Annotated in this window: 53 protein-coding genes (2 of these 53 running past the window's edge); 24 read left to right on the forward strand and 29 right to left on the reverse strand. The window is 65.2% G+C overall.

The annotated features are described in order from the left end of the window. From FBZ93_RS10070 to fabZ, 6 genes are all read left to right on the forward strand, one after another. Window positions 1–703, forward strand: the 3' portion of a protein-coding gene (locus FBZ93_RS10070; protein ID WP_146985732.1) for a phosphatidate cytidylyltransferase. It extends 170 nt beyond the left edge of the window; the window shows 703 of its 873 coding nt (coding positions 171–873); its start codon lies beyond the left edge, outside the window; its stop codon occupies window positions 701–703. Window positions 704–707: 4 nt separating this feature from the next. Continuing rightward, the gene (gene dxr / locus FBZ93_RS10075) at window positions 708–1934 is read left to right on the forward strand and encodes a 1-deoxy-D-xylulose-5-phosphate reductoisomerase (protein WP_146985733.1); all 1227 of its coding nucleotides are present in this window, start codon (window positions 708–710) and stop codon (window positions 1932–1934) included. Between the two features lie 45 nt (window positions 1935–1979). After that, window positions 1980–3131 (forward strand): RIP metalloprotease RseP, encoded by a 1152-nt coding sequence (gene rseP, locus FBZ93_RS10080; protein ID WP_146985734.1) that lies wholly within the window; start codon window positions 1980–1982, stop codon window positions 3129–3131. 176 nt (window positions 3132–3307) lie between these two features. Further along, window positions 3308–5851, forward strand: a complete 2544-nt coding sequence (gene bamA / locus FBZ93_RS10085; RefSeq protein ID WP_146985735.1) for an outer membrane protein assembly factor BamA — start codon at window positions 3308–3310, stop codon at window positions 5849–5851. Between the two features lie 32 nt (window positions 5852–5883). Next, window positions 5884–6945, forward strand: a complete 1062-nt coding sequence (gene lpxD / locus FBZ93_RS10090; protein ID WP_146985736.1) for a UDP-3-O-(3-hydroxymyristoyl)glucosamine N-acyltransferase — start codon at window positions 5884–5886, stop codon at window positions 6943–6945. Beyond that, on the forward strand, window positions 6945–7403 hold the full coding sequence (gene fabZ, locus FBZ93_RS10095; protein WP_016841580.1) for a 3-hydroxyacyl-ACP dehydratase FabZ: 459 nt from the start codon (window positions 6945–6947) through the stop codon (window positions 7401–7403). Before lpxD ends, fabZ begins: the two co-directional genes overlap by 1 nt. A 63-nt stretch (window positions 7404–7466) precedes the next feature. Here fabZ and FBZ93_RS10100 read toward each other — a convergent pair whose 3' ends face one another. Further along, the gene (locus FBZ93_RS10100) at window positions 7467–7790 is read right to left on the reverse strand and encodes a KTSC domain-containing protein (RefSeq protein ID WP_146985737.1); all 324 of its coding nucleotides are present in this window, start codon (window positions 7788–7790) and stop codon (window positions 7467–7469) included. 150 nt (window positions 7791–7940) lie between these two features. On the opposite strand from FBZ93_RS10100, the gene lpxA reads away from it, so the two are divergent. The 5 genes from lpxA to FBZ93_RS10125 all read left to right on the forward strand — a co-directional run bounded on the left by lpxA (window position 7941) and on the right by FBZ93_RS10125 (window position 11901). Continuing rightward, window positions 7941–8735 carry an acyl-ACP--UDP-N-acetylglucosamine O-acyltransferase gene (gene lpxA / locus FBZ93_RS10105; RefSeq protein ID WP_146985738.1) on the forward strand — a complete coding sequence of 265 codons (795 nt, stop codon included), beginning with the start codon at window positions 7941–7943 and terminating at the stop codon, window positions 8733–8735. 19 nt (window positions 8736–8754) lie between these two features. After that, window positions 8755–9612, forward strand: coding sequence for an LpxI family protein (locus tag FBZ93_RS10110; RefSeq protein WP_167528978.1), 858 nt, complete (start codon window positions 8755–8757; stop codon window positions 9610–9612). Next, the gene (gene lpxB / locus FBZ93_RS10115) at window positions 9612–10790 is read left to right on the forward strand and encodes a lipid-A-disaccharide synthase (RefSeq protein WP_167528979.1); all 1179 of its coding nucleotides are present in this window, start codon (window positions 9612–9614) and stop codon (window positions 10788–10790) included. The genes FBZ93_RS10110 and lpxB overlap by 1 nt, the downstream gene beginning before the upstream one ends. A gap of 113 nt (window positions 10791–10903) precedes the next feature. Continuing rightward, the gene (locus FBZ93_RS10120) at window positions 10904–11563 is read left to right on the forward strand and encodes an SRPBCC family protein (RefSeq protein WP_146985741.1); all 660 of its coding nucleotides are present in this window, start codon (window positions 10904–10906) and stop codon (window positions 11561–11563) included. Window positions 11564–11565: 2 nt separating this feature from the next. Then, the gene (locus FBZ93_RS10125) at window positions 11566–11901 is read left to right on the forward strand and encodes an ArsR/SmtB family transcription factor (RefSeq protein ID WP_146985742.1); all 336 of its coding nucleotides are present in this window, start codon (window positions 11566–11568) and stop codon (window positions 11899–11901) included. 33 nt (window positions 11902–11934) lie between these two features. Here the strand turns inward: FBZ93_RS10125 and gltA are convergent, their stop codons facing one another. Both gltA and gltX read right to left on the reverse strand, forming a co-directional pair. After that, window positions 11935–13236 carry a citrate synthase gene (gene gltA, locus FBZ93_RS10130; RefSeq protein WP_146985743.1) on the reverse strand — a complete coding sequence of 434 codons (1302 nt, stop codon included), beginning with the start codon at window positions 13234–13236 and terminating at the stop codon, window positions 11935–11937. Window positions 13237–13396: 160 nt separating this feature from the next. After that, window positions 13397–14818: a glutamate--tRNA ligase gene (gene gltX / locus FBZ93_RS10135; protein WP_146985744.1), complete on the reverse strand. Its 1422-nt coding sequence runs from the start codon at window positions 14816–14818 to the stop codon at window positions 13397–13399. Between the two features lie 190 nt (window positions 14819–15008). Here gltX and FBZ93_RS10140 point away from each other — a divergent pair, with 190 nt between their 5' ends. The 3 genes from FBZ93_RS10140 (at window position 15009) to FBZ93_RS10150 (ending at window position 19557) form a co-directional block, all read left to right on the forward strand. Continuing rightward, window positions 15009–16688 (forward strand): glutamine--tRNA ligase/YqeY domain fusion protein, encoded by a 1680-nt coding sequence (locus FBZ93_RS10140; RefSeq protein WP_146985745.1) that lies wholly within the window; start codon window positions 15009–15011, stop codon window positions 16686–16688. A gap of 36 nt (window positions 16689–16724) precedes the next feature. Then, window positions 16725–17111: a YybH family protein gene (locus FBZ93_RS10145; RefSeq protein ID WP_146985746.1), complete on the forward strand. Its 387-nt coding sequence runs from the start codon at window positions 16725–16727 to the stop codon at window positions 17109–17111. Between the two features lie 157 nt (window positions 17112–17268). After that, window positions 17269–19557, forward strand: a complete 2289-nt coding sequence (locus FBZ93_RS10150) for a ComEC/Rec2 family competence protein (protein WP_146985747.1) — start codon at window positions 17269–17271, stop codon at window positions 19555–19557. A gap of 11 nt (window positions 19558–19568) precedes the next feature. Here the strand turns inward: FBZ93_RS10150 and FBZ93_RS10155 are convergent, their stop codons facing one another. The 10 genes from FBZ93_RS10155 to FBZ93_RS10200 form a co-directional block, all read right to left on the reverse strand. Beyond that, on the reverse strand, window positions 19569–19796 hold the full coding sequence (locus FBZ93_RS10155; protein ID WP_146985748.1) for a hypothetical protein: 228 nt from the start codon (window positions 19794–19796) through the stop codon (window positions 19569–19571). 161 nt (window positions 19797–19957) lie between these two features. Further along, the gene (locus tag FBZ93_RS10160) at window positions 19958–20386 is read right to left on the reverse strand and encodes a hypothetical protein (protein WP_074130078.1); all 429 of its coding nucleotides are present in this window, start codon (window positions 20384–20386) and stop codon (window positions 19958–19960) included. Window positions 20387–20640: 254 nt separating this feature from the next. Continuing rightward, entirely contained in the window at window positions 20641–21345 is a 705-nt protein-coding gene (gene lexA / locus FBZ93_RS10165) for a transcriptional repressor LexA (RefSeq protein WP_050626399.1), read from the reverse strand. Window positions 21346–21588: 243 nt separating this feature from the next. Next, window positions 21589–22800, reverse strand: coding sequence for a molybdopterin molybdotransferase MoeA (locus FBZ93_RS10170; RefSeq protein ID WP_146985749.1), 1212 nt, complete (start codon window positions 22798–22800; stop codon window positions 21589–21591). Window positions 22801–22864: 64 nt separating this feature from the next. Further along, window positions 22865–23491: an HAD family hydrolase gene (locus tag FBZ93_RS10175; RefSeq protein ID WP_146985750.1), complete on the reverse strand. Its 627-nt coding sequence runs from the start codon at window positions 23489–23491 to the stop codon at window positions 22865–22867. A gap of 1206 nt (window positions 23492–24697) precedes the next feature. Next, window positions 24698–25048: a hypothetical protein gene (locus FBZ93_RS10180; RefSeq protein WP_146985751.1), complete on the reverse strand. Its 351-nt coding sequence runs from the start codon at window positions 25046–25048 to the stop codon at window positions 24698–24700. Between the two features lie 203 nt (window positions 25049–25251). After that, complete coding sequence (locus FBZ93_RS10185; protein ID WP_146985752.1) at window positions 25252–25467, reverse strand: hypothetical protein; 216 nt, start codon at window positions 25465–25467, stop codon at window positions 25252–25254. Window positions 25468–25682: 215 nt separating this feature from the next. After that, complete coding sequence (locus FBZ93_RS10190) at window positions 25683–25916, reverse strand: hypothetical protein (protein WP_146985753.1); 234 nt, start codon at window positions 25914–25916, stop codon at window positions 25683–25685. Window positions 25917–26786: 870 nt separating this feature from the next. Then, the gene (locus FBZ93_RS10195; protein ID WP_146985754.1) at window positions 26787–27449 is read right to left on the reverse strand and encodes a response regulator; all 663 of its coding nucleotides are present in this window, start codon (window positions 27447–27449) and stop codon (window positions 26787–26789) included. Continuing rightward, complete coding sequence (locus tag FBZ93_RS10200; RefSeq protein WP_146985755.1) at window positions 27446–28864, reverse strand: sensor histidine kinase; 1419 nt, start codon at window positions 28862–28864, stop codon at window positions 27446–27448. The genes FBZ93_RS10195 and FBZ93_RS10200 overlap by 4 nt, the downstream gene beginning before the upstream one ends. A 225-nt stretch (window positions 28865–29089) precedes the next feature. On the opposite strand from FBZ93_RS10200, the gene FBZ93_RS10205 reads away from it, so the two are divergent. The 4 genes from FBZ93_RS10205 to FBZ93_RS40545 all read left to right on the forward strand — a co-directional run bounded on the left by FBZ93_RS10205 (window position 29090) and on the right by FBZ93_RS40545 (window position 32938). Further along, entirely contained in the window at window positions 29090–30025 is a 936-nt protein-coding gene (locus tag FBZ93_RS10205) for a DUF3280 domain-containing protein (RefSeq protein WP_146985756.1), read from the forward strand. 116 nt (window positions 30026–30141) lie between these two features. Next, complete coding sequence (locus FBZ93_RS10210; protein WP_146985757.1) at window positions 30142–31053, forward strand: amino acid ABC transporter substrate-binding protein; 912 nt, start codon at window positions 30142–30144, stop codon at window positions 31051–31053. 281 nt (window positions 31054–31334) lie between these two features. Next, complete coding sequence (locus FBZ93_RS10215; RefSeq protein WP_246667429.1) at window positions 31335–32351, forward strand: ABC transporter substrate-binding protein; 1017 nt, start codon at window positions 31335–31337, stop codon at window positions 32349–32351. A 437-nt stretch (window positions 32352–32788) separates the two neighbouring features. After that, window positions 32789–32938: a hypothetical protein gene (locus FBZ93_RS40545; RefSeq protein WP_167528981.1), complete on the forward strand. Its 150-nt coding sequence runs from the start codon at window positions 32789–32791 to the stop codon at window positions 32936–32938. A gap of 90 nt (window positions 32939–33028) precedes the next feature. Here FBZ93_RS40545 and FBZ93_RS41925 read toward each other — a convergent pair whose 3' ends face one another. After that, a complete protein-coding gene (locus FBZ93_RS41925) occupies window positions 33029–33424 on the reverse strand; it encodes a hypothetical protein (protein WP_146985758.1) in 396 nt (131 codons plus the stop codon). Between the two features lie 127 nt (window positions 33425–33551). Further along, on the reverse strand, window positions 33552–34637 hold the full coding sequence (locus FBZ93_RS10225; RefSeq protein ID WP_146985759.1) for a rhomboid family intramembrane serine protease: 1086 nt from the start codon (window positions 34635–34637) through the stop codon (window positions 33552–33554). A gap of 164 nt (window positions 34638–34801) precedes the next feature. Between FBZ93_RS10225 and FBZ93_RS10230 the strand changes: the two genes are divergently transcribed. Both FBZ93_RS10230 and FBZ93_RS10235 read left to right on the forward strand, forming a co-directional pair. Further along, the gene (locus FBZ93_RS10230; RefSeq protein WP_146985760.1) at window positions 34802–35989 is read left to right on the forward strand and encodes an NADH:flavin oxidoreductase/NADH oxidase; all 1188 of its coding nucleotides are present in this window, start codon (window positions 34802–34804) and stop codon (window positions 35987–35989) included. A gap of 186 nt (window positions 35990–36175) precedes the next feature. Beyond that, entirely contained in the window at window positions 36176–37528 is a 1353-nt protein-coding gene (locus tag FBZ93_RS10235; protein ID WP_146985761.1) for a S41 family peptidase, read from the forward strand. 175 nt (window positions 37529–37703) lie between these two features. On the opposite strand, the gene copD is transcribed toward FBZ93_RS10235, so the two are convergent. The 9 genes from copD to FBZ93_RS10280 form a co-directional block, all read right to left on the reverse strand. Continuing rightward, window positions 37704–38633: a copper homeostasis membrane protein CopD gene (gene copD / locus FBZ93_RS10240; protein ID WP_246667430.1), complete on the reverse strand. Its 930-nt coding sequence runs from the start codon at window positions 38631–38633 to the stop codon at window positions 37704–37706. Between the two features lie 39 nt (window positions 38634–38672). After that, window positions 38673–39029, reverse strand: a complete 357-nt coding sequence (locus FBZ93_RS10245; protein WP_146985763.1) for a copper resistance CopC family protein — start codon at window positions 39027–39029, stop codon at window positions 38673–38675. 2 nt (window positions 39030–39031) lie between these two features. Next, window positions 39032–40036 (reverse strand): hypothetical protein, encoded by a 1005-nt coding sequence (locus FBZ93_RS10250; protein ID WP_146985764.1) that lies wholly within the window; start codon window positions 40034–40036, stop codon window positions 39032–39034. Window positions 40037–40093: 57 nt separating this feature from the next. Continuing rightward, window positions 40094–40468: a DUF2946 family protein gene (locus tag FBZ93_RS10255; RefSeq protein WP_146985765.1), complete on the reverse strand. Its 375-nt coding sequence runs from the start codon at window positions 40466–40468 to the stop codon at window positions 40094–40096. Between the two features lie 175 nt (window positions 40469–40643). Continuing rightward, window positions 40644–43376, reverse strand: coding sequence for a bifunctional diguanylate cyclase/phosphodiesterase (locus tag FBZ93_RS10260; RefSeq protein WP_146985766.1), 2733 nt, complete (start codon window positions 43374–43376; stop codon window positions 40644–40646). A 349-nt stretch (window positions 43377–43725) separates the two neighbouring features. Beyond that, on the reverse strand, window positions 43726–44250 hold the full coding sequence (gene moaC / locus FBZ93_RS10265) for a cyclic pyranopterin monophosphate synthase MoaC (RefSeq protein ID WP_146985767.1): 525 nt from the start codon (window positions 44248–44250) through the stop codon (window positions 43726–43728). 4 nt (window positions 44251–44254) lie between these two features. Further along, a complete protein-coding gene (gene trpC / locus FBZ93_RS10270) occupies window positions 44255–45076 on the reverse strand; it encodes an indole-3-glycerol phosphate synthase TrpC (RefSeq protein WP_146985768.1) in 822 nt (273 codons plus the stop codon). 10 nt (window positions 45077–45086) lie between these two features. After that, a complete protein-coding gene (gene trpD / locus FBZ93_RS10275) occupies window positions 45087–46100 on the reverse strand; it encodes an anthranilate phosphoribosyltransferase (RefSeq protein WP_146985769.1) in 1014 nt (337 codons plus the stop codon). A 70-nt stretch (window positions 46101–46170) separates the two neighbouring features. Beyond that, the gene (locus FBZ93_RS10280) at window positions 46171–48072 is read right to left on the reverse strand and encodes a peptidylprolyl isomerase (protein ID WP_167528982.1); all 1902 of its coding nucleotides are present in this window, start codon (window positions 48070–48072) and stop codon (window positions 46171–46173) included. Window positions 48073–48312: 240 nt separating this feature from the next. Between FBZ93_RS10280 and tpiA the strand changes: the two genes are divergently transcribed. Then, window positions 48313–49065, forward strand: a complete 753-nt coding sequence (gene tpiA / locus FBZ93_RS10285; protein ID WP_146985771.1) for a triose-phosphate isomerase — start codon at window positions 48313–48315, stop codon at window positions 49063–49065. 116 nt (window positions 49066–49181) lie between these two features. Here tpiA and FBZ93_RS10290 read toward each other — a convergent pair whose 3' ends face one another. Continuing rightward, window positions 49182–49709 carry a GNAT family N-acetyltransferase gene (locus FBZ93_RS10290; protein ID WP_146985772.1) on the reverse strand — a complete coding sequence of 176 codons (528 nt, stop codon included), beginning with the start codon at window positions 49707–49709 and terminating at the stop codon, window positions 49182–49184. Window positions 49710–49712: 3 nt separating this feature from the next. Next, window positions 49713–50279 (reverse strand): helix-turn-helix domain-containing protein, encoded by a 567-nt coding sequence (locus FBZ93_RS10295; RefSeq protein WP_146985773.1) that lies wholly within the window; start codon window positions 50277–50279, stop codon window positions 49713–49715. 204 nt (window positions 50280–50483) lie between these two features. Here FBZ93_RS10295 and secG point away from each other — a divergent pair, with 204 nt between their 5' ends. Both secG and FBZ93_RS10305 read left to right on the forward strand, forming a co-directional pair. Beyond that, window positions 50484–50864 (forward strand): preprotein translocase subunit SecG, encoded by a 381-nt coding sequence (secG, locus tag FBZ93_RS10300; RefSeq protein WP_146985774.1) that lies wholly within the window; start codon window positions 50484–50486, stop codon window positions 50862–50864. 167 nt (window positions 50865–51031) lie between these two features. Next, complete coding sequence (locus FBZ93_RS10305; protein WP_050419628.1) at window positions 51032–52663, forward strand: CTP synthase; 1632 nt, start codon at window positions 51032–51034, stop codon at window positions 52661–52663. Between the two features lie 18 nt (window positions 52664–52681). On the opposite strand, the gene FBZ93_RS10310 is transcribed toward FBZ93_RS10305, so the two are convergent. The 3 genes from FBZ93_RS10310 to FBZ93_RS10320 all read right to left on the reverse strand — a co-directional run bounded on the left by FBZ93_RS10310 (window position 52682) and on the right by FBZ93_RS10320 (window position 55501). Further along, window positions 52682–53347 (reverse strand): class I SAM-dependent methyltransferase, encoded by a 666-nt coding sequence (locus FBZ93_RS10310; RefSeq protein WP_146985775.1) that lies wholly within the window; start codon window positions 53345–53347, stop codon window positions 52682–52684. A gap of 103 nt (window positions 53348–53450) precedes the next feature. After that, the gene (locus tag FBZ93_RS10315; RefSeq protein WP_146985776.1) at window positions 53451–54830 is read right to left on the reverse strand and encodes a sensor histidine kinase; all 1380 of its coding nucleotides are present in this window, start codon (window positions 54828–54830) and stop codon (window positions 53451–53453) included. Further along, window positions 54827–55501: a response regulator transcription factor gene (locus tag FBZ93_RS10320; protein WP_050419632.1), complete on the reverse strand. Its 675-nt coding sequence runs from the start codon at window positions 55499–55501 to the stop codon at window positions 54827–54829. The genes FBZ93_RS10315 and FBZ93_RS10320 overlap by 4 nt, the downstream gene beginning before the upstream one ends. Before the next feature lie 267 nt (window positions 55502–55768). On the opposite strand from FBZ93_RS10320, the gene FBZ93_RS10325 reads away from it, so the two are divergent. Then, a protein-coding gene (locus FBZ93_RS10325) for a hypothetical protein (RefSeq protein ID WP_146985777.1) crosses the window boundary here: on the forward strand, window positions 55769–56282 show its 5' portion. The gene runs 413 nt beyond the window's last position; only the first 514 of its 927 coding nucleotides appear in the window; it begins with the start codon at window positions 55769–55771; its stop codon lies beyond the right edge, outside the window.

Genomic DNA, 56282 nt, shown 5'->3' on the forward strand with positions numbered 1-56282 from the left:
GCTGGCGGCGGTCGGCTTGTTTGTGGAGTGGCTTGCCGTCACCGGGTTCGGACGCGAACTCTACGTCGTGGTGCCCGGTGCCGCCGCGCTGCTGCTGATCGGACTTTGTTTGATGGCTGGCCGCATCGATGCGGCCCTGGACGTGCTCGCGGTCGGTGTGGTTGCTGTGGCGTTGACGTCGGGCGAGCGGCGCGGCTGGGCAATTGCGGGATTACTCTATGCCGCGGGCGCCGAGATCGCATCGGTCGTGCTGCGTCTCGATCCGGCGAAGGGCTTCGCTGCGCTGATGTTCGTGCTGCTGGTCGTGTGGGTCACCGATATCGGCGGCTATTTCGCAGGCCGCAGCATCGGCGGGCCGAAGCTCTGGGTACGGGTCAGTCCGAAGAAGACGTGGGCTGGCGCGATCGGCGGTTTCGTGGCGAGCCTGCTTGTTGCGGCCGGCTTTGCCGCCTTCGAGATCGGGACGACAGGACCGTTGCTGATGCTCGGAGCCGTGTTGTCGGTGGTCTCGCAACTCGGCGATCTCTTCGAATCCGCGGTGAAGCGGCGGTTCGGGGTGAAGGATTCGAGCCACATCATTCCCGGCCATGGCGGCCTGCTGGACCGCCTGGACGGATTTGTCGCGGCCGTCATTGTGGCGGCGATTTTCGGCTTTCTCCGTGGTGGCGCCGATGGCGTCGGACGCGGTCTTATGGTTTGGTGATGAGATGAGCGCAGTTCCGTTGCGTAACAACAAGGCCGCGGCGGCATCCGCCGTGCGGACCGTGACTGTCCTCGGTGCCACCGGCTCGATCGGCGACAGCACGATGGATCTGCTGCGTGGTGCGCGCGACCGCTACCAGGTTGAGGCGCTGACCGCGAACAGCAATGTCGAGGGTCTTGCCAAGCTCGCCAAGGAGTTCGGTGCGCGGTTCGCCGCCATTGCCGATCCGGCGAAGCTTTCCGAGCTGAAGGACGCGCTGGCTGGAACCCGGATCGAATGCGGGGCCGGGGAGAGCGCCATCATCGAGGCCGCCGCACGGCCGGCGGATTGGGTGATGGCGGCGGTCAGCGGTGCGGCCGGACTGAAGCCGGCGCTTGCCGCGGTCGACCGCGGCGCAACCGTCGCGCTCGCCAACAAAGAGTGCCTGGTCTGCGCCGGGGACATCTTCATGGAGCGGGCCAAGAAGGCCGGCGCCTGCATCCTGCCGGCGGACTCCGAGCACAATGCGCTGTTCCAGGCGCTGGCCTCCGGCAATCGCGAGGAACTGACGCGGGTGATCATCACCGCATCCGGGGGGCCGTTCCGCACCTGGGCTCCCGCCGACATCGAGCAGGCGACGCTGGAACAGGCGCTGAAGCATCCCAACTGGAGCATGGGGCAGAAGATCACGATCGATTCCGCCTCGATGATGAACAAGGGCCTCGAGGTGATCGAGGCGTCCTACCTGTTCGCCCTGGCGCCGGACGAGATCGACGTGCTGGTGCACCCGCAGTCGATCATCCACGGCATGGTCGAGTTCTCGGATCGCTCGGTGGTGGCCCAGCTCGGCACGCCCGACATGCGGATCCCGATCGCGCATTGCCTCGGCTGGCCCGATCGCGTCGTCGGCCCGTCCGCCAAGCTGGATCTCGCCAAGATCGGACAGCTCACCTTCGAGGCGCCGGACTTCCAGCGCTTCCCCGGCTTGCGGCTGGCGTACGAGGCACTGCGGCTCGGGCACGGCGCGACCACGGTCTACAACGCCGCGAACGAGATCGCGGTCGCCGCGTTTATCGCAGGCAAGATCAAGTTCGGCGCGATCGCCCGGCTGGTCGAGGCGACGATGAATGATTGGATCAGGTCCGGGAATCAGCCACCACTGCACTCGGCGGATGATGCGATTTCCGTTGACCATATCGCGCGAAATAGAGCTGCCGCCCTATTGCCTCAAATTGCCTTAAAGGCAACCTAGAGGGTTGGGGACGGAGCTTAATCGCTCTTGTCGAGGGGAATTCGGATGCCCGAGTATTTTCTTCATAGTATCAATGCGTTGAGCCATGGGCTTCTCGGCTATATCGTTCCGTTTCTCTTCGTCCTGACGATCGTCGTTTTCTTCCACGAGCTTGGCCATTTCCTGGTTGCGCGCTGGGCTGGCGTGAAGGTGCTGACCTTCTCCCTGGGCTTCGGGCCGGAGCTTGCCGGCTTCAACGACCGGCATGGCACGCGCTGGAAGATCTCGGCGATTCCGCTCGGCGGCTACGTCAAGTTCTTCGGTGACGACAGCGAGGCATCGACGCCGTCGACGGAGACGCTTGCCGCCATGACGGCGGAAGAGCGCGAAGGCAGCTTCCATCACAAGTCGGTCGGCAAGCGCACCGCCATCGTTGCGGCAGGCCCGATCGCGAACTTCATCCTCGGCGCCCTGATTTTCGCGGGCATGGCGCTCTATTACGGCAAGCCCAGCACGATCGCCCGGGTCGACGGCCTGGTCGCCGAGAGCGTCGCCGCGAATGCCGGCTTCAAGGTCGGCGACGTTGTCGTGGATATCGACGGCAGCGCCATCCAGAGCTTCGCTGACATGCAGCGGATCGTAGCGTCGAACGCCGGTTCAGAGCTTGGCTTCAAGGTGAAGCGGGACGGCGCGGTCGTCTCGCTCAAGGCGACGCCGGCGCTGAAGGAGGTCAAGGATCCCTTCGGCAACGCACACAAGATCGGCGTGCTCGGAATCGAGCACAAGGCTCAGGTCGGCGAAGCATCCAGCGCGCCGGTCGGCGTCTTCGAGGCCATGAAGATCGGCGTCGAGCAGGTCTGGTACATCATTTCCAGCACGTTCAAGTTCCTCGGGTCGCTGTTCGTCGGCACCGGCAATCCGGCCGAGGTGAGCGGTGTCATTGGAATCGCGAAGCTTTCGGGCCAGGCCGCGAGTGCCGGGTTCCAGTTCGTGGTCAATCTTTGCGCCATCCTGTCGGTCTCGATCGGTCTGTTGAACCTGTTCCCGATCCCGCTTCTGGATGGCGGACACCTGCTTTTCTACAGCGCAGAGGCGCTCCGGGGACGTCCGCTTTCCGAGCGGACGCAAGAGGTGGGTTTCCGAATCGGGCTGGGTTTGGTTCTGATGTTGATGGTGTTTGCGACGTATAACGACATCCTCAGGATCGCCGGGTCCTGAAACCGGGCTTTTCTGTGACGTTGCCGATGGGCAACGTCTTGGAACGAAAATGGAAATGTTCAGCTCTAGTAAGTTTGCCCCCTTGGCAAATTTGGCTACAAGCTGAGCGGCAGGTTGGGAATCTGTCGGGTCGTTGGGGAACGACTTGGCATTGTTAAGATAAGGGCGCGTTGCGCATGATGTTTGGAATGCGAGTGAGGGGGGGCTTGTTCGCCGCCTTGGTCATGTTCGCCGCGCCGGTGGCGGCCACTCTGTCGGCCGTAGCTGTGTCTGCGCCTGCGTATGCGCAGACGGTTGATTCGATCACGGTGGAGGGGAACCGCCGCGTCGAGCTCGAAACCATCCGCTCTTATTTCCATCCCGGACCGGGCGGTCGGCTGGGCCAGGCCCAGATCGACGACGGCCTGAAGGCGCTGATCGAGACCGGTCTGTTCCAGGACGTCCACATCGACCAGCGGGGCGGACGCCTCGTCGTGGTCGTGGTCGAGAACCCGGTGATTGGCCGCGTTGCCTTCGAGGGCAACAAGAAGGTCAAGGACGAGCAGCTCACCGCCGAAGTCCAGTCCAAGCCGCGCGGCACCTTCTCGCGTCCGATGGTGCAGTCGGATGCGCTGCGCATCGCGGAAATCTACCGCCGCTCCGGCCGCTACGACGTGCGGGTCAATCCGCAGATCATCGAGCAGCCGAACAACCGCGTCGACCTGATCTTCGAGGTCAATGAAGGCGTGAAGACGGGTGTGCGGTCGATCGAGTTCATCGGCAACAATGCCTATTCGGCGTCCCGCCTGCGCGACGTCATCAAGACCCGCGAATCGAATCTGCTGAGCTTCCTCGGCGGCAACGACGTCTATGACCCCGACCGGGTCGAGGCCGACCGCGACCTGTTGCGCCGCTTCTACCTCAAGAACGGCTATGCCGACGTCCAGGTCGTGGCTGCGCTGACCGAATACGATCCCGACAAGAAGGGCTTCCTGGTTACCTTCAAGATCGAGGAGGGCCAGCAGTACCGCGTCGCATCCGTCAACTTCACGTCGTCGATCAATACGCTCGATCCGAACGCGCTGCGCTCCTATTCGCGCGTCAATGTCGGCTCGCTCTACAACGCCGAGGCGCTGGAGAAGTCGGTCGAGGAGATGCAGATCGAGGCGTCCCGCCGCGGCTACGCGTTCGCGGTGGTCCGGCCGCGCGGCGATCGCAATTTCGACAATCACACGGTGTCGATCACCTTCGCGATCGATGAAGGTCCGCGCACCTATATCGAGCGCATCAACATTCGCGGCAACAGCCGCACGCGCGACTACGTGATCCGCCGCGAGTTCGATATCTCGGAAGGCGATGCCTACAACCGTGCGCTGGTCGACCGTGCCGAGCGCCGGCTGAAGAACCTCGACTTCTTCAAGACCGTGAAGATCACCACCGAGCCCGGATCCTCCAGCGATCGCGTCATCCTGATCGTCGATCTCGAGGAGAAGTCGACCGGCGACTTCTCGGTGTCGGGCGGTTATTCGACCACCGACGGCGCGCTGGCCGAAGTCAGCGTCTCCGAGCGCAACCTGCTCGGCCGCGGCCTGTTCGCCAAGGCCTCGGTGACCTACGGCCAGTACGCCCGCGGCTACTCGCTGTCGTTCGTCGAGCCCTATCTGCTCGACTACCGCGTCGCGCTCGGCCTCGATTTCTACCAGCGCCAGCAGTTGTCCAACAGCTACATCGCCTACGGCACCAAGACGCTGGGCTTCAGCCCGCGGCTCGGCTTCAGCCTGCGGGAAGATCTGTCGCTGCAGCTGCGCTACTCGGTCTATCAGCAGGAAATCACCCTGCCGTCGACGCTGAACAACTGTAACAACAATCCATTTCTCGCTGACGGTGTAACTCCCAATCCGGCGTTCAATCCGAGCCCGGCCTACGCGAACCTGAACGGGATCAGCCTGGTGTCGACCAATGGTCTCGGCTGCTTCTCCGATGGCGAAGCCTCGCTGCCGGTCCGCAAGGAGCTGGCGGGTGGCAAGACGCTGACCTCGGCGCTGGGCTACACGCTCAACTACAACACCCTCGACAACAACAAGAACCCGACCGACGGTCTGATCGTCGACTTCAAGCAGGACTTCGCCGGCGTCGGCGGCGACGTCAGCTACATCAAGTCCGCGATCGACGCGAAGTACTACACCCCGTTGGTGTCGGACATCGTCGGCGTGATCCACGCGCAGGGCGGTATCCTGAACAAGCTCGGCAGCGACGAACTGCGCATGCTGGACCACTTCCAGATGGGTCCGAACCTGGTCCGCGGCTTCGCGCCGAACGGTATCGGTCCGCGTGACATCAACCCGTACGGCACCATGGACGCCATCGGCGGCACCAAGTACTGGGGCGTGTCGGCGGAGCTGCAGATGCCGTTCTGGTTCCTGCCGAAGGAAGTCGGGCTCAAGGGCGCGGTCTATGCCGACGCCGGCGGGCTGTACGACTACAAGGGCCCGACCTCGTGGGCGGCGACGGGCGAAGTCAACCAGCCCGGCTGTGTCAGGCCGACCAACAACCCGCCGTCTCCGGGCACCTGCCTTGGTCTGAGCTATGACGACAGCAAGGTGGTCCGCACGTCGGTCGGTGTCGGCCTGATCTGGCAGTCGCCGTTTGGTCCGCTGCGCTTCGACTACGCGATCCCGCTGACCAAGGGTGCGTATGACCGCGTGCAAGAATTCCGGTTTGGTGGCGGTACGAGTTTCTAACACCGCCACTCGACCGGACTGCGACGGATGGAATGGCGCAGCCGATCTTCTTCAAAAGTCCTCCTTCGTCATCGCTGGCTGAAATTGCCGCGTTGACGAAGGCGCAACTGGTCGACCCCGAAAGGGGCGCGCACAAGATCAGGGGGCTGGCCTCGCTCGACGAGGCCGGTCCGATGCATCTTGCGTTTTTCGACAATCTCAAATACGCCGACCAGCTGGCCGCGACCAAGGCCGGTGCCTGCCTCGTCAGCCCGCGCTTCGAGGCGCAGGTGCCGAAGGGCACCGCCGTGCTGCGGGCCGCGAAGCCGTTTCAGGTGTTCGTCGAGCTCGCCCGCGAATGGCACGCCGATGCGCTGCGGCCGCAATCCTGGTTCGATACCGAGGGGATCGCCCCATCGGCGATCATCGATCCGACCGCGCGCCTCGAGGATGGTGTCGTCGTCGATCCGCTGGTCGTGATCGGCCCGCGGGTCGAGATCGGCTCGGGCACCATCATCGGCGCCGGCGCGGTGATCGGCGCCGACGTCAAGATCGGCCGCGACTGCAATGTCGGCGCCAAGACCACCATTCAGTTCGCGCTGATCGGCAACAATGTCCTGATCCATCCCGGCTGCAATATCGGGCAGGACGGCTACGGCTTCATCTTCTTCGGGCCCGCAGGCCACGTGAAGGTGCCGCAGACCGGCCGCGTGGTGATCCAGAACAATGTCGAGGTCGGCGCGGCCTCGACCATCGACCGCGGTTCCCTGCGCGACACCGTGATCGGCGAGGGCACCAAAATCGACAATCAGGTCCAGATCGGCCACAATGTGACCATCGGCCGGCACTGCCTGCTCGCGGCCCAGATCGGGCTCGCAGGCAGTCTGACGATCGGCGACAATGTCGCGCTCGGCGCCAAGGTGGGCATCAACAACCACCTCAAGATCGGCGACGGCGCCCAAGTGACGGCGATGAGTGCGGTCAAGGACGACATCCCGGCCAATGGCCGCTGGGGCGGGCATTTCGCCAAGCCGACCAAGCAGTGGTTCAGGGAAATTATCGCAGTGGAGCGGCTGGTGCGCGACAACGAAGCCAAGGGCAAGGAACAGGAGTGATGGAGGAGGCACCGGTCAAATTCGAGCTGGTGGATATCAACGATATCCTGAAGACGCTCCCGCATCGCTTTCCGATGTTGCTGATCGACCGCGTGATCAAGATCCGCACCGACTACAGCGGCATCGGCATCAAGAACGTCACCTTCAACGAGCCGCCGTTCCAGGGACATTTCCCGGATCGTCCGGTTTATCCCGGCGTCATGATGATCGAGGCGATGGCGCAGACCGCCGGCGTGATCGGCATCAAGTCGGTCGAGGGCACCGAGAAGCCGCGCGCGGTGTATTTCCTCACCATCGACAAGTGCAAGTTCAGGAAGCCGGTGATGCCGGGCGACACCATCGAGTACCACATGCGCTCGCTCGGCCGCCGCAAGACGATGTGGTGGTTTCACGGCGATGCCAAGGTCAACGGCCAGGTGGTCGCCGAGGCCGATGTCGGCGCGATGCTGACGGACTAAAGCGTATTCAAGCGAACTGGCCTCCCGATTCGCGTGAAGAAGACGCGTCGAGTAAGCCAGCGGTCACGACGTTCGACAGGCGTATCGGCCATCCGCGCCGGCGATCCGCAGGACGCGGTTGAGGAAGACGCCCATCGATGGTGCGATCATCAGCGCGTCGTAGGTTTCAGTAGGCACGCCGCAATAGTGCTGATAGCTGCCCCTGACCGCGACCAGCAGCGTCCGCTCGCCCGCGCTGTAGCAGACCCGCTGGACGATCGTGCTGCGATTGATGTCGCGGCAGTCGAAGCGCGACAGATCGACGGTCGTGCTGTTGCCGAGGTCGACGGTCTCCGGGCCGATCGGCGCGGAGAGCAGGCTGAGGATCAGCGCGGCGGCCCGGACCATGGATCGGTTGCGACCTTCTCGTTTGCAACAGGCCGTCATGATACGTCACTGGACAGGGCGGTCAAAGTCGCGCTAACGACCGCCCAAATCGACAGCATTGCGCCTTGATAGCACCTTGGCGCCATTAACGAATTCCGGATCGAAAACTTCATGAGCATGATCGACCCGACTGCGCGGATTGCGGATGGCGCTGTGATCGGGGCCGGCACCGAGATCGGTCCGTACTGCATCATCGGCCCCAATGTCGTGCTCGGTGAGAACTGCAAGCTGATCGCGCATGTCACGGTCAGCGGACATACCAAGATTGGCGCCGGCTGCGTCATCTCGCCGTTTGCCGCGCTCGGCGGGCCGCCGCAGGATCTCAGCTATCGCGGCGAGCCGACCCGTCTCGAAGTCGGCGAAGCCTGCACGATCCGCGAGGGCGTGACGATGAATGTCGGCACGATCAAGGGCGGCGGGCTGACCCGCGTCGGCGATCGCGGCTTCTTCATGAACAACAGCCATGTCGGCCATGACTGCATGGTCGGCAACGGCGTGATCTTCGCGACGTCAGCGACGCTCGGCGGCCACTGCGAGATCGGCGACTTCGTCTATATCGGCGGCCTGTCGGCGGTACACCAGTTCACCCGCGTCGGCTCGCAGGTGATGATCGGCGGCGTCTGCGGCGTGCGCGGCGACATCATCCCGTTCGGGCTCGCCAACGGTCAGTACGCGGTGCTCGAAGGCCTCAACATCATCGGCATGCGCCGCCGCCAGTTCACCAAGGCGCGGCTCGCGACCGTGCGTGCGTTCTATCAGAAGCTGTTCCATGGCCCTGGCATCTTCGCCGAGCGGCTGGCTTCGGTGCAGCCGCTGGCGGGCGAGGATCCCGCGATCGCGGAAATCCTCACCTTCATCGAGGGCGGCAAGCTGCGGCCGCTCTGTCTTCCCGCCGATACCAATTGAGCAGGGGATGGCCGCCAGCATGACGTCAGCGGCTCCCTCGCTTTCCTCGCCGGTCGGCGTGATCGCCGGCGGCGGCGCCATGCCGTTTGCGGTCGCCGATCAGCTCACCGCGCGCGGCATCACGCCGGTGCTGTTCGCGCTGCGCGGCGCCTGTGATCCGGCGCGCGCGCAGCGGTTTCGTCATCGCTGGATCTCGGTCGGCCAGCTCGGGCGGGCAACCCGGTTGTTTCGCGATGAAGGCTGCCGCGACCTGATCTTCATCGGCACACTGGTGCGTCCGGCGCTGTCGGAGATCAGGCTCGACTGGGGAACGCTGCGCCTGCTCGGCCATGTCGTACGCGCGTTTCGCGGCGGCGACGATCATCTGCTGTCGAGCGTCGGCCGCATCCTCGAGCAGCAGGGATTCCGCATGGTGGGGATCAAGGATGTCGCGCCCGATCTGCTGATGCCGGAGGGCGCCGTGACGCGCGCGACGCCGGACAGCGCAGCGCTCGCCGATATCGCGCGCGGCCGCGGCGTGCTCGACGCGCTCGGGCCGTTCGACATCGGCCAGGCGGCGGTGGTGATCGACGGTCACGTGGTTGCGGTCGAAGACATCGAAGGCACCGATGGGCTGCTCGCGCGCGTGGCGCGGCTGCGCGCCGAGGGCCGGATCCGCGCCAAGGCCGGCCGCGGCGTGCTGGTGAAGGCGCCGAAGAGCAAGCAGGATCTGCGCTTCGATTTGCCGACCATCGGCCCGCGGACGGTTGAGGGCGCGGCCGCGGCGGGAATCGCCGGGATCGCCGTGATCGCCGGCAACACGCTCGCGGCCGAACCGCAGGCCCTGATCGAGGCCGCCGACGCCAAGGGGCTGTTCGTCATCGGGCTGGCCGGCTGATGCAGGCGCGCAGTCCCAGCACCGGCCGCAAGATCTTCCTCATCGCGACCGAGGAATCCGGTGACCGCCTCGGCGCGGCGCTGATGCAGGTGCTGCGCCAGCGCCTCGGCGATACCGTGCAGTTTTCCGGCGTCGGTGGCCGAGCTATGACAGGTGAGGGCATCGAGCCGCTATTCCCGATCGAAGAACTCTCGATCGTCGGCCTTTCCGCGGTCGTGAAGCAATTGCCGAAAATCCTGCGGTTGATCAGCCGCACCGCCGACGCCGTGCTCGCCGACGCGCCCGACATGCTCGTCATCATCGACAGCCCGGACTTCACCCACCGCGTCGCGCGCCGGGTGCGTGCACGTAATCCGGACATTCCGATCGTCGACTACGTGTCGCCATCGGTCTGGGCGTGGCGGCCGGGCAGGGCGCGCGCGATGCGAGGCTATGTCGATCACGTGCTGGCGCTGCTGCCGTTCGAGCCGGAGGAGTATCGCAAGCTGCAGGGACCGCCGTGCAGCTATGTCGGTCATCCCTTGACCGAGCAACTCGCCTCGCTGCGGCCGAACGAGGAGGAGCAGAAGCGGCGCGACGCGCAGCCGCCGGTCCTGCTGGTGCTGCCCGGAAGCCGGCGCAGCGAGATCAGGCATCATCTGGCGCTGTTCGGCGCCGCGCTCGGCCAGCTCAGCCGGCAAATCCCGTTCGAGCTCGTGCTTCCAACCATGCCGCATCTCGAGGCGATGGTGCGCGAAGGCGTCGCGTCGTGGCCGGTGGCGCCGCGGCTCGCGATCGGCGAGACCGAGAAGCGCGCCGCATTCCGCGTGGCCCGCGCCGCGCTCGCGAAGTCGGGCACGGTGACGCTGGAGCTCGCGCTGTCAGGGATTCCGATGGTGACGGCCTATCGCGTCGGTGCCGCCGAGGCGTTCATCCTGCGCCGTGCAATCCGGGTGTCGTCGGTGATCCTCGCCAATCTCGTGATCGGCACGGATATCATCCCCGAGTTCCTGCAGGAGAACTGCACGCCGGACAAGCTCGCGCAGGCGCTGGTCGATGTGATCAAGGATTCGCCCGAGCGTCTGCGGCAGCTCGTGGCGTTCGCGACGATGGACGGCAAGATGTCGACCGGCGACCAGCCGCCGAGCGTCCGCGCCGCCGACATCGTGCTGGCGGAACTGGGCCGGCGTTCGATCTAGCAATCGATCATGCCTCCACTCTGCGGCGACATACGACCGCAACGGTTCCGCTTGCCTCGAATATTTAGACTGCGTTAATATTAGCGCGGTCTAATATTGGTATGGAGCCCTCCATGAAGATCGATCCTGTTGCTTATGTCGGAGCCGTCGTTCGTGAGGTCGCCGTCCGGGAACGCGATGGCAAACCGGCGCGAGCGGTGATTGCAACGCGCAGCTACGACACCGACATCGCCGATCTCTGGGACGCGCTGACCAATCCCGAGCGCATTCCGCGCTGGTTTTTGCCGATCTCCGGCGAGCTGAGGCTCGGCGGCCGCTACCAGTTCCAGGGCCAGGCGGGCGGCGAAATCACGACCTGTGAGCCGCCACGCCGGCTTGCCGTGACCTGGGAAGCCATGGGCACTGTCAGCTGGGTCACCGTCACCCTGGCTGACGATGGCGCCGGCGGCACGCGCCTGGAACTCGAGCATCTCTCGCTGATCGAGGGTGACTTCTGGGATCGCTATGGACCCGGCGCGGTCGGCGTCGGCTGGGACCTCGCCTTGGTCGGGCTCGCGCTCTACATCGCCGCAGGCCCCGGCGCGCAGTTCGATCGCGCGGCCGCAGAGGCGTGGCCGGGCTCCGAGGATGGCAGGGAGTTCATCCGCCGCAGCAGCGCCGACTGGTGCACGGCTTCGATCAAGGCCGGCACGGACGAGGCCGCCGCGCGCCGGGCCGGGGCCAACACCACGGCGTTCTATTGCGGCGAGCCCGAGCCGGGCGGAGGCTCGTAACCGTGCACGCCTTCGACATCCTCGGTGATCCCGTCCGCCGGCGCATCCTGGAGCTGCTGGCGACCGGCGAGCACAGCTCGGGCGATGTCGTCGCCGTCGTGCAGCGCGAATTCGGCATCACCCAGTCGGCGGTCTCGCAGCAGCTGCGGATCCTGCGCGAGGCCGGTTTCGCGTCGGTGCGCGCCGACGGCACCCGCCGCATCTATGCGGTGGAGCCGCGGCGGCTGCGCGAGGTCGACGACTGGCTCGACCGCTTCAGGGCGTTCTGGCTGCCGCGCCTCGATGCGCTCGCGACCGAAGTTGCGCGCGGCAAACGAAAACGGCGCCATCGGGAATGATGGCGCCGTCTCGGACTCACTCACAAATGCAGCTTACTTGCGCTTGTCGATCTGCACATAGTCGCGGCGCGCGACGCCGGTGTAGAGCTGGCGCGGACGGCCGATCTTCTGCTGCGGATCCTCGATCATCTCGCTCCACTGGCTGATCCAGCCGACGGTGCGGGCGACCGCGAACAGCACGGTGAACATCGAGACCGGGAAGCCCATCGCCTTCAGCGTGATGCCCGAATAGAAGTCGACGTTCGGGTAGAGCTTGCGATCGATGAAGTAGGGATCGCTGAGCGCGATCTTCTCGAGCTCCATCGCGACCTTGAGCATCGGGTCGTCGCCGTGGCCGGTCTCCTTGAGCACCGCGTGACACATCTTCTGCATGATCTTGGCGCGCGGGTCGTAGTTCTTGTAGACGCGGTGGCCGAAGCCCATCAGGCGGACTTCGCTGTTCTTGTCCTTCACCTTGGCGATGAAGTCCGGAATGTTTTCGACCTTGCCGATGCCGTAGAGCATGTTGAGCGCGGCCTCGTTGGCGCCGCCATGCGCCGGGCCCCACAGGCAGGCGATGCCGGCCGCGATGCAGGCGAACGGGTTGGCGCCCGAGGAGCCGGCGATACGCACCGTCGAGGTCGAGGCGTTCTGCTCGTGGTCGGCGTGCAGGATGAAGATCTTGTCGAGTGCGTCGGCGAGCACCGGATTGATCTTGTACTCCTCGCAAGGCACCGCGAAGCACATGTTGAGGAAGTTCTCGGCAAACGAGAGCGAGTTCTTCGGATAGATGAAGGGCTGGCCCACGGTGTACTTGTAGGCCATCGCCGCCAGCGTCGGCACCTTCGCGATCATCCGCATCGAGGCGATCATGCGCTGCCGCGGATCGTTGATGTCGGTGGAGTCGTGGTAGAACGCGGCCAGCGCGCCGACGGCCGCCACCATGATCGCCATCGGATGCGCGTCGCGGCGGAAGCCCTGGAAGAAGCGGGCCATCTGCTCATGCACCATCGTGTGATGGATCACGCGATGGTCGAAGTCCTTCTTCTGCGCCGGGGTCGGAAGCTCCCCGTAGAGCAGCAGGTAGCAGGTCTCGAGGAAGTCGCCGTGCTCGGCGAGCTGCTCGATCGGATAGCCGCGGTATTCGAGAACGCCGGCATCGCCGTCGATATAGGTGATCTTCGACTGGCAGCTGCCGGTCGAGGTGAAGCCGGGGTCGTAGGTGAACACCCCGGCTTGGCCGTAGAGCTTGGCGATGTCGATGACATCAGGCCCAACCGTGCCGCTCAGGATCGGGAAATCGTAGTTCTTGTTGCCGATGGTGAGTGTGGCTGTCTTGCTGGATTTTGCGTCCATCGCGATATCCCCGATGAATTCGTTGCGAAAACCGACCATGCCCAGTCGCTAAACTGCGGCCCATGGCCGGGCGGAACGGCTTGTTGAGAAAGCGTCCGGGGATGGGTAGCTCATTGCAATGTGCGCTGCAAGATGGACCCTGGAGGGGGTCCATGCAGGATTACGCCGCCTGATCGGCGAGGCGGGCCAGACACTCCTGGCGTCCCAGGACGGCCAGCACGTCGAAGATGCCCGGCGACGTTGTTCGCCCGGTCAGCGCCACCCGCAGCGGCTGGGCGACGGCGCCGAGTTTCAGATTGTTCTGCTCGGCGAAATTCCGCATGGCGGTCTCGGTGGTTTCCGCCGTCCAGTCATTCACGGCTTCCAGCGCGGTACGCAGCCGGCCGATCAATGCGCGCGTTTCCGGCGTGAGTAGCGCCACAGCTTTCGGATCGAGCTCGAGCGGCCGATCGGCGAAGATAAAGTAGGCGCCCGCGATCAGCTCGATCAGCGTCTTGGCGCGCTCCTTCAGGCTCGGCATCGCGCGCAGCAACTGCGCGCGGGTGGTGTCGTTGAGCTTGGCCTTCAGCGCGGCGCCTTCAGGAACATAGTCCAGCACGCTCTCGAACTGGGTCACGAGGGAGTGATCGTCGCTCTGCCGGATATAGTGGCCGTTGAGGTTCTCCAGCTTGGCGAAATCGAACCGCGCCGCCGAGCGGCCGATGCCCGGCAGATCGAACGCGTCGATCATCTCCTGGGTCGAGAAGATCTCCTGGTCGCCATGGCTCCAGCCGAGCCGGACGAGGTAGTTGCGCAGGGCGGCCGGCAGATAGCCGAGCGCGCGGTAGGCATCGACGCCGAGCGCGCCATGGCGCTTCGACAGTTTCGAGCCGTCGGGGCCGTGGATCAGCGGAATGTGGGACATGCTCGGCAGCTCCCACTCCAGCGCGTCGTAGATCTGCTTCTGGCGCGCGGCGTTGATCAGATGGTCGTCGCCGCGGATGATATGGGTAACGCCCATGTCGTGGTCGTCGACCACGACCGCGAGCATGTAGGTCGGGGTGCCGTCGCCGCGCAGCAGGACGAGGTCGTCGAGGTTCTCGTTCTGCCAGACCACGCGGCCCTGGACCTGGTCCTCGATCACGGTCTCGCCGGTCTGCGGCGCCTTCAGGCGGATGGTCGGCTTGACGTCCGAGGGCGCGGTGGCCGGATCGCGGTCACGCCACATGCCGTCATAGAGGCGGGTGCGGCCCTCGGCGCGCGCCTTCTCGCGCATCGCGGCCAGCTCCTCGGGCGTGGCGTAGCAGTAATAGGCGCGCCCGGCGGCGAGCAGGCCCTCGGCGACCTCGCGATGGCGGGCGGCGCGGCTGAACTGGTAGATGACGTCGCCGTCCCAATCGAGCTCGAGCCACTTCAGGCCGTCGAGGATGGCGTCGATCGCCTCCTTGGTGGAGCGTTCGCGGTCGGTGTCCTCGATCCGGAGCAGCATCTTGCCGCCGAGCTTTCGGGCATAGAGCCAGTTGAACAGCGCGGTGCGGGCACCTCCGATATGGAGGAAGCCGGTCGGTGAGGGGGCGAAGCGGGTAACGACGGGATTGGTCATGATCGCGCGAGACGTATGCTGGAACGGGCGGTGGTGTATAGCAGGAACCGGACATAACTAAAGCCTCGGTTGACCTTTTGCCCGTCAAACCGGACTTGAGACCCGGCTCGAAACCGGACTTGAAACCGGACTTGGCCGGACGGCACGAATTTGGCAGAAGGTTGAGCCTAATCCTCCAGGGAACCCTTTGATGACGACTGACACGACGGCAGAGGCAGGGCGCGACTTCATCCGCGACATCGTCCAGGCCGATCTCTCCTCCCACAAGCACAACCGGATCGTGACCCGCTTCCCGCCGGAGCCGAACGGCTACCTGCATATCGGCCACGCCAAGTCGATCGCCTTGAATTTCGGCATCGCCCGGGAGTTCGGCGGTCAGTGCAATCTGCGCTTCGACGACACCAATCCGACCAAGGAGGAGCAGGAGTACATCGACTCGATCCAGGCCGACGTGCATTGGCTCGGCTACGATTGGGGGAACAACCTCTTCTATGCGTCCGACTATTTCGAGCGCCTGTACGATTGGGCCGAGGGCCTGATCAAGGCGGGCTATGCCTATGTCGACGACCAGTCGCAGGAGGAGATCCGCACCTCCCGCGGCACGCTGACCGAGCCAGGCAAGAACTCGCCGTTCCGCGACCGTTCGGTCGACGAGAACCTCGACCTGTTCCGCCGCATGAAGGCCGGCGAGTTCTCCAACGGCGCCCGCGTGCTGCGCGCCAGGATCGACATGGCGGCCGGCAACATCAATCTGCGCGACCCCGTGCTCTACCGCATCCTGCACGCCCATCATCCGCGCACCGGCGACAAATGGTCGATCTATCCGAGCTACGACTACGCGCACGGCCAGTCGGATGCGATCGAGGGCATCACCCATTCGATCTGCACGCTGGAGTTCGAGGATCACCGTCCGCTCTATGAGTGGCTGCTCGACAAGCTGCCGGTGCCGTCGAAGCCGCGCCAGTATGAAATGGCGCGGCTGAACCTGACCTACACGCTGCTGTCGAAGCGCGTGCTGACCCAGCTCGTCCGTGACGGGCATGTCTCGGGCTGGGACGATCCGCGGATGCCGACCATTGCTGGCCTGAAGCGGCGCGGCGTGCCGCCGGCTGCGGTGCGCGAGTTCATCAAGCGCATCGGCGTCGCCAAGGCCAACAGCGTGGTCGATGTCGGCATGCTCGAATTCTGCATCCGCGAGGAGCTGAACCGCACCGCGCTGCGCCGCATGGCGGTGCTGCGGCCGCTCAAGGTGGTGATCGAGAATTATCCGGAAGGCCAGGTCGAGGAGATCGAGGCGATCAACCACCCCGACAATCCGGAAGCCGGCACCCGCAAGATCGCGTTCGGCCGCGAGCTCTACATCGAGCGCGACGACTTCATGGAGAACCCGCCGAAGAAGTTCTTCCGCCTCTCGCCCGGAACGGAAGTGCGGCTGCGCTATGCTTACTTCATCAAGTGCACGGGCGTGATCAAGGACGCCGCCGGCGAGGTCGTCGAGCTTCGCGCGACCTATGATCCGGCGACCAAGGGCGGCAACGCGCCCGACGGCCGCAAGGTAAAGGCGACGATGCACTGGCTGCCGGCGGCGCAGTCGAAGCCGGCGGAGATCCGGATCTACAATCAGCTGTTCGCCAATCCGAGTCCGAACGCCGCCGATTTTGCCGCCGACCTCAACCCGCAGTCGCTGGAAGTGTTGAGCGATGCGCGGGTCGAGCCTGCGATCGCCGAGGGCAATTCACCCGATCCGATGCAGTTCGAGCGGCAGGGCTATTTCGTGCGTGACGCGGATTCGAGGCCGGACAAGCTCGTGTTCAACCGCACCATCGGCCTGCGCGACACCTTCGCCAAGGAAGTCGGCGGCAAAAGCTAAAGCTGCTCGAGACGGACGCCAGGAGGGAGGCGATCGATGCCTGAGGAAGCCGACGAGATCGTCTCCGCGATCATTGCAAAGTGGTCGGCAGGTTTCAGCAAGCTCGATGCGGATGCGCTCTCCGCGCTCTACTCGAAGAGCGCGTTCTTCTTCGGTTCGAACCCGACGCTGTATCGCGGTCGCGACGGCGTCAAAGCGTACGCTGAAGGCCTGCCGCGCTGGCACGCGCCGCGCGTTCAGTTCAGCGAAATCAGGACCGCGCAGGTGAATGCCGATCTGGTCAACATGGCGGGCATTGCGTCCTTCTTTCTTGACGGCGATGCGCCCGCGCTCGTCGTCAAGATCACCTGGGTGATCGCGCGCGAGGACGGCGACTGGAAGATCGTCTGCCACCACGTCTCGTCGCAGACGCCGCTGATTTAGGCGCGGACGCCGGGAGTCCCGGGCGTGCGCCCGTCCCAGACGAGCGCCCAGCTGTCCCCGCAGGTCACAGCCTTCGGTTGCGTGTTTCGGTTCCGTTCCGCTAGTCGGGTGGCTGCGGCATCCGCTAGCCTGCCGTCCGGCAGGGATCGCAAGCGGAATGGCGGAGCAGGGCACGACGCCGGGCGGCAAACGCGGCTACGCGGGGACGTGGCCGCCGCGTGCCGCCGTTCCTGCCGGCGGCTATCTGCCGACGCCTGCCAGCATCTGGCGGCCTTTCGTCGAGACATTGCGGCAGTGGGCGCGCGCGGAGGCGGGCGCCGGTCGGCTGTTGCCGTGGGTGCCGGTGGCGTTCGGCACCGGGATCGCATTCTATTTCGCGGCCGAGCATGAGCCGGTGCTGCCGGTCGCGGCCACTGTCGCCATCGCGCTCTGCCTGCTGGCGCTGCTGCTCCGGCGGCGCAGCGTGTTTCCCGCCATCGTGATGCTGGCCGCCGTTGCCGCCGGCTTTGCCATGGCGACGTGGAAGACGGCGCGGATCGCCCACGGCGTGCTCGCGCGGCCGATGTTCTCGGTGGCGCTGACCGGCTTTGTCGAGACGCGCGACATCCGGGAGAAGACTGATCGCTTCGTGCTGCGGGTGGTCTCGATGGAGAGCCCGCGCGACAATACGAAGTTAGAGCGTGTCAGGCTGTCAGTGAAGAAGGGCACCGCGCCCGAAGTCGGCAGCTTCGTCGAATTGAAGGCGCGGCTGATGCCGCCGCTCGGGCCGCAGCGTCCGGGCTCCTATGATTTCGGCCGCGACCTGTATTTCCAGGGCATCGCTGCGTCCGGCTTCGTGATGGGCGCGGTCAAGACCAGGGAGCCGCCGGCAGCCGGTGGCCTTGCGCTGCGCTATGCAGCCTTCATGCAGTGGCTGCGCGACGCCATCGACGCACGCATCCGCACCACGCTCGACGGCGATCAGCGCGCGATCGCAACCGCGCTGCTCACCGGCCGGCGCGATGCGATCACGACGCCGGTCAACGATGCCATGTTCATCTCGGGGCTCGGCCATGTGCTGTCGATCTCCGGCTACCACATGGCTGTCGTCGCAGGCGTCGTGTTCTTCACGATCCGCGCGCTGCTTGCGCTGTTTCCGGCGCTGACTGCGGGACAGCCGATCAAGAAATGGGCCGCGGCGGCCGCGCTCGTCGCCGCGGCGTTCTATCTTTTGCTGTCGGGAGCCGAGGTCGCAACGCAGCGATCGTTCTTCATGACGGCGGTGGTGCTGATCGCCGTGATCGTCGACCGCCGCGCGATCACCTTCCGTACGCTGGCGGTGGCGGCGCTGATCGTGCTGGCGATCGCGCCGGAGGCGCTGGTGCATCCGAGCTTCCAGATGTCGTTTGCCGCGACGCTCGGGCTGGTGGCGCTGGTGCAGATCGGGCTGCCGAACCTCCTGGCGTCGCCCGATCATTCGGTGACCGCGCGGGTCGCGCTGTGGGGCGGGCGTGAGCTCATGGTGCTGATGCTGGCCTCGCTGGTCGCCGGGCTCGCGACCACGCCCTACGCCGCGTTCCACTTCCATCGCGTGACGCCCTACGGGTTGCTCGCGAACCTCGCGGCCATGCCGGTGGTGTCGGCCGTGGTGATGCCGGCGGGCCTGCTCGGGCTCCTCGCCATGCCGTTCGGCTTCGACGGCGTGTTCTGGGCGATCATGGGGTTCGGCATCGACTGGATGATCCTGGTGACGCAATGGGTCGCGGCGCTGCCCGGCGCGGTCGGCCGGATGGCGGCGTTCGGCGTCGGGCCGATGATCCTGGCGAGCGCCGGTCTGATCCTGCTCGGATTGCTGCGTTCGCCGCTGCGCTGGTCGGGGGCCGTGCTGCTCGTGGTGGCTTCGCTCTGGGCGGTGCGGGTGCCGCAGCCGGACGTTCTGGTCTCGGCCGATGGCCGCAACGTCGCGGTGCGTGGCGGCGACGGGCGGCTGCATCTGCTGCACAGCGCCAAGGATGCCTTTCTCGTGAAGGAATGGCTGGCGGCGGATGCCGATGCCCGGACGGCTACCGATGCGTCGCTCGGCGAGGGGGTCTCCTGCGATCCGAGCGGTTGCGTGACGCAAGGGCCCGGCGGCGCCTTCGTCGCGCTGGCGACCCGGCCGGAGGCACTGGCCGACGATTGCGAGCGCGCGGCGCTGATCGTGACCGCGCGGCCGCCACCGCCGCGGGACTGCGCCGCCTCCGTGATCGACGCCGAGCGGCTGCGGCGCCACGGCGCGCTGATGCTGCGGCGGATCCGGGACGGTTATGCCGTCGATGCGGTCAAGCCGGGCGGGATCGACCGGCCATGGTCGCCGGCGGTTCCCGGCGACGGCGAGAGCGAGACCACGCTGCGCGCGCCCGCCGCCGCGCCGCGGCCCGCCGCCGACGCGACGCCGTCCGAGGTCGATCTGCAAAGCGAGGATTAGTAAGCCGAGGATCAGCCGGGATCGAGCGAGGTGCCGGAGGGCAGCTCAAACAGGCCGAGATGGTATTCGTCGGAGTCGGGGCCGCCGTCGGGCTTCTTGACGAGGGTGAAGACAGCCTCGGGAAACCGCTCCCAGACTTTCAGGTCGTCGGCTGTAACCGTCAGCCAGCCGAACCGGAACATGTAGCGGCCCGGCTCCGTGACGCGTCCAACCTTTTGCCATGTGACCTTGTCGACCACTGCGCCGGTTTCCGTGAGTGCACGTCCTCCGCACGCGATCATGCGACAAGCCGTCCGCCGACGCAAATCTCCTAGTGCGCCCCGGAACCCGATGTCCGGGGTCGCTCGAAATCGCTTAGGTCATCCGCCGCCGAACGGTTCATTCCGCGGCGACGATGCGTTCAACCCAAAAACAGCGACGCGAATGCGGAGGGCCGCCGCTCCACAACCTTCGGCTTCTGTTCGACCGGCGGATGCAGCGCCGGCAGTTGCAGCACGCTGACGCGCTGCCCCTCGACGAGCTGGGTCACCAGCACATGGCTGCCGTCGGGGAATTCGACCGCGTCGTGATGGCGATCGGGCACGTCGGGCTCGACTTCGTTGAACACGCCGACGCGGAAGTTCATCGTCTTGGTCCAGATCCAGCGGCTGTCGTAGCGAACGTTCTCGGCGAAAGCGAGCTCGGTGCCTGGCAGCATGCAGACCGCGACAGTGGGATCGTTCTCCGAAGCAAAGCCGCGGGTCGACGTGCCGCGGAAGGTCGTCGTGATCAGCGTCTCTCCGACAATGGCGGGGCGCGATGCCACGGCGTGCAGACTATAGTCACACATCGGTTGGCTCCTCATTTCGAGGTAGCGACCCGTGCCTCTCCTTGAGGCATAGGGCCTCTACCAGAGTGGACGATAGCGAACGAGTGTCTGCTCGTTTCTGGGCGATTGTACGACTGCTCCGCGAACGCTCCGATCACAAACACGCGACGCTGCGTGGGAGGTATCGGAGCGCATCGGGCAGGCCGCACGTTACGCTATCCTTCAAGGAACGATCCGATGTGTTGCTCGTTCCTCGCCGCCGCAAGTATTTGCGCTCAGTACTTGCGATAGAGGCCGATCAGCTTGCCCTGGATGCGGACCCGGTTCGGCGGCAGGATGCGCACTTCATAGGCGGTGTTGGCCGGCTCCAGCGCGATCGACGCGCCGCGGCGGCGGAAGCGCTTCAGGGTGGCTTCCTCCTCGTCGATCAGCGCCACCACGATGTCGCCGGTATTGGCGACGTCGTTGCGCTGGATCAGCGCCATGTCGCCATCGAGGATGCCGGCATCGACCATCGAGTCGCCGCGCACTTCCAGCGCATAATGCTCGCCGGCGCCGAGCATGTCGGGCGGCACGCTGATGGTGTGGCTGCGGGTCTGCAGCGCCTCGATCGGCGTACCGGCGGCGATCCGGCCCATCACCGGGACGGCGACCGGACGGTTGCCGTCGTCCTCGGCGACCGGGGGCGTGCTGGTGCGCTTGCCGAGGGTGCCTTCGATGACGCTTGGCGTGAAGCCGCGGCGGCCGTTGCCGCCGCCCGCGGAGAGCTCGGGCAGCTTGATGACTTCGATGGCGCGGGCGCGGTTGGGCAGGCGGCGGATGAAGCCGCGCTCCTCCAGCGCAGTGATCAGGCGGTGGATACCGGATTTCGAGCGCAGGTCGAGCGCATCCTTCATCTCGTCGAAGGAGGGCGGCACGCCGGCCTCTTTCAGACGTTCATTGATGAAACGCAGAAGTTCGTACTGTTTGCGCGTGAGCATCTCGAGTATTCCCCCGGTTGATAGCGTCGTTCGATTCCGAGACTCTTCAGTGGGGCCTGCAGGCCGGGCCTGACCTCAGGAGCATTGTGCTTGCTGCAAGCGCTCCCTGGCGGCCTCCCGTTTGTAGACACCAGTACTCGAAACAAATCATGAACGGACACTATATGTTCGATATGTGTTCCGCAACCACTTAATTTCAGGTGAACGCGCACGGCAACGCACAATGAGCGGGCCGCGAAAGCCTCACTCCGGCAGCGTCAGGATCTCGCATTCGGCGCCTTTGACGGCCGCCGGCGCAAACGGCGGACGCACGAGAAGTGCCCGTGCCGCAGCGAGATTCCCGAGCAGCGACGAGTCCTGCTGCATGACAGGCGTTGCGATCAGCGTGCCGTCTTCGCGCTCTTCGATGCGCGCACGCAGATAGTCCTCGCGCTGGTCGTTGGCGGCGAGGTCGCGGCCGAGCAGGGCGCTCGCGCGGCGATGATGAATCACTTTTCGGCCGCTCAATGCGCGAATCAACGGCACCAGGAACAGGAAGGCGCAGACATAGGAGGACACCGGATTGCCGGGCAGGCCGATCACCCGCATCGACCCCAATCGGCCGTGCATCATCGGCTTGCCGGGCCGCATCGCGATCCGCCAGAACGCCATCTGGACGCCCTCGGCCTCCAGCGACTGCTTGACGAGATCGTGGTCGCCGACCGAGGCGCCGCCGGTGGTGATCAGGATGTCGGCACCGCTCTCGCGCGCCCGGCGGATGCCGGCCGTGGTCGCCTCCACGGTGTCGGCGGCGATCCCGAGGTCGACGGTCTCGGCGCCTTCGGCGCGCGCCAGCGCCCGCAGCGCGTAGCCGTTGGAATAGACGATCTGGCCGGGGCCGGGCTTCGATCCCGGCATCACCAGCTCATCGCCGGTTGCCAGCACGGCGACCTTCGGCCGGCGGCGCACCGCGAGCTCCGGATAGTTCATGGCGGCCGCCAGCGACAGCGCGCGATCGGAGAGGCGGCTGCCGGCGGCGAGCAGCACGTCGCCTTCGCGGAAGTCGACGCCCGCGGCGCGGATGTGCCGTCCGGCGGCAGCTAGCTCTGATATCGCGATGTGGTCGCCGTCGACCCTGGTGTCCTCCTGGATGATGACGGCGTCGGCGCCGTCGGGGATCACGCCGCCGGTAAAGATCCGCACCGCCTCGCCGGCACCGACCGTCCGCTCGAACGGCCGGCCGGCGGCGACTTCGCCGATCACCTTGAGCCGGGCCTTCAGATCACCCGCATCGGCTGCCCGCACCGCATAGCCGTCCATCGCCGACATCGGCTGCGGCGGCTGGGTGCGAAGCGCGGCGAGGTCACCCGCCAGCGTACGGTGGTAGGCGGCATCGAGCGCGACCATCTCCTGCGGCAGCGGCTCGGCGCCGGCGAGAACGGCGGACAGGGCATCGGCAACCGGCATCAGGGCCACGCTCAGAGCTCCTCAAATCCAGGGTTCAAATCCCAGGGTCAAATCCCAAGGTCAAATCCCAAGGTCAAATCCCAAGTGCAGTCAGTGCCCCTGCCACGTCATCCGTCGATGTCACGTGGATGGCATGAAGGCCGCGCGCCCGCGCACCCTCGATATTGGCAGCCAGGTCGTCGAAGAACAGGATCCGCGACGCCGGCACGCCGATGGCTTTTACCACATGATCGTAAGCCGCGGCGTCGGGTTTGCGAAAGCCGATCGTCGAGGACAGGAAGATGGTGCGGAAATGGCCGAGCAACTCGGCATGGGCGACCGAGAAATGTGCGACATGGGCCGGGTTGGTGTTGGAGAACGCGTAGAGCGGCATCCGCTTCGCGGCGGCCGCGAGCAGCGGCGCGATGCCCGGCATCTCGCCGGTGAAGATCGAATTCCAGCCCTCGAGGAATTGCGCGTCGCTGAGGCCGATGCCGAGCGACTGGCGCAGGCTCGCGAAGAACGCCGCATCGTCGATCCGGCCGATCTCGTGATGCTTGAAGCTGTCGTCGACGACGAAGCGGCTGGCGAGTTCGGCCGGTGCGCAGCCGGCATGCTGCGCCCAGTGCGCCATCACCTTGTCAAAGTCGATGTCGAGCACGACGCGGCCGATATCGAACAGCAGCACGTCGACGGAATCGGGGGAGAGTTGCGAGGTCATTGCGTGAAACCGTGTACGAGAATTGCAGGCAGGCGGCAATGTCCCCGATTTGTGCGGCAGGCATGCGACGAGTCTTCCCTGCGAAAGGTATCGGCTCCGTCATCCTGAGGTGCGCGCCTTGCGGCGCAATTGCGCCGCTGGGCGAGCCTCGAAGGATGCACGGCTGCAGTCGCTCCGCCAACCCTTCGAGACGGCCACTTCGCGGTCTCCTCAGGGTGACTGTGATAGGCGTGATCCTGTGATTTCCCCAATCGTCGTGCTGGCGAAAGCCAGGACCCATAACCACCGCATCTGGTGATGAACGGGACAGCGGCCCCAGCGTCGCGCAACAATTCTCATTTGGGGTAATGGGTCCTGGCTTGCGCCAGGACGACACTGAATTTGTGGCGCAGTTTGTCGGTCATACGCTCGCATTCTCGCGACATGAATAGCCCGAGTCTATGCATTTCATTTCGCCGCTCGGAGAACAGAGGGCGCAGGGAACGCCGGGTGCGATCGCACCCGTGCAAAGGGTAGCGAACTCGGGGGTAGGACCACAGGTGCAACCGGAGCAATCCGGCTTTCCCTGCGCGATGGGCTACGGCTTATCCGTGCTCGCCGGCGAGACTGCGACGCCAGGCCGTCAGGATGGAGAGAAGCTGAAATTCTTTCATTTCGATTCACATGCGTGATTTTCGAAACCCGAATTTGCGCGGATCATTGCACGACTGGGCAGGATGATGTTCATTTCAAGCATATTGCAGACCCAGTAGGCCGTTGATTTTTTGCAGACGACGGTCGGCGACAACATAGGAAATGCAGTGGCCCCGGCTCGCCCCTCTCGCCGGGGCCATTGCCTTGCGCTGATGTTAGCGCCTCATCGAACGGACAGCGTGGAAATCGGCTTTCTCAGCTTTGCTGGAATGTCATTTGTCGTGCTGGTCGCCAGCGTGGGCTGGCTTCTGATCGGATGAGGCGGGCATTCAGTGGATGATCGGAACTTGGCCTCGGTGTGTTGCCCACTCGCTGGGGCCTTTTCTTTCCAGCTTCCGCATCAATCGACTAGTGCAAATAGGTCAACCCTCCCGCCACGATTGCCAAGGCAAAGGCAGAAACAGCCACCGCGATAATCCAGGGCATGTCGTGGCGTTCTCTCGGGGTCATGGCGGCTCCCTTGCCGGTCGCAGGCTGCAGTAGTTCTGGCTTGCCGCAAGCGGCCGACCAGGCTCACGGTTCTCGCTTGATGGTCCCTTCATGACAATTTTCGCGGTAGCGGCGGCAGTTGTCTTGGCCTGCTATGCCAAGCTCCTCTCTGTACATGCAACCGTCACGCAGCCACTCGCAATTGACATGCGGTGTCGATGGCGAGCAAGAATTGCGAAACTTGACGCAATTTTCCTCGCCTTCGCCAAGTTCGTCTTTCAGTTCGCACGCGCGCAGCAAGTCACGGCAGTCGCCGCCTTGCGGTGTCGTGGCAGATGCAGAATTGGCTAAATGTCCCGAGTGCCATGCAGCAAAGATCGCGAGAGCGGCGGCGCACAAGGCGGCAATGGTTGGCCTGACTGGCGTCTCGCTCACCTTGATTGCGGCTCCCGTAAGATGAGGGTAGGGGCATTGCCGCCACCACCGCTCTCGTTTGATGCTCGGCCTTTACCTTGGGAACGGTCGGCGACCACGACTGTTCCTCGCCGGGACCCCGCGAGCGATGGAGGCGTTCGCTCCATTCCGATCATGGACGCCGTCAGACTGGGCGCGAGCCTTTGTGGCTCTCCGAGCATGCATCAGGGGTGCAGAAGCCAAAGCAGCCGTTGCCGGTGCTGTTCACTGTCAAGCTGATTTCTGCGCATGACTTCAAGTTCGGCCTGAACCTTGGTGGTGTCCTCATTCAGCCGCTTCAATTCAATCAGGGACGCCTCAAGCTCAGCGAGCCGCTTTTCGCCTTCGACCACGTCGAGTTCAATCTGCCTCAGCTCGTCCATGATCGCGTCTTTGTACATCGAACTCCCGGCGTATTTTGCCACCAGTCGTGCGTGCTGCACTGTTCAGCAGAAACGGCCTGCAAATCCTGCCGTTCCTGGCTGTGCTCAGAATCCGTTTGTCACCCGCCGACGGCCTTCTGAAGCGCGACCAGCAAGCCGAAGACCGAGCCGGTCACAGCGAGGAAGACGGTGAAGTAGTAGATGCGATACATGACTGGCCGTTCTTCGCTGGTCTAGTCGAGTAGATTGTATTTTGTGCTCAAGCGTTCCTGAATACGAAGCGCTGCGTGATCGGCAGTTGATTGAGCGGCCTCGCCGTAATCCGCGATCGTCGCGCGCCACGACGTTTCCTTGCCGAGCACATGAACCGGGCTGATGATCACTTCCTTGACGCCGGCGCAGCCCGGCTCGCCGCGCAAAAGATCAAGGATTTCGTAAACGAGCCTTGCTCGCGGAACAGATTGCATTTCCATCGCCGGCCAACATCGACTGCGCAGTCACGGACACATGTCGGCGACAGCTGGATACTTGCAGTTGACGCTCGTCACGATCGGTCGTTCCTCGCGCGCGAATAGATGCCCGGCAAACCAATGTCTTTCCGTAAAGATGGATTCATAGGAAGCCCGCCTATGGGCGACTCCTATGAAATCGTTCGGCACTCGGAGCCTTGGTTGGCTGCGCGCCGCCGATGTCGGATTGATGACCGTGTCGCCGGTTCAGTCGCAGAGTCTCGGTTGAATTTCATTGGATAGGGTCGCTCAAGCAGACAAATTGTCGGGCTGTCCGGATCGAGGCGCCCGCTCACATCCGGGACAGCGCGAGCCCGAGATAAGCGATCAGCGCGCCGGTGCTGAGAATGATGACGACGAGCGCTTGCTCTGAACGTGCCTGTAAAGTTTTCCGGGTCACGGCGATGACGCTCCGTCTCCTTGAAATCATTTTGTCCAACTGACACCGGCCACCGCTCGTTCCGGTTCCGGCGCCGGAACTTGCATGAACTTTCATAAATGTCGGACCGAGATGTCTCGTCCAGTTCCACCCCGGAAAAGGCAACGCCGCCCGCATTGAATACGGGCGGACGGCGCTGGTTCTAGCCCCAGGAGGGATGGCAAAATCCTGACCTGTACGGATTACGGACGAGAGCGGAGCGGGGTTCACGGCGTCGGGCCCGTACGATTCCGGTCATCCGAAGGGGCGGAGCAAAGCGTCGCGATAAGGTCTAGGATGATGCGACTGAGTTGCTCTGGCCCCGGCGACCCCCCTCGCTGGGGCCCTTTGTTTGCAACATCGATCTCGATGGGGCCGGACTGCATCGCCAGGTGGCGCCTGATGCGGTCTCACTGTTCGCGCAGATCGACCTGCGTCAGGATGCCCTGCCGCAGCGCGAGGCGGACCAGTTCGATGTCCGTGCCGACGCCGAGCTTGTCCTTGATCAGGGAATGCAGGTTCGCGACCGTCTTGGGGCTGAGATGCAGCGCCTCGGCGATCTCGTCGGTGGTCTTTTCCGCGAGCAGCATGCGCAGCACTTCGAACTCCCGCGCGGTCAGCAGGTCGGCGGCGGCGCGCTCGCCGGCGAGGTGGCTGAGCGCGAGCTCGTGGTCGATGTCCGGGCTGATCGCGATCTTGCCCGACAGCGCATCCATGACGGCATGCACCAGCGTCTCCGGCGGGCTGGTCTTGGTGACATAGCCGCTCGCGCCGGCGCGGATCGCCTGCACGGCAAAGGCCGCGTTCTGGTGCATGGTGAACACCAGGATCCTTGCACGCTTGTCCCACTGCCTGAGGCGCCGGATGGCCTCGATGCCGCCGATGCCGGGCATCGACAGGTCCATGATCACGAGATCGGGTTCGGTCTCCTTGTAGAGGCGGTAGGCCTCGACGCCGTCGGAAGCCTCGGCGACGACACGGAGGCCCGGCTGCTTCTGCAGCATAGCCCGGTAGCCCTCCCGAACCACGGCGTGGTCGTCGACCAGCATGATGGTTCGCGCCGCACTGCTCATGCCGCGCGTTCCACGGGCGCGGCCCCGGCGCCGGCGGCCACGGGAACGACGACGCGGAGCGATGCGCCATGGGGCTGCCCGGCCTCGAAGCTCAACCGTCCGCCGAGTGCGGCGACCCGCTCGCGCATGCCGAGCAGGCCCATGCCGGACGTGACCTGTAGATCGCTTTGCGGATTGCCGGGCCTGCCATCATCGTCGATCGCGAGCGCGATTTCGCTGTCGCCGCCGGAAGGCGCCTCGCGCATCTCGAGCCGCAGCACCACGCGCGTGGCGCCGGCGTGCTTGGCCGCATTGGTGAGCGCCTCCTGCACGATGCGGTAGAGATTTGCGCTGACGGAAGCGGGAAGGCGCGCGAACGATCCCGATAGGACGATCTCGAACCGTGGCTGCCCGCGGCTGCGGCCGTTCCAGCCGGCGATCAGGCCCTCCAGGCTCGCGGCGAGACCGAGCTCGTCGACATCGGGCGGGCGCAGCCTGAACAGGGCGCCGCGCAACGTCTCCATCATGTCGGTTGCGGTCCGCGCGATGCCGTCGCACTCAGCGAGCAGGGGCGGGCAATCCTGGATCGCGGTCAGGCGCGCCGATGCGGCGAGTGCGCGGATCGCCGCCAGCGACTGCCCGAACTCGTCATGCAGCTCGCGCGCGAGATGCCGGCGTTCCTCGTCCTGCACCACAATCAGTTTCTGCGTCAGCGCGTTGCGGTCGGACAGCGCGGCGGCGAGGCGCTCGGCGAGTTGGTTGAAGACGTCGCCGATCGCCGACAATTCGGCGAGATCGAACGGCGGCAGGCGCGCGGCGAGGTCGCCTGCGGCGATCCGCTCGAGCCCGTCGCGGATCAAAAGCGTCGGGCGCAGCGCACGCGCCAGCGCCGCATAGACCAGCGCGCAAAGCAGCGGCAGCGCGATCATGAGCACCGCCATCAGCCGGCCGGCATCGTGCCAGGCCTCGGCCGTCAGCACGGCCGGATCGACCCAGACCACGGCCTCGCCGATCGCATGGCCGCGCGCCATCACCGGGCGGACGGCCTCGCGGCCGGGATCGAACAGGCGGCGATAGAGCGCCGCGAAGGCCAGCGGCGGCGCCGCCGTATCGGTCTGCGCGCCGCCGCAGAAGCGCTGGCTGATCTCGCCGCCATTGCTGCGAAAGGCGAGGCACAAGCCCGGCGCCATGACCGAGGCGGCCACGCTGTCGAGATCGGGGAACTCGGTGTGCGGATTGTTCAGCCACTGGATCTTGTTCTGTTGCAGCTCCAGCGTCCGGGCGGCGATATCGGCAACGGCGGCGATCCTGGCGCGCACCGCGCGGTCGGAGTCGAACAGGAAGTAGCCGGAGATCACGGCAAAGCAGAGTGTGGCCGCGGCGGCCACCCGCAAGGTCAGCCGCAGCTTCAGATCGCTTCCGGACCAATTCCGCATTGGCGTATCCTCGGGGTCGCAGGCGGCCTTCGACGCCCGTTGCGGGCAGGGCCGTCATGCGCATTAAACGGCAGAATGGACCGGTCGAGAAGCGCCGCGGTGGGTGCGGACCGCAATCGTGAAATTTTCCCGGCACCGGCCGGGAGCCGCTCCGCTGCGGCGCGGAGGTAGCCGCCCTAGAGCTGCGGTCGACCCGCCCGCACCAGCACCTGAAAGGCCCGGATCATGCGCCAGTCCCGCCTCGTCTTGTACGCCCTCCTGTTGATCGGCCTCCTGGCCGGACCTGGTCCGCTTCGCGCCGAAGCCGCCGCCGCGCAGGCATCCCCGCTCGGCGTCAGCATTGACGATTTCAGCTATCTCGACACCTCGGGCGAGGTGGTCGATCAGACCGCCGTGCATCAGAAGCGGCTCGATGCATTCATGGCCGCGCTGCGCGCCGATGTGGCGGCAGAGCCGCGCTATCGCCTGGTCCCGCCAGCGGCGTCCGCAGGCGAGGCGCAGATCAAGGTGGTCGGCGGCGTGCAGAAGATGAGCACGCTGATCCAATGGGCCAAGGTCGCGGTGATCGATGTCGGCGCGAGCCGTGTCCTGTACGAAAAGCTCTACACGTTTCGGGGCGACAATGACGAGGCGTGGGACCATGCGCGGATGTTCGTGTCGCGCGAGGTGCGCGCTGCCCTTGCGGCCGCGCTGCCGCCGGCGCAGGCCACGGCCGCAGCGCCGATCGGGCTTGCGGTGTTCGAGTTCGAGCTCGAGGACACCTCCGCGGCAACCGCGTCCGGCCTTGCCGGCTCCGATGCAGCCTATCTCGCCGACGTAACGAAGGGCGTGCGTGACCGGCTCGCGCAGTCGGGCCGCTACCGGCTGGTCGATACTGCCGGCGCGACCGCGGCGCCCGTCAAGTCGCGCGCACTGCGCGATTGCAACGGCTGCGAGGCCGCGATTGCGAAAGAGCTCGGCGCCGATCAATCGTTGATCGGCGTGATCAGGCGGGTTAGCCGGACCGAATACACCGTCGGCTTCCAGCTGCGCGACGCCCGCAGCGGCGCGGTCGTCTCACGCGGCGACAGCGGCCTGCGGATGGGCGCCGATTATTCCTGGACCCGCGGCGCGGTCCATCTGGTCGGCGACCGCCTGCTCGAGGGTGGGGCGCAGCGCTAGCCCCGAACGGCAGGCGGACCATAGCAAAGCGCGATAGCTGCTAGACACGTCGTCGTCTATCGCCGGGCCTGAGTGTGGGTTATCAACGCCCCCTGATCACCGCACAGGAGCCGCCGATGCGCTTGCCCGCCGTTCTCTTCGCTCTCACGCTCGCAGCGAGCCCCGTGGCGGCCGAGGAGTTGTCGGGCACGCTGCAGAAGATCAAGGAGACCGGGAAGGTCACGCTCGGCTTTCAGGAAGCGTCCGTTCCCTTCAGCTATCTCGACGACAACGCGCGGCCGATCGGCTTTGCACTCGATATTTGCCTTGGGATCGTCGATGCCGTGAAGAAGCAGCTCGGCATGCCGGACATCGCGGTCGACTACCTTCCCGTCACCTCGTCGAACCGCATCCCCCTGATGGTCAACGGCACGATCGATCTGCACTGCTCGGCGACCACCAACAGCGCCGAGCGCCAGAAGCAGGTGACCTTCACCAACACGCACTTCCTCAGCGCGACGCGTTTCGCCGCCAAGAAATCCCTCGGCATCAACACGATCGACGACCTCAAGGGAAAATCGGTCACCGCCGTTGCCGGCTCGGTGAACCTGGCACAGCTCGTCAAGGTCAATGCCGAACGCAAGCTCGGCATCAACGTTCTGCCGGCCAAGGACCAGGCCGAGGCGTTCCTGATGCTGGACACCGATCGCGCCCAGGCCTACGCGCTCGACGACGTCCAGCTCGCCGTCGCGATCGCGCGATCGAAGGAGCCGGCACTCTACATGATCAGCGAGGAGGCCTTCTCGAAAGCGGAGCCGTTCGGCGTCATGCTGCGCCGGGAGGACGCGCCCTTCAAGGCGCTCGCCGACCGCGCCACGGCGGAGCTCTACAAGAGCCCGGAGATCGAGGTGATGTACAGGAAGTGGCTGGAAGCGCCGACCCCGCCGAAAGGCATCAACTACAACGTCCCGATGTCGCCGGCACTGCGCAACGCGTTCAGGAATCCGAGCTCGAGCTACGATCCTGATGTGTATGAGGTTGCGAAGTAGCGCGGAGAGGATGGGTGGAGCGAAGCGTTACCCATCATTCGGGCCGCGGGATGAGTGATGGGTTTCGCTTCGCTCGACCCATGCTACGCACTGTGCGACGCGGGTGCAGTCTGGTCTACGCCTGGCCAATGACGCGACCGGAAAACGGATCATCGTGCCAAGCCCGCAATCCTTGGAACGGCATTTCGCGCGCGGCGTCAAAAACGAAATAGCGTCTCATATACATCGGCGGTTTTTCTCCTAAGCTTGCAGCGTTGTGATTGCTGATCAGGAGCAGGCCGTTGACCGCGCCATTTTCTCTCTCTCGACGTTCTGCACTTGGTGTGCTCGCCGGAAGTCTGGTCGCCGGCGGCGCGCGCGCCCAAACCGTGGCGGGCGCTGGCGCCGATCTCGGCGGCGTCACGCTGCGCGTTGCGTATTACAAGGGCGGCTGGCGGCCGCTGCTGCAGGCGGCCGGCGAGGACAAGACGCCGTACCGGATCGAATGGAAGGAGCTCAACAATGGCGTGCTCCATATCGAGGCGCTGAACGGCGATGCGCTCGACATCGGATCGGGCAGCGAGATCCCGGCGATGTTCGCCGCGCGCCAGAATGCCAAGGTGCGCTTCATCGCCGTCACCCATGAGGATCTCAACATCCAGGTCACGGTGGCGGCGAAGGATGCGCCGATCCATTCGATCGCCGACCTCAAGGGAAAGCGCGTCGGCTATGTGCGCGCGACGACGGCACATTATTTCCTGGCCAAGCAACTCGAGGAAGCAGGCCTTGGGTTCGGCGATATCGAGGCCGTCAATCTGACGCCGTCGGACGGTTACACGGCGTTCGCCTCCGGCAAGCTCGATGCCTGGGCGATCTACGGCTACAACGGTCAGCTCGCGATCGCCAAGCAGGGCGCGCGCCTGCTCAAGACCGGCGTCGGCTATCTCTCGGGCAATTTCCCGATCTACGCCAATCCCAGGGCGGTCGACGATCCGCTGCGCCACTCGGCGGTGAGCGACCTGTTGCTGCGGATCCAGCGCGCCTATGCGTTCGCCAACAAGAATTTCCCGCTCTATGCGGCCGCGCAGGTGGCGGAAACTCATCTGCCGTTGCAGGACATTCTCGACCAGTTCGCCCGTCGCAGCGACGACTTCTCGCTCGCCGGCGTGACGCCGGACGTGCCGGACACCCACCAGAAGGTCGCCGACACCTTCCTCAAGCTCGGCGTGCTCGACGCGCGCGCCGAGGTTGGCAAATTCTGGGACACGAGCTTCAACGAGGTGATCGCCGCGGGCGCGGCCAGCCTCGCGCGGATCTGACGTTGGTCATGCGGGCGTAGCCCATTTGGGCTAGGGATCGGCGCCCTGACGCCGCGTCATTGACGCGCGGATCCTGCAAGATCGCTGCGCACTCGACCACCATGTTCCGGCGGTGTATGGAACTCGAATATTTTACGGCCCCAGCGTGACGACTGGGGCCGCAGGAGGTGTTGTGTGCCTCTGGGGCAATGATTCAGAGCACGCCCACTGAACGGCACACAGCGGCGAATGTTCCAACCGTCCGCGGCCGTGCCATGCTGCCATGCAGACCGAGAAGGTTGCAGGCCACGCCGCGCTCGTATCATGATGACGTCGATTAACCCGATTAGAATTCGGGTCTGGTAGACGATCCCGGCACCGGCCTCCAAAGCCTTCCGGACCATATTCTGCGTGCGACTGATTTTCCTGGTTATGCCGATTGCTGTTCGGAGCTGAAATTGAATCACGACACATTGGCCAAGCTCACCGTCACCATCATTGTCCTGGTCGCGCTGCTGGTTTGGCGTGTCGGCGACCAGAAGAAAGCGATTGCATGCGGCGCGAACTGCCCGACGGACGTGTCGGCGAGCCGGAAACCCGCCCAGTAGGATCGGAACTGTTCCGATCAGCAGCGTAATTCAAGCGACGCGGATCACGCCTATTGATCGCCGTCGCTTCCGTTCTAGACGGGTAAGGCGTTAGCGTTTCGCAGGCTCGCCGCTCTTGTTGCCGGGCAATCCCTTGACGTTCGAAGGATCCTGTTGCCGAACATGCTGGTTCTGCGAATTCGAGCCCACCGTGCTCTGTCCCTTGGCCGGCGGCCCGTTCTTGTTACCCGGAGCTCCGCTGATTCCGGTTCCGGAATTCTGGGCGCTCGGAGATGTCGCGGCATTCGTGGAATCGGTGGTGGCATCCGGGCGTCCCGGAGGCGTGGCGGCCGCGCCGGGTCTATCCTGGTTACCGACATAACCGGACTCACCGGAGTTGCGCGTCTTCGCGCCCTTGTCGGCCTCGTTTTGCAGGTTCTGCGCGGCCGCGATAGGAGCAGTTGCCGTAATAGCTGTGATCAGCAGCGCGATTGTGCTGATTCTCATGAGCTTCCTCCTAGGTTGCCCGAGACAACACATTCCGCGGTCATCATTTCCTATGCGCGCCAGAATTTCTCGCGATGGAACACACAATTGCCGACGAACCCGCACTTCGTCTTGCCGGCTGCTCGTCTCACAGTCCGTGACGGCGATTGCGTTCGGCGCGCAGCGAGCTGCCGACGAAGCCGACGTCCTCGATCCCGCGATGGATGTCCTTTGAGCAGATCAGCAGCGTCAGCGCGATGGCGCCGACCGCGACCAGCGTGGTTACGAGCAGGGGGGTGCCGCAGAATGCGGTGAGCAAATTATCGAGCGGCCCGCTCGATCGACGGGCAACACAGACCGAGGTTGCCACCAGCGCCCAGCCGCCGAGTGCCACGCCGGCCGCGTTGGTGCAGGCGAGCGCGATGATGACCGCGGCAAGGCCCTTCTTGATCGACAGCACAAGGTCGACCAGCTTGATCACGGCGCAACACGCGACGGCAAAGCCTGCGGCGACGATCCATCCAGGCAGGTTTGCGGTCAGGGCCTGCGCCTGAGCGGCCCACAGCCCGAGCGCGGCGACGCCGGCGAGCAGCGCGAGATTGAGCTTCACGGCCTCCGGAAACCGGCAGCGAAGCAGATAGGCGTTGAGCTTCTCGACGAGGTCGAGCAGCGCACAGGCAATCAAGCCCGCCGCGAATCCGCCGAGATGCACGCCCCAGTCGATCCGCGAATTGCTGATCGCGAGCGCGATGTTCAGCCCGATGTTGATGGCGAAGAAGTCGAAGCGGACATCGAGCTTGCCGAGGATCCACAGGCAGAGCAATGCGCCGAGAATGCCCGAGGTGGCGCCGGAGGCGCCGACCGTCAAATAGGGCGTAGCGTGGGTCGCATTGCCGACGATGGCGCCGAACACCATCGCGCAGAAATAGATGATGACGAAGTAGGCCGGTCCGACCCGCCGCTCGAGATGTCCGCCCCACAGCACAAGACACAGCATGTTGGTGGCGAGATGCACGAAGTTGACGTGCAGGAAGCCGTAGGCGAGCAGCCGCCAGTATTCGTGCCGCGCCAGCGCGGCCGTGTACATTCCGCCATAGCGGAACAGCAGCGCCGCCGGCGCCGATGCGCCGCCGGCCTGGATGAAGCAGAACCCCGATGCCAGAACGGTCAGCGTCATCAGCGCATAGACCGCTGCATGAGGGATTTCGAAGAAGCCGGGACGGTACGTGGCCATGGGATAGCCGGGAGGGAAGGTTCCACAACGTAGCGAAGCGGTGTGAGAATTGCTACTTCCGCGTGCTTCGCCGTGCCTCTATCGGCCAGGGCACGGTGCGTATATCGTCGGCACCAAACACAAGATCGGCCCGCGCGCGGGTTACGACGCGATATGAGGAAACGATGTCCGACATGCTGCTGTTTTCGCCGATGACCATCCGTGGCGTCACGCTGAAGAACCGCATCGTGGTGCCGCCGATGCATCAATATTCGGCCGAGAAGGGCTTTCCGACCGACTGGCATCTGATGAACGCCGGCAAGTTCGCCGCCGGCGGCGCCGGTCTCGTGATCGTTGAATCGACCAAGGTCGAGCGCCGCGGCTGCGGCACCATCGGCGATCTCGGCATCTGGGACGACAAGTTCATCGCGCCGCTCAGCCGTGTCGCGGGTTTCATCAAGCAGCAGAACGCGGTCGCCGGCATCCAGCTCGGTCATTCCGGCCGCAAGGCCCGCGCGAGCCGTCCCTGGGAGGGCGATCGTCCGCTCGAACGCAGCGCCGAGATCGAGGATTGGGACGCCTGGACGCCGGTGGCGCCGAGCGCGATCGCCCACAGCGAGCGCTGGCCGGTGCCGCGGGCGCTCGAGACGCAGGACGTGAAGGATCTCGTCGCCGCCTGGGGGCAGGCGGCACGGCGCGCGCACGAGGCCGGCTTTGACGTGCTCGAACTGCACGGCGCCCACGGCTATCTCGTGCACGAATTCCTTTCCGGGCGCTCCAACCAGCGCAGCGACGAATACGGCGGCTCGGAAGCCAACCGGATGCGCTTCCTGATCGAGGTGACCGAGGCCGTGCGCGCGCACTGGCCGGATCACAAGCCGCTGTTCGTGCGGCTGTCGGTCGAGGACAATGCCGGCTGGGGTCCGGAGCAAAGCGCCCGGCTGGCCACGATCCTGAAGCCCAGGGGCGTCGATGTGATCGACTGCTCGTCGGGCGGAATCAGCGAGATGGCGCCGATCCTGGGCAAGGAGATCAAATACAACTATCAGGTGCCGCTGGCGGAATATGTCCGCGCCCATGCCGATATCATGACCATGGCGGTCGGCCTGATCATTCACGGTGACCAGGCCGAGCAGATCCTGCGTGATAAACAAGCAGATTTGATCGCGGTCGGCCGGGAAATCCTCAATAACCCAAACTGGCCGATGGACGCCGCGTTGAAACTCGGGGTTGAAGGGCCATTTCGTAATGTTCCACCGCAGTTTGGCTATTGGCTGGGCACCCGGGCCAAGCGCGGATTCGGGACCCGGCCGTCGACCTGGCAGAACGGGTTGCGGGAGGCTGGGCCAGAGGCCGACCGGGAGCTGACTTGAGGCTGACTGGGTGCTGACTAAGTTGTTGATTTGGCGCTGACCGAGGCATCGTGACGGGACCGTAATGGTCCGGGGACGGGGCGGCCTTGATCCGACCAAAAAGCCGTTGTGTGGTGCCCCGCGTCGGGGTGAGGTGGGCCGTATGTTGCGAAACATTGCCGGCCGCTAGCGAAGGGATCACGGATAATGCGCAAACATGTTGGCTTCTTCCTCGGGACGGTTGCGGGGGCGTGTCTCACCCTGCTCGTGGCCTCGCCGCAGGGGGCGCATCTGTTCGCCGTCGCCAATGCCGCCGCGCATTCCGACAACACCTATTCGCAGCTCAACCTGTTCGGCGAGGTGTTCGAGAAGATCAAGACCGACTACGTCGAGAAGCCCGAGGACTCCAAGCTCGTCGAGGGCGCGATCAACGGCATGATCTCCTCGCTCGATCCGCACTCCCGCTACATGAACGAGAAGGGCTGGGCGGAGATGCAGGAGACCACGCTTGGCGAGTTCGGCGGGCTCGGCATCGAGGTCACGATGGAGGACGGCTTCGTCAAGGTGGTGGCGCCGATCGACGACACGCCGGCCTCGCGCGCCGGCATCATGTCGGGCGACGTGATCACCTCGATCGACGATGATTCGATCCAGGGCCTGACGCTCGACCAGGCCGTCAACAAGATGAAGGGCGCGCCCAACAGCTCGATCCGGCTGAAGATCGTCCGCAAGGACGCCGACAAGCCGATCGAGGTCTCGATTACCCGCGAAATCATCCGCGTCCGCCCGGTGAAGTATCACGTCGAGGGCGGCGACATCGGCTATGTCCGCATCACCTCGTTCAACGAGCAGACCACCGAGGGCCTGCGCAAGGCGATCGGCGAGATCCAGAAGGAAGTCCCGCAGGACAAGCTCGCCGGCTACGTCGTCGACCTCCGCAACAATCCGGGCGGCCTGCTCGACCAGGCGGTCTCGGTGACCTCGACGCTGATGCAGCGCGGCGAGGTGGTCTCGACCCGTGGCCGCAACCCGGAAGAGACCCAGCGCTTCACCGCCCATGGCGGCGACATGACCAAGGGCAAGCCGCTCGTCGTGCTGATCAATGGCGGTTCGGCCTCGGCCTCGGAGATCGTGGCCGGCGCGTTGCACGACCACAAGCGCGCGACCCTGATCGGCACCCGCTCGTTCGGCAAGGGCTCGGTGCAGACCATCATTCCGCTCGGCGCCGGCAATGGCGCGCTGGCGCTGACCACGGCGCGCTATTTCACGCCGTCCGGCCATTCGATCCAGGCGCTTGGCATCAAGCCCGACATCGAGGTGCTGCAGGACGTGCCGGACGAGTTCAAGACCCGCTCCGAGATCAAGGGCGAGGCGTCGATGCGTGGGCATCTCTCCGCCGAGGGCGCCGAGCAGACCGGCTCGCAGTCCTATGTGCCGCCGGACGAGAAGAACGACAAGGCGCTGGCCGCGGCCTTCAACCAGCTGCGCGGCGTCACGGTCAACGCCGATGCCAAGAACGCCGACACCAAGGCCGCGCAGAAGCGGCCGGTGCCGAACTAGCTGGGCCGTGAATCGACAAGTCTCCCGAGCGGATGGCTTGTCAGAGTCCGCTGATCCCCGATAGCGACCAATCCTCGCAATGATGCAGTGTGCCGGAAGTCCTTCCGATGACCGCTTCCGGCACCGAAGACGGACTGAGTTTGCGGCGAGAAGGGCAGCTTCGATAGGCTGGTTATCAAGGAGACGCAGGGCTGATGAGGTGGACGGCCGGATGCAAGGTTCCGAGCACCCCGACAATGACAAGGATACCTAGTCCGAGTGTCGCCTCAATCGCACTGTTGCGGATCAGTTGACGAAGCGCGATGGACGATTGTTCGCTTCCAATGGTCGCGAGCTGCGGTGTCAAGCGAAGGCGGTTGATCGCAGCGAAGGCGAGCATCACTGCGAAGATCGCCAATTTGAGTATTAGCACGCGCCCGTATTCGGTGCCGACGAGCCCCCGCAGCGAGCCGACCAGAATGGCGGCATTGACGCCGCCGCTGAGCAGGATAGTTGCCACGGCGACGATGCCCATCGTCGAAAACCGTTCGACGGCATCGCGGACGAGCGACATGTTTTCGCGTATCTGGGCGGTCGCCAGGAAAATGATCAGCGACACGAGGCCGCCGATCCAGGCTGCTGCGGCCGTTGCATGCAGCGCATCCGCGGTCAGATGCAGATAGCCGGACGCACCAATGGTCGAGCCGGCATGGCCGGTCCAGGCAAGACTGCCGGCAAGCCCGACCGCAACCGCGAGCCCCAGCCATCGTGAGGCCGCCGCACGGTCATAGGCGAGGCTGGCTGCGAGGCAGATCGCAAAACCTGCGCGAATGGTGGTCACCTCACCGAACTGGGTTTCGCCGACGACCGTCGATAGCACCTCCCCAGTCAGCGCTTCGCTCAGCGGCATTCCGCTCATCGATGCTGCCTGCAGCAACAGCCAGATCGCTCCGGAGATCATCGCGACGACAAGGCTGGCCCATATTTCCCACCGCGCTCGACTTCGGAACGAAGTCGCCGCCGCGGCGTGGTGCTGTAAGACAGGCGTCGCGATGAGCACGCCGAAGATAACGCTTCCGGTCGTTACCGCCGTCGCCATGAAGTGTACGGCGCGCGTAGCGATCATCGGGGCTCCTGCTGCCGACCAATCCATCGCAACAGCGCTCTATGGACCGACCTGGAAGGTGAAGTTCCCATCGGTCGTATGGGTGTCTACGGACAGCACGTGCCAATTGACGTGGTAGGTTCCGACACCGCCGCCCTTCAACGGGATCGACATCTGGTTGCCGTTGACCCGCGCCTTTCCGGCATCGACACGCTGGCCGGAAGGACCGGTGACCGTGACCGAACTGAACGCCGGCTCCAGTTTCTGGGTGAAGTAGAGCGTGACCTCGCGCGGCGGGCTAGGCACCTTGTTGCCGACCCGCGGCTCGGCACGATCCAGAAGGGCATGGGCGTCTGCCTTGCCGGTCGCAAGCGACAGCAGCAGTGCGGTGATCCAGATGAGAGATGAGCGCTGCATGATCAATTCCCCGCAAAAGGACGCGCGGGCTGCACGGGCCTGCCAAAGATCGGTCTGCCGATGCCGTGGGGATCGATATCGTCGAGATACAAATGGAGCTGGGCGATCACGCCGACACGAGTCCCGCTTTGCCGATTGATGGGGATGAGCGCCTCGACCCCGAGCTGATAGGAGTTTCCGACCCAGAGAACGCCGGGGTTGATCGTCCCGATCGTCATCGTGCCCGATGTCAGCGTGTTGGCGACCGGCGTCTGCATCGTGGCCTCGACCAGCGGGATCAGATGATTGACGACATCCGGCAGCCCGAGATCGACGACCGCAGACTTTAGATAAGGCATGCTGTACTGGATCGTCCCACCCCAGTTCAGCACCCGTGGATGAAACTCGGTATCGGCGGTCATCTCGCCAGTGTCGGGATCGACCCCGAAGGTCGTGGTGGAACGCCGGCCAGGGATGGCGTAGCCGACCTGTCCGGTGACCGCGACGGGACGCAGCCAGGACAGGGTGTCGGGCAGGTCGCCAAAACCTTTGCCGAAATAGACGGTCGGCGTGTAGGTGTTGAAGGGATCGGCTCCGACGCTATCGGCGCCGGTGCCGCCCCATTCGACGTTCAGCCCGAGCGACATCACGAATTCATGCTCCGGGTTCTTGAAGACCCGATACTTGAAAGTCGTCTCGAGATTCTGAAATCCGTGGGCGCCGATCCCGGTGGGGCCGCCCGGCGGACTGAAGACGCTGTAGGTCGAGCCGATCGAGATCGCGAAGGCCTCGGTAATCCGCTTGGAAAATTCACCGGAGAAGTCGCGCTGTCGAAATGACGGATCGTCGCCGGTGTTGAAACTTGACACGGTTGGCAGTGAAAGCTCGTCATTCACGCCGGGATCGTCGATGCCGAGCGTCGCCGGAAAAAAGCGGTTGCCGACGATTTCGTGGGCGGTACTTGCAGAAAGTGGAACGAGCGCGAGGGCAAGCCCCGGTAAGACTGCGCGCGCATGACGGACAAGCATGGGAATCTCCGCGGGCGTTGATGTGTAAAGGTCTCGGCGGCCGGTGGCCGCGCGGCTTTACGACAGAAACGGCGGCGCGCGCGCTTGTGCCTCGGAAGCGGTTCTCGAACCGGACAGACCGGGTGCGAAGTCCTGCCAGGCGGCCTGGCTGGTCACGCGATCGACCACGATCGCCACTGATGCCTGCGGAGTGCTGATCGGGGCGCCGGTCTGCAGCACGCTGCAAACGCCGCAGCAGTCACTGTCCGTGCGATGCCCGGTCTGATCGTCCTGCGCGGCCCCTTGTGCCATACCGCCATGGCAGATGATCGCGCCCGCCAGTGGATCGGAGGTCGCAAGGCTCGCCGCCCAGCATGCACCGATCGGCGCAAAGATCTGCACCAACAGGGCAACCAGGACTACAGGTAGAAAACTCTTCAGCCGTTGGCGCATCGGTCCACTCTCGGCGACAGGCTAGCGCAAGGCTGGGCCACCGTCGAGCCAAGGGGCAATTTCGAGGCACAGGAAGGAGGGCGGCCTGACGATTTGTGGAGTGTGTTGTGGGCCGGCAACGGCGTTTACTGCCGCAGGAGTTTGGGGGGCGGCCTTGGCCCCTCCCGACAATCCCTCAGGCGGTGCGTGCGACCGGCCTGCGCCTGCCAGGTTGGCTGGACCCCGCGGCGGGGCCGCGGCGATGTCCGGCCAGCAGCTCGCGGATCTGGGCGGCCGGCTTCGGCGCGCTGAACAGATAGCCCTGCATTTCCGAACAGCCGAGCTCGCGCAGCAATTGCTGCTGCTGGGCGGTCTCGACGCCTTCCGCCGTCGTGGTCATGCTGCGCTCGGCCGCGATGTTGACGACGGCCTCGACGATGCCGGCCGAGCCTTGCGGGTCGGCGATGTCGGTGACGAAGCAGCGGTCGATCTTGATCTTGTCGAACGGGAAGCGCTTCAGATAGCTCAGCGACGAATAGCCGGTCCCGAAATCGTCGAGCGCGATCCGGATGCCGATGGCGCGGAGCTGGTGCAGCGCGGCCAGCGCGGTCTCGTCGTCGCGGATCAGCACAGCCTCGGTGATCTCGAGCTCGAGCCGCCCGGCTGACAGGCCGGATGCTGCGAGCGCCGCGATCACCTTGAGCGCCAGCGTGCCGCTGCGGAACTGGACCGGCGAGACGTTGACCGCGAGCCTGATGTGATCGGGCCAGTTCACGGCCTCCTTGCAGGCCGTCATCAGCACCCATTCGCCGAGCTGGTTGATCAGGCCGGTCTCCTCGGCGATCGGCACGAACTCGGCCGGCGAGATCATGCCGCGCACCGGATGGCGCCAGCGCACCAGCGCCTCGCAGCCGGTGATCTCGTTGCTGCGGAGGTCGACGCAGGGCTGGTAATACACTTCGAGCCCGCTGCCCGCGGCGATGGTCCGCCGCAGCTCCATCTCGAGCTCGCGGCGGGCGCGGGCGTCGGCATCCATCGCCGGCTCGAAGAAGCGCGCGACGCGCCGACCGGCCGACTTCGCCGCATACATCGCTAGGTCGGCGTTCTTCATGATCTGGTCGAGATCGGTGCCGTCCTTTGGCGCCAGCGCAATGCCGATGCTGGCGTCCGTCGTGACCTGGTGGCCAAGGCATTGATAGGGCGAGCGGATCACCTCGTAGATGCGCGCGACGAGGTCGCTGACCTCGAGTTCGCTCTTTACGTCGGTCTGCACGATCGCGAATTCGTCGCCGCCGAGCCGCGCCACGAAATCGCCGTCGTCGATCACGCCGCTCAGCGTCCGCGCGACGGATTTGAGCAGTTCATCGCCGACCATGTGGCCGAGCGAGTCGTTGACGCCCTTGAACTCGTCGATGTCGATATAGAGCACCGCGAGCTGGCTGTCGGGCGTGACGTGCAGCAGCTCGCGCTTGATCTCCTCGTGGAACAGCGCGCGGTTCGGCAGGTCGGTCAGCGCATCGTAGTGGGCAAGATGCGTGATGCGCTCCTCGGCGCGGCGGCGCTCGGTGACGTCCTCATGGGTCGCAAGCCAGCCGCCATCGGCCAGCGGCTCGTTGACGACCTGGATCGAGCGCCCGTCGGGCGTCGTGATCACCATGGTGTTGCGGACGCCGACGTCGCGCAGCACGAGGTTGACATAGCGCTCGACGTCGCCCTGGAACGAACCTGTCAGGTGGCGATGCACGATGACGTCGCGGAAGCTGCAGCCGGGCCGGATGACGTCGGCGGACAATCCGTACATCTCGATATAGCGCTTGTTGCAGATCACCAGCCGCTGCGCGGCATCGAACAGCAACAGCCCCTGCGTCATGTTGTTGACGGCGGTGTCGAGCCGGAGCTTCTCCAGCGTCAGGCGCTGCTGCTGAGCGCGATGCTGCTGGATCAGCTTGCGCACCACCAGGGTCAGCAGGATCGCGATCGCCAGCACGGATGCGGCGGTCACGGCGATCAGGATGCCGATCTGCTCGCGCCAGTTGGCGAGCGCCGCTTCCGTGGTGGTGGTGGCGACCACCACGATCGGGAATTTGGTCAGCGCCCGCGACGACACCAGGCGGTCCTTGCCGTCGACCGGGCTGGTCAGCCGGGCGGTGCTTGCCGGCAGCTCGAACACCTGCTGCTGGCTGGCCGGGCCGGAGCGGAAATTCTTCCCGATCATCTCCTCGACATGGGGATAGCGCGCCAGCAGCGTGCCGTCGCGATGGTGCATCGCGATCGCGGCGCCTTCGCCGAGCGCGACGGTGGAGAAGAACTTCTCGAAAGTGGCCGGCTCGATGCCGCGGCCGACCACGCCGAGGAATTCGCCGTGCGGGCCACTGACCTTGCGGACGATGGCGGTGGTCCAGTTTCCGCTGACGCGGCTGACCACCGGCGCGACCATCATGTCGGGCGAGTAGGGGCTGGATCTGAAGATGTTGAAGTAGTCGCGGTCGGCGATCGAGGCTTGCGGCAGAGGCCAGGCGCCCGAGCTATTGATCAGCAGGCCATCGGCGTCGAACACGTTGAGGCTGCCGACGTTGGACAGCGCGTCCATCTTCGACTTCAGCATCGCATGGATGTCGGCGGACGACATCCGGCGCTTGTAGTTCTCAACCGTCGCGATCCCGTTGTCGCGCATGAACGCGATGAGGTCGCGCTGGACCACTTCGAGATCGTCGAGCTGCTGGTCGAAATGCCGCGCCAGCAGCAGCACCGTATTCTCGAGCTCGCGCTCGCTGTTGTGCAGGGCGCGCTCGCGGAAATTCTCGGCCATCAGGGTGGCGCCGATCGCGATCGCAGCCATCAGCACGGCGCCGCCGAGGATCAGCCAGCGGATCGGACCAGTGCCGATCACCGAGGTGATGTTGAACGAGGCGCTGCCGTGTGGATTCATGTGTCGCTATCGCTTCCAGGCGTTTCACCCGGAAGTAGGTTTTGCGCACCTCCGGCCCGCGAAAGTCGTATCCAAACGAAATGGAGCGCGGGTTAGCGAGATTGGTTAACGAATGGTTGCGGACATTGGCGGTTGGACTGCGCTCGGCTCTGTCACCGTCATCCCCGCGCAACGGCTTTGCCGTTGTCGCTGGAGGAGCGAGCGGAGCGAGCCTCGAAGGATCGACGGCCAGCAGCCGGGCCGTGCATCCTTCGAGACGCGCTTCGCGCTCCTCAGGATGACGGGGATAGAGACTCGTCCGGCCTACAGGTAGATCAGCTGTCGGTCCCGCGATGCGCGCCCGTTGCGATCAATCGCCGGCGCGATAGTGCCCGGACTTGCCGCCGATCTTCTCGATCAGATGAATTCCCTCGATGCGCACGCCGCGCTCGACCGCCTTGATCATGTCGTAGATCGTCAGGCAGGCGACCGAAACTGCGGTCAGCGCCTCCATCTCGACGCCGGTCGGCCCGGTCACCTTGACGCTGGCGCGGACGATGCAGCCGGGCAGCTTGCGGTCGGTTGCGATATCGATCGTGACCTTAGTCAGCGCCAGTGGATGGCAGAGCGGGATCAATTCCGAGGTCCGCTTCGCCGCCATGATCCCGGCGATCCGCGCGGTTGCGAGCACATCGCCCTTCTTGGCTTGCCCCGACTCGATCAGCGCGAGCGTGCCCTTGCTCATCAGGACGCGGCCTTCGGCGACCGCGGTCCGTTCGGTCGCGGGCTTCGCCGAGACGTCGACCATGCGCGCGTCGCCCTTGGCGTCGATATGGGTGAGGGCGGTGCCGGAGCCGGCTGGCTCGGTCTTATTGGCTTTGGACTTCCGCGCCATCGCGTCAGCGCGTTGCGGTAGCGCGCGCTGCGCCCTGCCGCGTCAGCAAGGCGCGGGTGGCCGCAGTGACGTCCTGCTGGCGCATCAGGCTCTCGCCGACCAGGAAGGTCGACATCCCGACGCGCTCGAGGCGGGCGAGATCTTCCGGCGTGAAGATGCCGCTCTCGCCGACCATCAGGCGGTCGCGCGGGATCAGCGGCGCCAGCGTCTCGCTGGTCGCAAGCGTGGTCTCGAAGGTGCGCAGATTGCGGTTGTTGACGCCGATCATCGGCGAGCGAAGTTTCAGCGCCCGGTCGAGCTCGGCGCGGTCGTGGATCTCGATCAGCACGTCCATCCCATACGACAACGCGGCGTCCTCGATCTCCTTGGCCGCCGCGTCGTCGAGCGCGGCCATGATGATCAGGATGCAGTCGGCGCCATGGGCGCGCGCTTCCGCCACCTGGTAGGTGTCGAACATGAAGTCCTTGCGCAGCACCGGCAGGTTGGTCGCGGCGCGGGCCGCGACCATGAAGTCGAGATGGCCCTGGAACGAGGGCGCGTCGGTCAGCACCGATAGGCAGGCCGCCCCGCCGGCCTCATAGGCCTTTGCGAGCACGGGCGGATCGAAGTCGGCTCGGATCAGGCCCTTCGAGGGTGAGGCCTTCTTCACTTCCGCGATCAGCCCAAAGTCGCCGCGTGCATGCTTGTCTTTGAGAGCGCGGAGGAAGCCGCGCGGCGCCGAGGCCGATTTCGCCTGCGCTTCGATATCGGCGAGCGGACGCGCGCGCTTGGCGGCGGCGATCTCCTCGCGCTTGTAGGCCTCGATCTTGGTCAGGATGTCGGACATCTCTGCACTCTCAACCGTTCGAAACCGCAACCAGATGCTTCAGCCGCGCGGCGGCCGCGCCGCTGTCGAGCGACTGGGCGCCGATCGCAACCCCTTCCTTGAGATCCTTGGCGCGGCCGGCCACGATCAGCGCCGCGGCGGCGTTGAGCAGGGCGACGTCGCGATAGGCGCCCGGCTTGCCCTGCAGCACGCTGGTGAGCGCGACCGCATTGGCGTCGGCATCGCCGCCCTTCAGCGCCTCGCCGTCGACGCGGCCAAGGCCGGCCTCCTCGGGCGTCACCTCCGACGTCCTGATCTCGCCGTTCTCGAGCGTCGCGACGAAGGTCGGACCGGTGAGGGTGATCTCGTCGAGGCCATCGGAGCCGTGCACCACCCAGACCTTGTCCGAACCAAGATTCTTCAGCACCTGCGCCAGCGGCTGCACCCACTGCCGCGAGAACACGCCGACCATCTGCCGCTTGACGCCGGCCGGGTTCGACAGCGGCCCGAGCAGGTTGAAGATGGTGCGGGTGGCGAGCTCGACCCGGGTCGGGCCGACATTCTTCATCGCCGGATGATGCGCGGGCGCGAACATGAAGCCGATGCCGGCTTCCGCGACGCAGCGTCCGACCTGCGCCGGCGTCAGATCGAGCTTGACGCCCAGCGAGGCCAGCACGTCCGCGGCGCCCGAGCGCGACGACAGCGCGCGATTGCCGTGCTTGGCGACGGGCACGCCGGCGCCGGCCACGATGAAAGCCGCGCAGGTCGAGACATTGACCGAGCCGGAGCCGTCGCCGCCGGTGCCGACGATATCGACGGCCTCGGCCGGCGCCTTGACCGGCAGCATCTTGCCGCGCATCGCGGTGACGGCGCCGGTGATTTCTTCGACGGTCTCGCCGCGCACCCGCAGTGCCATCAACAGCCCACCCATCTGCGAGGGCGTGGCTTCGCCCGACATCATGCTGTCGAAGGCAGACGCCGCTTCTTCACGCGTCAGCGTGGCGCCGGTAGCGACTTTTCCGATAATCGATTTCAGGTCGTCCATTCGCTGGCCCAGGGTCTGTTGTTGGAGCTTGATCCGCGGACAGCGCGTCGCCGCGCTGTCCCGATCATGCTCAATTATTTGCGCCTGTCACCTGTGCGAAGGCTGCCTGGTTGACGGTTACGCCGATGTCGGACTCGATCTTGCTGACATACTGCGCGACCTGCTCGTCGCTCATCGAGCGCCGCAGCGCCTCGGTGAGCTGCTTGGCTGCGTCGGAGGCGAAGTCGACCGGCGGCACCGTCACATTGGTGACGCGGAACACGACCCACTGGCTGCCGCCGGCGGCCGATGTCTGTCCGTCGCCATCCTTGGCGGTGCGGAATGCGGCGGCGATCACACCGGCCGGCACGCCGGGCGGCGAGGCCTCGCGGTTGAAATTCGCGGCGTTCTCGACCTTGACGCCGGCCGCGGCCGCCTCGTCGGCGAGCTTGGCGCCGCTGTCGAGCTTCTGGACCATCTCGGTCGCCTTGGCGCGCAGCTTGGCGGAGATCTGGTCCTCGCGCCACTTCGCCTCGACCTGGTCGCGGACCTCGTCGAGGGGGCGCTCGCGCGACGGCGTGATGCCGAGCACGTCGTACCAGACATAGCCGTTGTTGAACTGGATCGGGTCATTGTCGACGCCGACGTCGCTGTTGAAGGCCTGCGACACCACGTCGAGGCCGCGCGGGATGTTTGACGCGACCTGGCCGTTCGGCAGGCGGCCCGAGCGATCGACCGCATCGATCGTGACGGCGTTCAGTTTCAGCTTCTGTGCCGCGTCGATCACGCTGGAGCCGCCGCCACGCTCGTCTTCCATCTTGTCGCGCAGTTCGGCGACCTTGGTGCGGGCGCGCTCGGAGGCGATCTCGTTCTTCACCTGCTGCGCGAGGCTCTCGTAGGTCGGGGTCACGCCGGGCTCGATCTTGCCGACCTTGACCAGCGCGATGCCGAAGCGGCCCTGGACCGGCTGGCTGACTTCGCCCGAGGGGAGGGAGAACGCGGCATCGCCGACGGCCGGATCGAGGATCGCCGACTTCGCGACCAGGCCGAGATTGACGTCGGCCGCGCTGAGCTTGCGTTCCTTGGCGATGTCGTCAAACGAGGTGCCGGAGGCGATGCGGGCGCGCGCGGCCTGCGCCTCGCCGGCGTCCGGAAACACGATCTGCGAGACCTCACGCTTCTCGGGCGTGCTGAGCCGGTCCTTGCGCTCCTCGAACAGCTTCTTGGCATCCTCGTCGGACACGGTTTCCCATTTGCCGATTTCCTCCGGCGTGATCGCGACGAAGGCGATCTTGCGGTATTCGGGCGCGCGGAACTGAACCTTGTGGTCCTCGAAATAGGCGGCGAGCGCCTCGGGCGAGGGCGGATCGATGGTGCCGGCCTGCGCGGCGCCGAGCGTAACGTAATCGATCGAGCGCTGCTCGTTCTGGAAACGGGTCAGCGCCTCGACCATCGATTTGGTCGGCGCGATCCCGGACGAGATGGTGCCGGCGATCTGCCGCCTGAGACCGACGCGGCGCTGCTCGGCGATGTAGCGGCCCTCGGTATAGCCGAAGTTGCGGATCACGGACTGGAAGCGCTGCGGATCGAACTGGCCATTGAGGCCCTTGAAGTTCGGATCGTTGTAGATCGTGCGCAGCACCTCGGCGTCGGACTGGTTGAGGCCCATGCGGCGCGCTTCTTCATCGAGCGCGGCCTCGGCGAGCGTCTGCTGCAGCACCTGGCGATCAATCCCGAAGGCGCGCGCCTGGTCCGGCGTCAGCGGACGGCCGAACTGGCGGCCAAGCTGCTGCAAGCGGTCGGTATAGATCTGCCGGAACTGCTCGGCCGAAATCTCGGTCCCGCCGACCTTGGCGAAGGTCGACTGGCCAAACCCCTTGAAAATGTCGGCAATGCCCCAAATTCCGAAACTGACGATCAAAACGCCCATCACCACGGCCATAATCGTCTTGCCGAGCCAGTTTGATGAGGCTTTCCGCATTCCTCGAAGCATGGGTCCAACTTGTTTTACAGGAGGGGAACCGGGTCGTGCCCAAATGGGACCAAAAGTCAGGACTTTTTGTCCGGCAGCAGGGCGTCACCGAATTGAAAACGCTTATAAAGTGGCCGAAGCCCCCCCGCAACCATGGGTAAGGGGGCGGATTGAAGCGGTCAGCAGGCACGATGCCGCGCTCTGGAAGTCGCCGCCTGGCTCTGATAGCGCAGGGGACGCTTGAATGATGGGAAATCCGACATGACCGACGCCATCCGGCCGCTGATCGCCGGCAACTGGAAAATGAACGGCCTGAAATCCTCCTTTGCCGAGTTCGACGCGATGCTGGCCGGCGCCGGCGAAGTCGCCGGGAAGGCCGATCTCTTGGTCTGTCCGCCTGCGACCTTGGTCGGCGCCTTTGCCGACAAGGCGCGCGGCTCGAAGGTCGCCGTCGGCGCCCAGGACTGCCATCCGAAGGCATCGGGCGCCCATACCGGCGATCTCTCCGCGGAGATGTTCAAGGACCTCGGCGCGATCGCCATCATCGTCGGCCACTCCGAGCGGCGCGCCGACCACGGCGAGACCGATGCCCTGATTCGGCAGAAGGCGGAGGCGGTCTGGCGCGCCGGACTGACCGCGATCGTCTGCATCGGCGAGACCCGCGAGCAGCGCGACGCCCGCAAGACGCTCGACGTCTGCGGCACCCAGCTTGCGGGTTCGCTGCCCGACGGCTCGACCGCAGCCAATCTGGTGGTGGCCTATGAACCGGTCTGGGCAATCGGCACCGGCCTGACCCCGACAGCCGGGGATGTCAAGGAAGTTCACAGGTTTATCCGGGGACAGCTCACAGATCGCTTCAAGGGCGAGGGAAACAAGATCAGGATCCTCTATGGCGGCTCGGTGAAGCCGTCGAATGCGGCCGAGCTGATGGCCGTCGCCAACGTCAACGGCGCGCTGGTCGGCGGCGCCAGCCTGAAGGCGTCGGACTTTCTGGCGATCGCCGCGGGCTGCTAGGCGGCCGACGCTCCATCCACGTCATTATTGCGAGCGAAGCGAAGCAATCCATTTCACCGCGTATGCGGATCGATGGATTGCTTCGTCGCTTCGCTCCTCGCAATGACGGTTCGCGACTAGGCCGCCGCCCCGATCGGCTTCCAATAGATCAACGTCCCGGTGAGGCCGCCATGCGGCTTCAGCGCGTAATCCGGGATGAGGCCGGTGAGCTGAAACCCCAGCCGCTCGTAAAGCGGCCCGGCGCCGTCGTCTTCGGCGGTGTCGAGCACCAACAGCGTGCGTCCCTGCGTGATCGCAATCTGCTCGGCGGCACGCAGCAAGGCGGTCGCCACGCCGCGGTGGCGATGGGCGACGCGCGTCATCATCTTTGCGATCTCCGCCCGATGCGGTTGGTTCGGCGGCAGTTTCAATTGCAGCGTCACGGTGCCGATCAGTTCATTGCCGTCGAACGCGCCGAGCACGACTCGCTCGCTGCGCGCCGCAGCGCCAAGCGAATCCTGCCAGAATGCATCAGCATCCTCCGGCGCCAGCGGATGCATGAAGCTCACCGAGCCGCCGCCGGCGACGGTCTCAATCAACAATTCGCTGAGCGCGTTGCGAATCCCGGGCTCGTCGGCGAGCGGCTTGATGGCAAACTGCGACATGCATCAACTCCGGGCCAGGGCGACCACATAGGTGCACCCGGCGTTGCTCTCATTGGCGAAGGTGGTTTCCGCCGGCGGCCCGAAGCCGAGGCAATCGCCGGCCGCCAGCACATGGCGCGCGCCGCCCTCGGTGATGACGAGGCTGCCGCTCAGCACCCAGACCAGTTGGCGGATATGCGCATAGGACGAGGCGGGCAGGGTCACGGATTGCTTCGGCGGCAGCTCGACCCGCACCAGCTCGACCGGATGATCGGGACGGCTGAACACCTGGCGGCGCAGGTAACCGGATTCGGGATCGCGCCAGAGCGGCTGCGTGGCGGCGCGCGACAGCCGTTCGCCCTGGCCCTCGGCGCGCAGCATCAAGCCGGCCAGCGTGAGATCGAAGGCCGAGGCGAGGCGCACCAGCACGACCGCGGTGGGACTGACCTCGGCGCGCTCGATCTTGCTGATGGTCGCCTTCGAGACGCCGGCGCGTTCGGCAAGCTCGGCCAGCGACCAGCCCCGGCCATCGCGTTCGAGCCTGATCCGCTGCGCCAGGCGTTGGCTCAGATCGTCTACTAAAGTATCCATACGTTGATTATAATGGAATTCGCTGGTTCCGATCAAGCCGCGAGCGAGCGCGATCGGCATCGCTTGAGATGTCAGCCGATGCGACTATCTCGGGGGTGACAATGCCCGGTGCAATCGTGTAACAGGGCGCGACTTCACGAAAACCCGCAAAGCCGATAGCGCCGTTTGTCTGGCCGCTTGGCGGCTTGTGACGGAAGGCTTGCGATGCAGACTGTCGTTATCATTATTCATCTCATGATCGTCGCCGTCATGATCGGCGCCGTGTTGCTGCAGAAATCCGAAGGCGGCGGCCTCGGGATGGGCGGCGGTGCCGGCTTCATGTCGAGCCGCGGCACCGCGAATTTGCTGACGCGGACCACGGCGATCCTCGCGGTCGGCTTCTTCCTGACCAGTCTGTTCCTGTCCTGGTATGCGGGCTACGACCGCAAGCCGAGCTCGATCATCGGCACCGGCGCACCGGCGCAGACCCAGCCGGCCGGCGGTACGCCGCTGACGCCCCCGACCTCCGGCGGCATCCTCGATTCGCTGAAGAAGACCGACGAGCAGCAGGCCCCGAGCGGCCCGCAGGCGCCTCGGTCGCAATAAAGCAGGGTGGCCATGCAGGATGCACCGCTGGCATCCTGCATCAGGAATACCCATCAATAGTCTGAAATCGCTCGCAATTTAACGTAACCCACAGCCCGGTGGTTTGTTTGCCGGGAACAGCCGATTCGTTTTGCGAATCGGTGGAGTCGGCTTAAAGGTAAAGTCCCATGGCGCGGTACATATTCATCACCGGCGGCGTGGTCTCCTCGCTCGGCAAGGGTCTGGCTTCAGCGGCGCTCGGCGCTTTGCTGCAGGCTAGGGGCTACAAAGTCCGCCTTCGCAAACTCGATCCCTATCTCAACCTCGATCCCGGAACGATGTCGCCGTATCAGCACGGCGAAGTGTTCGTGACCGACGACGGCGCCGAGACCGATCTCGATCTCGGCCATTACGAGCGTTTCACCGGTCGTCCGGCCACCAAGGCCGACAACATCACGACCGGTCGCATCTACCAGGACATCATCACCAAGGAGCGCCGCGGCGACTATCTCGGCGCCACCATCCAGGTGGTCCCGCACGTCACCAACGCGATCAAGGAATTCGTGCTGTCGGGCAACGATGAGTACGATTTCGTGCTGGTCGAGATCGGCGGCACGGTCGGCGACATCGAAGGCCTGCCGTTCTTCGAGGCGATCCGCCAGCTCAAGAACGAGCTGCCGCGCGATCACGCCGTCTACATTCACCTGACGCTTTTGCCGTATATTCCAAGTGCCGGCGAACTCAAGACAAAGCCGACGCAGCACTCGGTCAAGGAGCTGCGCTCGATCGGCATCCAGCCGGACATCCTGCTGTGCCGCACCGACCGCGAAATCCCCAAGGAGGAGCGGCGCAAGCTCGGCCTGTTCTGTAACGTGCGCGAGAGCGCCGTGATCGAGGCGCGCGACGTCGACAACATCTACGCCGTGCCGGAGGCCTATCATGCCGCCGGTCTCGACGACGAGGTGCTGGCCGCGTTCGGCATCACCGCGAAGATTCCGCCGGCGCTGCAGAGCTGGCACGTGATCAACGAGCGCGTCCGCAATCCGGAAGGCGCGGTGACGATCGCGATCGTCGGTAAGTACACCGGCATGAAGGACGCCTACAAATCGCTGATCGAGGCGCTCTCGCATGGCGGCATCGCCAACAAGGTGAAGGTCAACCTCGACTGGATCGAGAGCGAGGTGTTCGAGAACGAGGACCCGGCGCCGTTCCTCGAGCACGTCAACGGCATCCTGGTGCCCGGCGGCTTCGGCCAGCGCGGCGCCGAGGGCAAGATCCGCGCGGCGCAGTTCGCGCGTGAGCGCGACGTGCCGTATTTCGGCATCTGCTTCGGCATGCAGATGGCCGTGATCGAGGCCGCGCGCAATCTGGTCGGCATCGAGAACGCCAATTCGACCGAGTTCGGCCCGACCGAGGAGCCGCTGGTCGGCCTGATGACCGAATGGCTGCGCGGCAACGAGCTTGAGAAGCGCTCGCAGACCGGCGACCTCGGCGGCACGATGCGGCTCGGCGCCTATCCCGCGGCGCTCAACCGCGGCAGCCGCGTCTCGCAGGTCTATGGCGGCGCGACCGAGATCTCCGAGCGGCACCGTCACCGCTACGAGGTCAACACCGCCTACAAGGATCGCCTCGAGCAGCACGGCCTGCGCTTCTCCGGCATGTCGCCCGACGGCGTGCTGCCCGAGATCGTCGAGTACGAGGACCATCCCTGGTTCATCGGGGTCCAGTTCCATCCCGAGCTGAAGTCGCGGCCGTTTGAACCGCATCCGCTGTTCGCGTCCTTCATTGAGGCCGCGGCGAAGCAGAGCCGGCTGATGTAACAGCGGTCAGCTGCGCCATCACACGACGGCGCAGTCCTCGCTCGCCTGGCGTTCCTTCTTGAGCGGTGAAACGTTGGTGCCGGGCGCCGGTGTGGCATCACGCGTCAGCAGCTTGTACTGCGGTCGCCGCGTCAGCCGGTAGACCGCGGCCGGCGGCACGTTGAGGATGGCGCGATCGACCAGCGTGGCGCGCAGGCCGAGCCGATCGAGGATCGGCCGCCGTATCGGGCAGCGCATCCCATAGGTGAATTGGTAGAACGCGCCGCCGGGACGCATGTAGCTGAATGCGCCGCCGACGATCGAGATGACTTTGCGCGGCGACATGTTGAGCAGCGGCAGTCCGCTGACCACTGCGCCGACGGGGGCACCGTCATACAGCCGTTCCGAGGCCAGCCGCGCGGCATCCATCCACAGCACGCGCGCGCCGGGAAAGCGGAGCTGCAGCAGCCGCATGAAATCCGAGCCGTATTCGATCAGCGTAAGATCTTGCTGGCGCACGCCGCGCTTCAACAGCTGATAGGTGAAGGCGCCCGTTCCAGGGCCGAGCTCCAGCACCGGGCCGGTGTTGGCGCTGATGTCGCGCGTGATCAGTTCGGCGAGCGCAGCACCCGAGGGCGCGATGGCGCCGACGCGGCCGGGGGCGGCCATCCACGCCGTGAAGAAAGAGAGGAGATCATGTGCCATTGGGATTCCCAGCAAAGTGTCGTAGCGCTTCGACTCATCGGCGAAGCGTGACGCCTTGTTTGCGGGAGCTGCATTGCGAGAACATTGCGCGATGTTGCGCGAGTTACGATGCGAAGGGCGCCGGCGGTAATGTGAGACGGAAGCATGCGCCGCCCTTCGGCCCGTCGAGCACGGAGACGTGACCGCCATGCAGCCTTGCAATCTCGCGCACCATGTTCAGACCAAGGCCGGCGCCGCGGTCGAGCGGCGCGAGCCGGTAGAACGGATCGAAGATCCGCGTGCGCTCATGCTGCGGAATGCCGTCGCCTTCGTCGGTCACGTCGACCGTCGCACCGCTGCCGACATGGATGGTGATGGTGCCGCGGCGGCCGCCATGCTGGATCGCGTTCTGCACCAGATTGGTCAGCGCGCGCTCCAGCGCGGCGCGGTCGCCCAGCGTTTCGGCGTGGTCGGCGGCGCTATCGAGCGACAATTCGTAACCGCCCGCGATCGCGAGCGGCGCGAGATCGGCGGCGACAGTGCGCGCGACCGCGACGAGATCGACGCGCCCGAACGGGTTGCGGCACTGGTCGAAGCGCTGGATGTCGAGCAGCTGCTCGGCGAGCGTTGCAAGCCGCGCGGAATCCTCGAGCAGGCGGGTTTTCTCAGGGCCTGCGGGCAGCGACTCCAGCCGCGTGTTGAGGATCGCGATCGGGGTGCGCAATTCGTGGGCGGCGTCCGCGACGAAGCGTTGGTGGCGCGAATAGCCGTCGTCGAGCCGCGTCAGCGCATCGTTGACGGCGGTCACCAGCGGCGCGACCTCGAGCGGCAGGTGGTCGGCCGACAGCCGGCTGCCGCGCTGGCGGAAATCGATCCGGCGCGCCTGGTCGGCCGCGGTGTCGAGGCCGGCGAAAGCGCGCTTCACCACCATCGGCGTTGCGATGAACGTGGCGCACGCCATCAGGAGCAGGCCGGGCAGGGCAACGGCCAGGAACGCCAGCGTCGTGGCGAGTGCGGTCTTGACGCTCGACGTCGGCCCTTGCGTGGCTGTGAGCACCTGTACCGGGCCGGCGTCGGAATTGACGCGCTTCAGGCGCGCCGGCGGCTTGCGCGGATCGTCCTCGAACATCTGCCAGCCGAGCCTGGCCTGGCTGATCTGGTCGAGCGCATCGCCGATCCCGGCAAATTCGGGCGGCACTGCACCTTCCGATAACGAATGGCCTTGCCGGTCGCGCACCTGGAACCAGAGGTCGGGCGTGTTCTCGCGAAGCTGCTTGAGTTCAGCCGTCGGGCGCAACACCAGATTGCCCTGTCCATCGCGCGCGATCGCGCTCTGCACGATGGAAATGACGTGATCCTCATCGCGCGGGACGATCAGGAAGCCGGTCGCACACAATGCGCTGATCAGGCAAACGATCAGCATGGCAAGCAGCAGCGCCTGGAGCGCGACCAGCCGCCAGCTCAGTTGCGAGCGCAGGCAATAGTGATCGGCGGATTCGCTCATGACACCTGCTTGAGCAGGTAGCCGACGCCGCGGATGCTATGGATCTCGACGCCGGCATCGGTATCGGCGAGCTTGCGCCGCAGCCGCGACACATGGGCGTCGAGCGCGTTCGACTGAATCTCGTCCTCGAAATTGTACACGGCTTCCTCGAGCGTCGCGCGTAGCACGGTGCGGCCGAGGCGGCGCAGCAGCGTCTCCAGCACCAGGAGCTCGCGCCGCGGCAGGTCGAGCGGGCGGCCATTGACGCTGGCCTCGCGATGACTGCAATCGAACGCCATGCGGCCGGCCTTGATGATCTCGAGCTGCAGGCCGGCGGGACGGCGCAGCACGGCGCGCAACCGCGCCAGCAGCTCCTCGACCGCGAACGGCTTGGCCAGATAGTCGTCGGCGCCGCTGTCGAGCCCGGTGATGCGGTCGGCGAGGTCGCCGCGCGCAGTCAGCACGATGATCGGAACGCCGTCGGCCTTGGCGCGCAGCTTCGGGATCAGCGTGAGGCCGTCGCCGTCGGGAAGCTGGCGGTCGAGCAGGACGGCGCCATGCACGTCGGCGGAAATCGCTTCCTCGGCCTCGGCGAGGCTCGGCACATGGTCGACCACCATGTCGTAGCCCTTCAGCGCCTGCGCCAGCGCCGCCGCCATTTCGGCCTCATCTTCCACCAGCAGTATCCGCATGTTCTCCAGGTCCTGCACCCGAACGACCGGTTCTAGGGCCACTAACATTGCAACAGCATTGCGGAAATGGCCGCCTGCCACGGCCAGGGGTACGATGTTGACAGCCGACATAAGAAAATAGCTGAAAAACGAAGGATTTGGATGGGGGCGTATCAAACAGACAGATTTCGGACCGCTACCGCTCCGGGCGCCCGACGCGACATGACCGTTTCTTAATTTTGCCATGATAGGAACAGGGCCCGGTCCACAGGTCCGCGCGGTTGTTCGATGCGCCGATATTTTTTGGAAATGCTTTTTGGGTTCATCGCGGCTGTGGTGCTGGCGGTGGGGCCGCCAATTGCGTTTCTGGCAATGCCTGCGGCCGGGATGTTCCTGTTTGTTGTGCCCATCTGGAGCGTGGGCGTTGTTTGCCTGCTCTTCGTGGGGTTCTTGATCTTCGGCCGCATTCCCGCCGCGATCGGCGTCGCGTTGCCGGCGTTTGCGATGCTGGCAATCGCCGCTCCTCTGTTGCCGCCCGGGGCGCTGAGCAAGGGACCTGCAGGGTCTGTCGGTGAGCAAGTCAACGTTGATGATTTCATCGAACGCGAACTGAAAGAGAAATGCGCAACCGGCTATGTCTCGCTGAAGAAGCCATCGGCCAAGTACGGGTTGCTCGTTCTGGACGGAATCGATACGCGTGGCGAGCAGAACTACGACGTTGCCGACGCGGTTGCAGTCCTGACCGGGATGCGCGTGATCCAGATCAGTCGCGTCGGCACCGATCGTCATTTCCATGAGGGCT

Origin of the sequence: Bradyrhizobium macuxiense, from assembly GCF_007993935.1 — a bacterium.
Lineage (GTDB): Bacteria > Pseudomonadota > Alphaproteobacteria > Rhizobiales > Xanthobacteraceae > Bradyrhizobium > Bradyrhizobium macuxiense_A.

Bases quoted from the DNA above. Each gene is read 5' to 3' on its own strand.
- FBZ93_RS10185 (WP_146985752.1), bottom strand. From the start codon at position 25,467: ATGTACAAAGACGCGATCATGGACGAGCTGAGGCAGATTGAACTCGAC.
- dxr (WP_146985733.1), top strand. From the start codon at position 708: ATGAGCGCAGTTCCGTTGCGTAACAACAAGGCCGCGGCGGCATCCGCC.
- lpxB (WP_167528979.1), top strand. From the start codon at position 9,612: ATGCAGGCGCGCAGTCCCAGCACCGGCCGCAAGATCTTCCTCATCGCG.
- FBZ93_RS10315 (WP_146985776.1), bottom strand. From the start codon at position 54,830: ATGAGCGAATCCGCCGATCACTATTGCCTGCGCTCGCAACTGAGCTGG.
- FBZ93_RS10160 (WP_074130078.1), bottom strand. From the start codon at position 20,386: ATGTGTGACTATAGTCTGCACGCCGTGGCATCGCGCCCCGCCATTGTC.
- FBZ93_RS10255 (WP_146985765.1), bottom strand. From the start codon at position 40,468: ATGCGCCAACGGCTGAAGAGTTTTCTACCTGTAGTCCTGGTTGCCCTG.
- FBZ93_RS10210 (WP_146985757.1), top strand. From the start codon at position 30,142: ATGCGCTTGCCCGCCGTTCTCTTCGCTCTCACGCTCGCAGCGAGCCCC.
- fabZ (WP_016841580.1), top strand. From the start codon at position 6,945: ATGGAGGAGGCACCGGTCAAATTCGAGCTGGTGGATATCAACGATATC.
- FBZ93_RS10140 (WP_146985745.1), top strand. From the start codon at position 15,009: ATGACGACTGACACGACGGCAGAGGCAGGGCGCGACTTCATCCGCGAC.
- FBZ93_RS10190 (WP_146985753.1), bottom strand. From the start codon at position 25,916: ATGCAATCTGTTCCGCGAGCAAGGCTCGTTTACGAAATCCTTGATCTT.
- FBZ93_RS10200 (WP_146985755.1), bottom strand. From the start codon at position 28,864: ATGCGGAATTGGTCCGGAAGCGATCTGAAGCTGCGGCTGACCTTGCGG.
- rseP (WP_146985734.1), top strand. From the start codon at position 1,980: ATGCCCGAGTATTTTCTTCATAGTATCAATGCGTTGAGCCATGGGCTT.
- lexA (WP_050626399.1), bottom strand. From the start codon at position 21,345: ATGCTCACGCGCAAACAGTACGAACTTCTGCGTTTCATCAATGAACGT.
- secG (WP_146985774.1), top strand. From the start codon at position 50,484: ATGCAGACTGTCGTTATCATTATTCATCTCATGATCGTCGCCGTCATG.
- FBZ93_RS10230 (WP_146985760.1), top strand. From the start codon at position 34,802: ATGTCCGACATGCTGCTGTTTTCGCCGATGACCATCCGTGGCGTCACG.
- FBZ93_RS41925 (WP_146985758.1), bottom strand. From the start codon at position 33,424: ATGAGAATCAGCACAATCGCGCTGCTGATCACAGCTATTACGGCAACT.
- FBZ93_RS10205 (WP_146985756.1), top strand. From the start codon at position 29,090: ATGCGCCAGTCCCGCCTCGTCTTGTACGCCCTCCTGTTGATCGGCCTC.
- FBZ93_RS10120 (WP_146985741.1), top strand. From the start codon at position 10,904: ATGAAGATCGATCCTGTTGCTTATGTCGGAGCCGTCGTTCGTGAGGTC.
- FBZ93_RS10295 (WP_146985773.1), bottom strand. From the start codon at position 50,279: ATGGATACTTTAGTAGACGATCTGAGCCAACGCCTGGCGCAGCGGATC.
- FBZ93_RS10150 (WP_146985747.1), top strand. From the start codon at position 17,269: ATGGCGGAGCAGGGCACGACGCCGGGCGGCAAACGCGGCTACGCGGGG.
- FBZ93_RS10175 (WP_146985750.1), bottom strand. From the start codon at position 23,491: ATGACCTCGCAACTCTCCCCCGATTCCGTCGACGTGCTGCTGTTCGAT.
- FBZ93_RS10250 (WP_146985764.1), bottom strand. From the start codon at position 40,036: ATGCTTGTCCGTCATGCGCGCGCAGTCTTACCGGGGCTTGCCCTCGCG.
- FBZ93_RS10290 (WP_146985772.1), bottom strand. From the start codon at position 49,709: ATGTCGCAGTTTGCCATCAAGCCGCTCGCCGACGAGCCCGGGATTCGC.
- FBZ93_RS10280 (WP_167528982.1), bottom strand. From the start codon at position 48,072: ATGCTTCGAGGAATGCGGAAAGCCTCATCAAACTGGCTCGGCAAGACG.
- tpiA (WP_146985771.1), top strand. From the start codon at position 48,313: ATGACCGACGCCATCCGGCCGCTGATCGCCGGCAACTGGAAAATGAAC.
- copD (WP_246667430.1), bottom strand. From the start codon at position 38,633: ATGATCGCTACGCGCGCCGTACACTTCATGGCGACGGCGGTAACGACC.
- FBZ93_RS10145 (WP_146985746.1), top strand. From the start codon at position 16,725: ATGCCTGAGGAAGCCGACGAGATCGTCTCCGCGATCATTGCAAAGTGG.
- lpxA (WP_146985738.1), top strand. From the start codon at position 7,941: ATGAGCATGATCGACCCGACTGCGCGGATTGCGGATGGCGCTGTGATC.
- lpxD (WP_146985736.1), top strand. From the start codon at position 5,884: ATGGCGCAGCCGATCTTCTTCAAAAGTCCTCCTTCGTCATCGCTGGCT.
- FBZ93_RS10235 (WP_146985761.1), top strand. From the start codon at position 36,176: ATGCGCAAACATGTTGGCTTCTTCCTCGGGACGGTTGCGGGGGCGTGT.
- gltX (WP_146985744.1), bottom strand. From the start codon at position 14,818: ATGACCAATCCCGTCGTTACCCGCTTCGCCCCCTCACCGACCGGCTTC.
- gltA (WP_146985743.1), bottom strand. From the start codon at position 13,236: ATGGACGCAAAATCCAGCAAGACAGCCACACTCACCATCGGCAACAAG.
- FBZ93_RS10320 (WP_050419632.1), bottom strand. From the start codon at position 55,501: ATGCGGATACTGCTGGTGGAAGATGAGGCCGAAATGGCGGCGGCGCTG.
- FBZ93_RS10225 (WP_146985759.1), bottom strand. From the start codon at position 34,637: ATGGCCACGTACCGTCCCGGCTTCTTCGAAATCCCTCATGCAGCGGTC.
- FBZ93_RS10305 (WP_050419628.1), top strand. From the start codon at position 51,032: ATGGCGCGGTACATATTCATCACCGGCGGCGTGGTCTCCTCGCTCGGC.
- trpC (WP_146985768.1), bottom strand. From the start codon at position 45,076: ATGTCCGACATCCTGACCAAGATCGAGGCCTACAAGCGCGAGGAGATC.
- moaC (WP_146985767.1), bottom strand. From the start codon at position 44,250: ATGGCGCGGAAGTCCAAAGCCAATAAGACCGAGCCAGCCGGCTCCGGC.
- FBZ93_RS10100 (WP_146985737.1), bottom strand. From the start codon at position 7,790: ATGGTCCGGGCCGCCGCGCTGATCCTCAGCCTGCTCTCCGCGCCGATC.
- trpD (WP_146985769.1), bottom strand. From the start codon at position 46,100: ATGGACGACCTGAAATCGATTATCGGAAAAGTCGCTACCGGCGCCACG.
- FBZ93_RS10310 (WP_146985775.1), bottom strand. From the start codon at position 53,347: ATGGCACATGATCTCCTCTCTTTCTTCACGGCGTGGATGGCCGCCCCC.
- FBZ93_RS10245 (WP_146985763.1), bottom strand. From the start codon at position 39,029: ATGCAGCGCTCATCTCTCATCTGGATCACCGCACTGCTGCTGTCGCTT.
- FBZ93_RS10195 (WP_146985754.1), bottom strand. From the start codon at position 27,449: ATGAGCAGTGCGGCGCGAACCATCATGCTGGTCGACGACCACGCCGTG.
- FBZ93_RS10260 (WP_146985766.1), bottom strand. From the start codon at position 43,376: ATGAATCCACACGGCAGCGCCTCGTTCAACATCACCTCGGTGATCGGC.
- FBZ93_RS10110 (WP_167528978.1), top strand. From the start codon at position 8,755: ATGACGTCAGCGGCTCCCTCGCTTTCCTCGCCGGTCGGCGTGATCGCC.
- bamA (WP_146985735.1), top strand. From the start codon at position 3,308: ATGATGTTTGGAATGCGAGTGAGGGGGGGCTTGTTCGCCGCCTTGGTC.